Consider the following 56786-nt stretch of genomic DNA (forward strand, 5'->3'; position numbering starts at 1 on the left):
GCTGCTATCATTTGATTCCTATTAGGTTTCGTACGATTGCTTACACGCGAAGAGCCGCCCGGCTGGGGCGGCTCTTCGTACTGCTGTATGTTTCGGTTAACTTTTTGTATGACTAGGCTTGCCTGTATTCCTTGTACTACGGGCGGTCTATTTTTTGACTATTTATATGTGCATTAGACCACATCGCTTACGTTCCCATATATACGGTATCATGTAGCAGCTTTTCCGGCACCGGCATCAAAAGGCGATTCACTATTCTTGAAGATGCCAGTGAGCGAGTAGAGGAGCCGGGACAGCAGCGAGCGGCGTTCAGCATCAGGCGGCTGGGCAGACACTGGTGAAGGAGGAACGGCTGTCAGCTCAGCTTTTGTCCCGTTTGCCGCTAGCGAAGAACGGCTCTCGCCAAGGGAAGCCGCTGTTTTACGTAGGGCTGGGCTCAACTGGTCTGTATAAATGCCGTGAACGCCAAGCTGCTGCAGCCGTTCCCACTCCTTGGCATCATTGATGGTATGCGCGTACACAGCAGCGCCTGCATGCTGCAGCTGTTTTATCCATGAGGCATCTACCCGTTCGGCTGGCATGGCGATGGCTTGAATTTTCAGGTCGCGGACTTGCTTCAAAACGTCGTCTTGGCTGAGCGGCGACAGATACAAGGAGAACAAATAGAACGGGAACGGGTAGATGGACCGTACCTGCTTGATCATGTCCGGTGAGTACAATTCAGGAATCACGCGCTCCAGCAGCTTGGGTTCGATCGCTTGAGCGGCCTTGACAAGCAGCCGGAATTGTCGGGCGATCACCTGTGGATCGGTCTCCTTGGTATCGGTAATCAGATAGGCATCGGGATAATCCAGCAGCAGCTTTAGCAGCTCTTTGACATCCATTCCCTGATAACGGTCCAAAATAGGTCTTTGTATGAACTGCTCGTACGTCATTGGCTGATCGGCAAACTGCCCGGAAGCAACCGACTGGCCAAGCTTCTTGGATAAGTAGTCAGACCAATCGTGGCGGGCTACCAGACGGCTATCCGCTGTCAAAATCAGATCGGCTTCAAACACACGGAAGCCTTGCTTATAGCTTGACACAAATGCCTCGCGTGAGTTGGTGACAGTCACGCCGTCAATTTGCCCCAGCCCGTGGGCAATATAGGAATGCCGCGTCCATCCATCCTGTGCGTATGCTGCAGGCGCCGGAGCGTGAATCAACAGGCCGCAGCTTACAAGCGCAGCACAAATGCATGCTTGGACGAAAAGCTTGAGACGAGACATCAGGTTCACTCCTTTTCACGTGTTTGAACTATGTTTACACCAATACGGCCATCTTGTAACAGCCTTACCGCAAAACGGGCTGTCCTGAATTTCTAGAAGCTGGTAAAATGGAGTACAAGCAGGCGATAACCGTGGTATAATGGAGCAGACCTCTATGAAAGGAGCGATACGTATGGCTCGACAAGTACACAGTCAGGAAGTCAAGGCAGCCGTTTATCAGAAGCTGCAGGAACGCGGTGTCACAATTGAGGCAATAGCATTTATAGTGAAGGAAATGCAAAGTCCGTATCATCCCGGTCTCACCACGGAAGCGTGTGTGGACGCCGTTCATGCCGTGCTGCAAAAGCGGGAGCTGCAGCATGCGATATTAGTCGGAATTGAGCTGGATGTGCTGGCGGAGAAAGGGCTGCTGTCCGAGCCGATCCAGTCCATTATTGCAGGGGATGAAGGATTGTTTGGCTGCGATGAGACCTTGGCGTTAGGATCAGTGTTCGGATACGGCAGCATCGCGGTCACGACCTTCGGCCATCTGGACAAGCAAAAAATCGGCATTATCCGTGAGCTTGACACCAAAACAGGAAATGGCGTGCACACATTTCTGGACGATCTCGTTGCCAGCATTGCCTCGTCGGCTTCAAGCCGCATTGCCCATCACCAGCGGGACCAGCAGGAGCGGGAAAGCGCCGTTACCTTTTTACCGACCGCGGATATCCCCGAAGAAAACGCCGGTTGAGCTGATCAGCGGTTCAGACTAATGACAGAAATCGAAGCTCCCTTAGCTCAAATAAGGGGGCTCTTTTCCGGTTATACTAGTCTTGCACGGCACAATCAGATTGCACAACGGGGTGAGACTAGGGTGAGATGGATTTATTGGGTCAAGCTGTATGAAAGCAAATTTCAAGCGGGATGCTTAGCCAAACGGATGGAGGAAGACTGGTGGATTTACGGGTATGAATGTCCGGTAGAGGTCGAAGTGTTCCGTTCCATTAAAGGGCGATTTGGGGTACGTTATATGGTTTAAATTATTACTTGACTACAAGGTTTTGTTTGGTGTATATTTATTTCTGTCGCTGTCATTGGCAGCATGCTTGAAGCATCGCGGGGTGGAGCAGCCCGGTAGCTCGTCGGGCTCATAACCCGAAGGCCGCAGGTTCAAATCCTGCCCCCGCAATATCATAGTCAGGGCCCTTAGCTCAGTTGGTTAGAGCGGTCGGCTCATAACCGATTGGTCGGGGGTTCGAGTCCCTCAGGGCCCATAGCGAAGAAACCNTATCATAGTCAGGGCCCTTAGCTCAGTTGGTTAGAGCGGTCGGCTCATAACCGATTGGTCGGGGGTTCGAGTCCCTCAGGGCCCATAGCGAAGAAACCCTTGTGTAGCAAGGGTTTTTCTATTGTACGCCCAGCATGGGCGTCATCTCTAGGGTGAAAGTCCCGAACGGGGGCAGGCGAACGCCTAGCGTTAGCCAAGAGCAAGGGTGTCCGCCGGGAGGCGGAATCTGGAGGAAGATGGGGGCAAATGCATGAGCCAAGGTACACGAACTCAATTGGAGGCAGAGTTAGTCGGATGAGTCACCCATACATGACAAAATCCTAAGTCGCCAAAGATGAAAATGGTGGAGCAACGCATAGTAGATCCTGTCATCCTGCATCTCATTGGAAAGTGGCTGCGAGCGGGAGCTTCGATACAACGAAGTTCGATTACCTGGGTTTTGAAGAAGTTCCGGGCTACAAAGTGTATAACAACCCAGTGAATCAGAACGGTGTGCTGCGGTTTATCGTGGCGAGCCAAGGACAAGCCTACGGGATTACAGGCGAGAAAACCTTTGTAAAGCTGAAGCTGAAAGCGAAAGCAGAAGGCGTCGGCAAGGTAGATGCGTTGAAATGCCGGATCGCCGATACACAAAGTGAATTTGACTTGAACGGAGACGACTGCCGTGAGGATTCCTTGCTTGTTGAAGGGATTGCGGATGTAAACCGTTCGGGCGAGTATACGCTGCTGGACTTGGAAATTGAAGGCTACTACTACGGACAACTGGCTTCCAACACACCAGCTCAGTACAACACTGCTCAAGCTGGTACGGATCTGATTGCCGATGATGATCTGGTGCATATCGTTAATCAGATGCTTGCGAATCCAAACTACACACCGAACTTGTAACATAGCAGAAGGATGAATTATGAGTAATCGAGCCGCTCCACAAGAGCGGCTTTGTTGATTTATCAGCCTTGTCCTAGCGTATCGGTTAAGCCATCCTTCATGAATTTCCTCTACATGGGTGGCGATACCATTCATGCCCAGTCGCTCGGCAGCGGCCTTCGAGGTGACCTCAAGCCGCAGAAGGAAAGAAGCATGTGTATGCGCATGTCGTGAATGCGGATTTTCTTCATCTTGCTTTTGTAAAGCGTTTCTGTTCCTCATACTCCTTTTCAAGTTGATGTTTAATGAGGATCACATTTTTCGAGAGGAATTGCTATCGTAAAAACATAAATACCATCTGTATGAGTCAACCGTAAAGTTCCACCGTGCAGCTCAATGATGTTTCTAGCAATAGAGAGGCCCAATCCAGAACCAGCCTGAATGCCGTCACTGCTTCGCGAATCATCAACTTTGTAGAATCGGTCAAACAGTCTTTCTTCCTGCTCATGGGATATCGAAGGGCCGCTGTTTTCTACTTCAATATAGATCCGTTGATCATCCGATTTTAATGAAACGCAAACACTTCCTGGTTTCATGGAATATTTCAGGGCATTCATCAATAAATTATCAATGGCTCTAGCGAATTTGTTACTATCAATTGTCGCTAAATATGAAACAGTGCCTATGTTTTTTATGAGCGTAATTTGGTGTTCTTGAGCTAATGGTTCGAATTCAAATAGCATCTGCTCAAGTAGTTGATACACATCTATTGGCTTTAAATTTAATTGAATATCTGGAGTCGTAATTCGCGTGTACTCGAATAAATCATCAATGAGCTTCTTTAAGTGGATAGCCCTGTTGTACGAATTTTGAATAAACCTCTCATACTCCTCCTTGTCTTGATAGGAGTCGGTTCTCAAAAGTTCTAAATATCCAATAATGCTTGTAAGCGGTGTTCTTAAATCATGGGAGACACCCGTAATTAATTCCATTTTGGATTTTTCAATTTCCCGCTCCTTTTTCATTAACTGCTGCAACCTTTCTGCCATGATATTGATGTTCAATGCAACTTTTCCGAGTTCATCGTTTCGAATGACTGGAATTCTGTAATCTAAATTGCCATCAGCGATAATCTGAAGCCCACCCGCCAACGTAACGGTATAATTAATCATGCGGTGGGTTAGTTTATAAAACGCCAGAGGGAAGCATCCGAAAAATATTACAAAAGAAAGATAATTAATATAATTTGGAATTGGAACTTTCAATGACAAGAGATAAATTAAATATGCTCCGATATTTGATAAAAGAAGAGTAATGATGAAGCTAAAAAGAAATGACCAAAATGCCACAAATCGTATGCCTCTCATGCGTTTGATCTTTTTGGTTTCTGTTTTATTTTTCAATTTTATAGCCAACTCCCCAAATGGTCTTAATATATCGGGGCTCTCTTGGAGGATCTCCCATTTTTTCGCGAAGATTCCGGATGTGAACCATCACGGTATTGTTGGAATACCCGGTTGGCTCATTCCAAATGGTTTCATAGATCCGTTCTGCACTAAAGACTTGCCCTGGATAGCTAGCTAGCAGCTCTAATATTGAAAACTCCAACGGAGTAAGTGTAAGTTCTTTATCTTTTAGCGTTACTGAAAATTTTACTTTGTCAATGACGAGATCCTTAATGCGAATTAACGAATCCTTTGTATTTGAATCTTTTTCTGTGAAAGCCTGGCGCCGAAGCTGGGCTTTGACACGGGCTAATAATTCCAGCGGATTAAAGGGCTTTGTGACGTAATCGTCGGCTCCAATAGTAAGACCTGTGATTTTATCTATGTCCTCTTCTTTTGCAGAAAGAATAATAATAGGAACTGCGGAAGTTTCCCTAATTTTTAAGCAAGTCTTTATTCCATCCATTCGAGGCATCATCACATCTAAAATAACAAGATGAACTGAATAAGACTGGAGAAAATCCAACGCCTCCAGACCATCGGCAGCCTCCAAAACGTGGTAACCCTCGTTTCTTAAATAGACATGAATAACATCCCGAATTTCTGCATCATCATCCACTACAAGCACAGTAGGCATTAGACACTGCTCCTTTTTCTTTTTGTAATCATCAAAATAAGAATAATGAATAAAGGTAATCCAATATACATGCCATACTGGTAAATTGTGGTGCCTATACTTTGAACATGCTTACCGGCGTATTGGCCAATTACAAAAAATGTTGATGTCCATACTAATCCTGTTGTGTAGGAATAGAGAATATAACGACGGTACGCCATTTTATTGATTCCTACTAGATACGGAACTACATGTCTTACCACTGGAATAAAGTAGCTAAGGCATAGCGCGAAGTTACCGTATTTATCTAGAAGTTGCTCTGACTGCTGGATATGCTTTTCGAAATTTTTCTTATGACGAATTTTATCCAGCACTTGAGGGCCTAAAAACCTGCCTAGAAAGTAACCAAGCGAGATTCCGGATATTACTCCTAAATAAGTAATGAAAAATGCCGGAAGGGAATGAAGTAAGCCCGCTTTACTAACAGCCCCGCCAGTCATTACAATAACTTCGTCCGGTATAGGCATTCCTACAATACCAAGCCACAGAGTAAAGAACAAGGCGGCATAGCCAAAGTGAGAAATCCATTGGATTAATGTATCATAATTCATTTCAATCTCCCCCTTTTTTTCGGCATACATAAACAAAAGCGGGGGGAAAATTAAAAGGAACGAAATCAATTTTTTCAATCGTAAAGTCTTTTGACAAGTGCTTTTTCATTTGCAGAGAATACTGGAAAGCGATAAAATATCCACCTGGTCTTACTGCTGCGGTAATTTGGCTAAGTAGTCTTTCTCTAAGTTCAGTTTTAAAATTGAAAAAGGGCAGGCCGCTGATTATACAGTCCAGATGATCAATACGACTTTGCTCCATAACATCCGTCATAAAGCAAGCATTCGGGTAAATCGAGAAAGTGGGGAAACGTACTTCTAAATTGCTTCTCATTTTATTATCCATTTCAAACAACATAACTTTTGTTGAGCTTGTTGCTTTAGACTCGATAAAACGAGTGATTGGTCCAGTACCTGAGCCAAGCTCAGCTACTGTATTTACTTCTTTCCAAGGTACGGATTGAACCATTTTACGCGCCAGGAATCTGGAACTGGGGATTACGCTGCCGACTTGTTTGGGATTGTTCAAAAAGCGTTGCAAAAACATAAAATTATGATTGATATTCAATTAATTTCCCCATTTCCTTATTTTTTATTTCTGAATCATTCGTTGCTAAAAAATGAAATATGTCATTTCCCAGAAGCTTGCCTTACTGTTCGATATGATTATTTTACCGAATAAATCTAAGGAATCTCCGGGGATAACTCTAAAGAAAATCTAAAGAAAAGTGGATAATATTACGCGGACCTTAGATGAAACTTGAACAAATGCGCGGCACCGAATGACATCGGTTTGCCGCGCATTTGTTTATTGTTTCATTCATTTCTTTAGATATTCTTTAGAAATATCTCAGTAAGCTCCTAAGAAAGTTATCCTATTGTATTCTCATTGAGATTTTAGTATTAATTGTAAATTTCCAGCTTATCAAGCAAAAAGTAAAGAAGGGAGTGCTTAAATGAATCGAATGATTCGGTTTTCGATGAAGAATGTATCAGCCTTGTTTATCATCATGATTATGTTGTTTTGCGTCGGTACATATGCGGCATACCATATGAAGGTTGAAAATATGCCGGATGTTTCATTTCCTATGGTGATGGTTTCAACTTCGTATGCCGCTGCACCTAAAGATGTCATGGAGCAAGTCACCAAGCCACTCGAAGAGAAACTGGCAGTTATTAAGGATCTTGATTCCATGAACTCGACATCAAGTGAGAACAGTTCTATGATCATGCTTCAATTTAAGCAGAACGTCGATACAGACAAGAAAAAACAGGAGATTGAAAGTTTAGTACAAGAAGTTACTCTGCCAGCTACGGCCGGCACACCACGAGCATCAACACTAGGTGTAACATCAGTACCTTCGATTTATATGGTTGTTTCGACTAAAGATGGAATGAGCCAGACGGAGCTTGATAAGCGTTTCGAGAATACGATGAAGACGGAGCTTGAATCCATTAAAGGCATGGACCATATGAATGTGATTGGCGTTCGGGGAACGAGCTTGGACATCGAATTACATGCTGATGCGCTTCATGTGTATGGACTCTCACCTTCTCATGTAATTAACGCTATTCAAGCGGCCACAACGATGAGTCCCATTGGAAGCATCGAAATTAATGGTAATGACAAAATGGCTCGTGTTACGGGAGATTTGACCAGTTTATACGACTTAGAGCGACTTGAAATTACAACCGCAAGTTCAGAGGTGATTTCTCTGTCCCAGGTCGCTAAGGTAAAGGCTGTTACCGAATCTAAATTTATCGGGAGATATAACGGGCAATCTGCAATCGGAGTTATTTTATATAAAAGTTCAAGTGCAAATGCTGTCGAGTTCTCTGATTCGGTTAATAAGCTTATCAAAGAATGGGAGCAGTCTCTGCCCAATGTCATTGTTGGGAAGACAGAGGATAGCGCTGACGAGATCAGAGAATCCATTGCTGGAATGGTTAAAGAAGGGATCACGGGGGCTCTCTTGGCTTCGCTTATGATACTTGTTTTCTTGCGGGATATTCGTATGACGTTGATTGTACTGGTGTCAATTCCGTTATCCATATTAATCACGTTCCTTGCCATGTGGTACCTTGGGCTGACTATAAACACGATGACCTTAGGTGGAATTTTTATTGCAGTAGGACGTGTGGTTGATGACTCTATTGTTGTTATTGAAAATGTGTACGCTTCGCTTGAAAAAGCGCAAGAGCGACATGAATCGGTCATATTGATTGCCACAAAACAAGTATCAATGGCGATCACGTCCTCAACCTTGGCGACTGTAGGCGTTTTCGCACCAATTGGCATGATTGGCGGTCTAGTGGGAGGCTTCTTTAAACCATTTGCAATTACAATCGCTATAGCTCTTTTATCTTCTCTGCTAGTGGCACTGACGGTTATTCCGATGCTTGCCAAAATCCTTGTGCTTCGCTCCAGGAAGTTCAAGCATTCATCGCATAACGCCTCTGCCGAAAGCAAATTTATTTTGTTTTATGAATCTGTCTCGCACTGGACGCTCAATCATCGGTTGATATCGTTGTTGCTTGCCGGTGTACTCTTCATCGGAACTCTAGTTGTAACCATTCCACAGATCGCAGTTTCTCTTCTTCCTGACAGTCAAGCATCTACATTATTCTCATACTCGATCAGCTTGCCTAAGGAAACAGCATTCGAGGCAACCAATGCAAAAATTCAAGAGCTTGAGCAGTTGTTAATAGATGCTAAAGACAGTAACGGAAATCCATTATTTTTATTTGTCGAAGGTTTGATTGGATATTCTGGAAGTGATAAGGAGCAGACGTCTAACGCAGCGCAGCTTTATGTGAGAGTGAACAATGACGTTGATGCCAACAAAGTAAAGGAACAAGTAAAAACACGGTTATTGTCCGAACTGCCCCATGGCTCTGAAATCTTTGCAAGCGGCGTTGGCGGAGGCGACGGGGTAAGCGGTTCAGCTTTTTCTTACAATTTAAAAGGCGATGATCAAGATCGCCTGACTGAAGCGGCAAAATTGGTTAAAGCAAAGCTGCTGGAATTTTCCGATCTCAGTGAGGTCAAGGACAGTCTGAGTGACGGGAAAACAGAAGTTGAAATTAAGGTTAATCAACAGAAGGCCCGTACATTTGGAATGACGGCATCTTCCGTAAGAGATACGGCGCTCATGTGGATACAAAAGCAGCAGTTAGGCGAAATCAAGCTCGATGGCGTCAAGTATGCGATGACGGTTTCACTGGAGAAGTCTGATATAAACTCGCTAGAGAAACTGGGGAATTTACCTCTTTCTTCGAATTCCGGTTCTGTTGTCTACTTAAAAGAAGTTGCCAAGATTGAGCTTATTCCAAGTGCCACTTCTCTGAATCGTTTAGGTCAAGAACAACAGATTCAGGTTACGGCCAAAATTAACTCGAAGGATAAGCAGGCGGTAAGTGCGATGGTTTCCGCTCAGCTCAATTCTCTCCAGCTTCCAACTGGAGTGGGTCGAGAGGTTGGAGGCGTATCTTCAGAAATAAACGACAGTTTTTCACAGTTATACTTAGCTATTGGTGTAGCTATCTTTATCGTATACCTGATCATGGTTTTATGTTTCGGTAATGCATCTGCCCCATTTGCGATTTTGTTTTCTCTTCCGCTGGCTGTCATTGGCGGGCTAATCGGACTTGCCGTTACTCAGGAAGCATTGAATATCACGTCCATGATTGGATTCATGATGTTGATCGGTATCGTGGTTACGAATGCTATCGTTCTGATTGATTTGGCACAGCAATTGAAAGAAGAAGGATATGCCGTTCGCGACGCTTTGATTCAGGCGGGTAAAATCCGCTTGCGCCCAATAATAATGACAGCGGGAGCGACAATCATGGCTTTGCTTCCACTATCGTTAGGATTTTCCGGGGAAGGTGCGCTCGTCGGAAAGGGACTTGGTATTGTGGTCATTGGAGGATTGATTTCTTCAACGCTGCTTACTTTGGTCGTTGTTCCCATCATCTATGAGTTAATAGAGCTATTCAAAATATTTGTTTCAAAAGTATTCCATCGAAATAGAGAAAATATAGGTACCCAAACATCGCTCAAGGCTTAACATATTTGGGGAGATAGGAGGAGGTTCTAGAGATGAAAAGCAACAACATAACGAATCATTCAAAAGGTATCAAGCGGATTGGATTCACTGCTATTCTGGTTATAATCTCCATGATGATGACAGCGGGATGTTCCATGTCTGGAAATCCTTCGGGTGGAAAGGCTGAAGCGCTCCTACAGACCACTTCGATCAAAACGGAAGATGTTGTAAGACGAAGCATTGGTGATCCGGCAGAGCAGGCGGCGGAGGCTGTGCCTGGCACTACAATTGATGTCATTCCAAAAGTAGGAGGTGTTGTCGTCGATGTATTTCGAAAACGGGGTGAATTCGTTCAGAAAGGAGATGCTTTGGTGAGTTTGGATAGCGCTGATGCTGAATCTGATAGACGGAAAAATGAGCTATCTGTTCGTACTGCGAGCCAAAACATAGAAAAGGCAAGGGCTGACCAAAATAATAGTAGTAAAGAGCTGAGTGATTCTGTGGAACGAGCTAAGGTAGCAGTTAAAAATGCAGAACAAGACTACAATAAAAAGAAAAATGATTATGATGATGGAAAGGCTACAGAGCATGAGATAGAGTTGGCCAAGCAATCGTTGGACAGCGCACAAATGAGTCTGGAATCAGCACAAAATAAACGTTTAGCAAATGATCATTCCAGTTCTATCGCTTCCTATGAAAGTCAGCTGGATAACGCCAAGTTACTACTCGATGATTCCATTCGTTCATTGGAAAACTACAGGATCGTGGCTTCGGCTAGCGGAATCCTAACGGATTTTACACCGGCAGTTGGCCAAACCATTTCGTCCGGGAAAATCGGTCAAATCCAACAGATAAACCCCATCCTGCTAAAAACGGAGTTGTCCGAAGCCAACTATCAGTTGGTAAAGGGAAAAAAAGAGATTGTCTATTATCATTCGGATACGCCAACAGACAAAAAAACGGCTGCCATTAGCTACTTGGCGCCTGTTATGAGTGCGCAGACCAAAACGTTTACCCTGGAAGTGGAGGTACCAAATCCAGATTTAGTCATACGAGCAGGCAATCGCTATATGGTGGAGCTGACGACTGAGGAGGAAAAAAGGGTCATCACGGTACCAATACTGGCTGTTATTCACGAGGAATCGGATACATTTGTATTTGTTCAACAGGGAGATATCTACCAGAAGAGAAAAGTTACAATCGGCCGGATAAACGGGCAGTATCAGGAAGTCGTACAAGGTCTTAAGGAAGGCGAAAAGTTAGTTGTGACAGGTCAACATCAGCTGAAGGATGGACAAAAAGTAGAAGTAAGCAACGAATGGAGGTAAAGGAATGATAAGCAGATCCATGCGGGTCGCAAAAAAGAAAGCGGTTCTGGCAGTTTTGCTGGCGCTCACCCTTGGGAATATGCTGACATACGGCAGTATTGCTTGGGCTAATGAGGGTTCAACAAATGAAGTACATGCTTCGTCCTCAAGTCCGTACAATTTGACCGATTCTATCCTCACCGCTATAAAAAGCGCTTCTGTAACAACTACGAAAGACGGAACAAGATTGGCATTAACAGTGCGCTTCTATAACAACAGTGCTGAAAAAGCGCGCATTCCAACCCACGAAATAAGAGTGAAGACGACAAGTGGAGTGGAATATAAGCTTGAATCCAGCCAGAACAATAAAGGTGTGCTTAGGCCGTTTGAAGTAGCGGAACTCTCATACATGTCCACGATCAAAGGCAGCAAGGAAGTTTTGTTAACAAGCCTTTCATTTGTCAAGGTTAATGAATATACATATCCGAAGAGTGAGACCTATTTATTAGAAATGCCTTTGGATAGGAAAGTTTGGTATGGAGCAAGTCGCCTAGAGCAGCCAGCACTGACTAAGGTGAGTTGGGGGGAACCATTTACTTTAGAAGGGTTAAACTCTAATTTGATTTACACGCCGGTGAATTACTCCGAACAATCCTTAATTCATGGAACTGAAGCGATAATTACTTTGGCCGTGGAAAATAATGGAGTAGGAAGAGAGGAGCTTCCGGACATACGCATTGATGGTCTCTCAGACGCAAAATCATATACTGGAAAACGAATCTCACAGGAACCAATTCAGATTGAAGCTGGAGAGAAAAAGTATATTCATTTTTCGATTCCCGCGACCAGTGATGCGAACCTTAAGAATTTCATTGTGATTACATCCGATGTATTTCAAATGAGTGAAACACAGGAAACGTTGATTGATACGGGAAGAACTTCTATTAACATTCCTGGTGAAGATCAACTGAATACCATCCATCAAGCGAACTATAAGCTGGGGACCCCAATTGTCCTTGACCCACAGTACCAATTTGCTCAACATACCGATATTTCATTAATGGAGCTCCATGTACAAGATTCAGATGAAGGTTTTCAGATGGTAATCGGAAAGTTTGTAATTGCCAATAAAAGCGATAACGTGATTGCGCTGCCTTCTTTTGATACAGAGCTTTTAGGAAACGGAGGGAAATCATTCGCGGGTGTAAGACAAACCTATGTAGCCCAGACCTTAAATCCTGGTTTGCGTTACGTGGTAAGCTATGTGTATCGTTTACCGCAAACAGAAGCAACCCGTTATTTCACTCTTAAATTGCTGGACAGCAAATCTGCGGCTCCCTATAAACTACCTGTAGCTTCTGTTAAAACGGAGGTGCAAAAAAATACGGAAGCCTCTGATTTCATGCTCTACCCATTCCATGTTAACCTTGAACGTGTGGATGTTAGTACGAATTATTTCGCTTCCAACGATACGTATCATTACAAATTAAGGCTGACACTTGATATAAAACAGGAAGAGAATGTAATTGTAGATCAAGGTACATCCAAGCTTTATTTCGAGATCGTGGATAATCTGGGCAGGGTTCTTGGATCGGCTAGCCCTAGCTTCTCAGGATCAAAAAAGCTGGTAAGCGGAACCCAGATCATTTTTACCAACGACATCCAAAGCGAGCAGTTTGAATTCCCTGTAACGGTTAACATGTATGAATTGGTTGAAACAGATGCAGGGCTGGGTAAACGATATCTAAAAACAATAAAGTGAGACCGGATGTTTGAGATTGAGACGAACGCCGACTTTTACACATTTTTTCGTGTAGAGATCGGCTTTTGTTGCGTTTAAAACTAAAAAAAGGGAGGAAAGCACAATGAAAATCAAACTTCTGGGTATTGAAGTTACTTTTGGTCGCCCACGCTTACTCAAAATGTGGGCTTTGAAAGGGGTATTAACATCTTACAAAAACTAAAACGAGCTGCCAGGCAGCTTAAGTCCAATTTGCTTGTTCTGTATCTGTCTTACAGAGACCCTAGAGTGAAATGGTATGCAAAGCTGTTTACATTGTGTGTTGTGGCTTATGCGTTCAGCCCCATAGATCTGATTCCTGATTTCATACCGATTCTAGGTTATGTTGACGACTTAATCATTGTCCCATTAGGCATAGTTCTTGCCCTTAAAATGATACCTAGCGATGTTATTGAAGATAACAAAGCAAAGGCACTGGAGATTCAAGGTAAGCCTATAAACTGGTTTACAGCTACCTTGTTTATCATGGTTTGGGTACTTCTTGCCGTGTGGATGTCTATGTATATCTATAAGAGATTCAATTATTAGGGAAAAAAGAACTGATGGTTAGCGGAATTCAAGCAGAATCGACTTGCCTCAGCGATGGTTTTGTTCCTGGTTTAATGGCTGGTTTGCCTCCAAAAATTCCAATCGTTATTTCATCCTCAGGGTGCGGAATGTGAGAGGTAAACTGCTTGCCAGGCATGCGATCAAAACCGTCATAACCTTCTCTTTTATATTGGGAGCTGTTTATATCGTATTATTTTTTACAGGACATTTGAGCTTGCCCATGGCGATTATCAATTTAATCTGGGGGATATTGGCCGGTATAGGGGGGAATATGAATCAATATTTGATGACGTCTGCTGCTCCCAATGCGCCTGATTTCGCCAATGGATTATTTTTAACAGCTGCCATCTTAGGGGTAACCGTTGGTGCGTAAGCAGGTGGATTGTTTATCGCAGAAATGGGTACGCCATACGTCGTGCTCGTGGGCATAGTATCGTTGATCCTCAGTTTTGTAAGCCTGGCGCTAAGAAACAGCATGCTTATACCAGCTCGGCAGCTTTCAAAGTAATGGTTGACCTTAATAACTGTTCATGCACGCGCTGTTTTTAGTCCAGAGGGACCATTCAAGCTGACCACAATTGAACGCAGGGAGCAGATGTTAGGGTTTTATCTCAAACCCCGAATAAAAAAAAGAAGATGGCTTACGCTTCGGTGCGAACCATTACTCAGCACGATGGAGAACGAATAATATTTAATTTTAGTACAAGCGCGAGAGGCACGCCTTCACCGGCGTGCTTCTTTTTTTGAACATAACAAGACGCGGGATGTTAAAGTCCTGCTATGTCTTGATGACCTTCATTCCTTCGTCGGTGTAAGCTCTGCTTCGTAAACGAGAATTCGGAGGGGTTCGTTGCTTGTATTTTCCAATCCATGGCTCCAGCCCGGTTTATTCAACAATACATCACCTGGCTTCACATCTCGCATGATGCCGTTAACTGTCATACGTCCTAGTCCTTCCAGGATGACATAGACTTCCTCATTATTTCCATGTTGATGATAACCTACCGAAGTACCGGGTGGCATGACCATATAATACAGAAACTTTAGAGAGCTGTCGAAATCACTGTCCTCATATAACTTCACACTTTGTACTTCACCGTTCCCCTTATGGCTGCTGCCGACTTTGTAATCAGATTCGAGAAAATTTCTAATGATCATGGTAGGGCCCCTTTCTTTGCTCACATTTTAACATAACTCTCCAGAGCGTAAAACTGCAAAGCTCCAATTGTCAATGAGAATTGTTTTCAATTGTGATATGATAGCCTCAACAGATGTGAAAGAAAGGACTGACCGATTTATGAAAGTTAGCGACCATCTCGTGTTGTGGAATCATGTTCTCATCCGAGTGATGGACGTTCGCCGCATGCTGCTGGAGCCTGGCGAGGCGATGCGCGGTTATCGCGTGCCGACAAGCGTTTTTTTGTATGTTACCAGCGGAAGTGCCCAGCTTCACGTGGACGGAATCGAAAGCCGCATGCAGCGATTCCATGTTCTGCACGTAGGCAAGGGGCTTACTCTGGACATTGCAGCCGCGGAGCAGCTGGAATATTATATGGTATTGTACAAGGCAACCTTGCCGCTTCCGAGCCGATATGAGCTGATCCATCTCATGGAGCGCGAGAATCCGTTCCAGTTGCGCTATAGTTTGTCGCCTAAGCTTCCGATCTCCTGGCTGCAGAAGCTGGAGCATATGTATCACATATGGCAGGCGCCCAGTCCGCTGGATAAATTTAAAGTGAAGACGTTATTCTATCAATTGCTTTACGAGCTGGTTGAGCAGTTGTATGAGCAAGGCGTCGATGTCATCCGGCCCGATCTCGTAGGCCAAGCCATCTATTATATGGAGGAGCATTATCAGGAAACGTTGACGCTGGAAGCGTTGGCCGACACGCTGGAATGCACATCCCGACAATTGCTCCGTTTGTTTAAGAATCAAATGGATACAAGCCCGATCGAGTATTTGATTCAGCTGCGCGTGAACAAGGCTAAGGAGCTTCTCATCTATACTGACAGAACGCTGAAAGAGATTTCGGAGGGTGTCGGCTACGCAGACAGCTATTATTTCAGCAGGATTTTCAAAAAGCAGGAAGGCGTATCTCCCAAAAGATTCAAGGAGTCGGTTGACCGGGAATGGCGTCGAAATAATCCATGCCCGCCGTCGAAATACTCCATTGTGGCGGGCGAGCCTAGACGCTATAGTAGTAATGGTTATGAGAATCATTATCACTATCGAAAAGAGGGAGATTCACAGATGTTTAAGAAGTCAAAAGCCTGGATGACAACCATGGTTGTCATCTGTTTCACATTACTGCTCAGCGCCTGCTCAACCGGCTCAACGGCAACGCAGGTCCCGGCCGCTAGCAGCCCCCCATCGGCCGCAACCAATAAGGAAGCCGATACCGCGCGAGTCATTAAACATGCGATGGGCGAAACGACGATCAAGGGTACGCCATCCCGAATCGTTATTTTGACCAATGAGGGGACGGAAGCGCTGCTCGCGGTCGGCGTGAAGCCGGTTGGAGCGGTTATGTCCTGGCTTGGCGAACCATGGTACGATCATATTAAGAACGAAATGCAGAATGTGACGGTCGTCGGTGATGAACTGCAGCCGAATCTTGAACTGATTGCCAGCTTGAAGCCGGACCTGATTATCGGGAACAAAGTAAGGCAGGAGAAAATTTACGATCAGCTGAAGCAAATTGCGCCTACGGTGTTCGCCGCTGATTTGGTTGGGGATTGGAAGGTCAATTTCAAGCTGTACTCCGAGGCGGTAAACAAAAAGGATGAAGGCGAGAAAGCGATGGCTGATTTCGACAAGCGGGTAGCGGAAGTAAAAGCGAAGCTTGGCAGCAAGGCAGCAACGAAGGTTTCGCTGGTGTGTTTCTCGGCGACCCAGGTGCGTATTTACCAGAAGCAGACATTTGCCGGCGTATTGCTGAGCCAACTGGGTGTTGCGCGTCCCGAGTCGCAGGATAAGGACTCTTTCATTGAAGTGTTGAATAAAGAAAGTATCGCTAAAATGGACGGCGATGTTCTGTTCTACTTCGTTACGGAAGCAAAAGGGAAGACCGATGCTGCGAATGTAGTGAAGGAATGGACGAATGATCCGTTATTTAAAAATTTGAACGTAGCGAAAAACAATAAAGTCATTCAGGTAGATGAAGGAATATGGAACTCCGCAGGCGGATACAAAGCGGCAAACCTGCTGCTGGATGAATTGATTAAGTATTTCGATGTCAAATAATACAGCCACCTTGCTCCACACGCGCAAGAGTAAAATGATTGGGTTGACGGCGGGAGCTGTGGTTCTGCTTGTGCTGGCTGCAGCTAGCGTTTTACTAGGTGCGCAAACATTTGGGTTAGGCGATTTGTGGGTGAGCTACAGACATTTCGACGGCTCAAACGAGCATTTGATTCTTAGAACGACGCGGGTGCCGCGGGTGCTGGTGGCTGCTGCCGTAGGCGCCTGCCTCGCGGTAGCGGGCGCCGTCATGCAAGTGTTGACCCGAAATCCGCTGGCGTCCCCTTCCATATTCGGCATTAATGCCGGAGCTTCCTTATTTATCGTGATTGGGCTGATCCTGTACGGCTCGGCGCTTACGATGAATTCGATGATTTGGATCGCGTTTGCCGGCGCGCTGTTCGTTGCGATTTGCGTCTACGCCATGGCGATGCGGGGCAGTTGGTTCGAGCCAGTCAAGCTGACGCTGGCTGGCGCGGCAATGGGGGCTTTTGCCTCGTCGATCACGTCCGGATTGATTCTGATTAACAAGCAGTCGCTGGATACGGCCTTGTTCTGGATGATCGGCTCCGTGTCAGGGCGGAAGTTGGACCATTTGCTGTCCGTAGCTCCTTACATGGCGATTGGCGTAGGCCTCGCGCTGCTTCTATCCGGCTCCTTCAACATTATGATGTTAGGCGAGGAAAGTGCCCGGAGCTTGGGGCAGCGGGTGACGCTCGTGCGGCTCCTATCATCGCTCGCTGTCGTGCTGCTCGCCGGGAGCTCGGTGTCGGCAGCCGGTCCAATCGCGTTCATCGGACTGATCGTTCCGCATCTGTGCCGGGCGCTGATCGGCCAGGATCACCGTTGGCTGCTGCCTTGCTGCGCAATTAACGGAGCTGTGCTGCTTGTAGCGGCTGATCTTGCTGCACGGTTCGTCCTTATGCCAAAGGAAGTTCCTGTCGGGATCGCCACAGCGATGCTGGGCGTACCCTTTCTGATTCATGCGGCAAGGAGGAGGGAGCATGGCTAAATCGCGCTCGGGAAGATCAGCTTTGATCATCATCAGTTTACTTCTCGGGATGATCGTGCTTTCGATGTTCTGTCTCTCCGTCGGCAGTGTAAGCATTCCGCTGAAGGATGTCCTCCGTTCGTTGACCGGACAAGACCTGGGCAGCTCAGACCTTATTCTCCTGCAATTCCGTCTGCCGCGAATTGCAGCCGCGATCCTGATCGGGGCGGCGCTGGCCGTATCAGGCGCTCTGCTGCAGGGAGTGATTCGGAATCCGCTCGCTTCACCCGATATTTTAGGCGTCACTGGAGGCGCATCGGCAGCGGCTGTTGCTTTCATGACATTGTTCGCCGGCTACAGCGTCCATTGGATTCCTGTTGTGGCGGTGTTGGGGGCGCTGCTTGCAGTCCTGATCAATTATACCCTTGCCTGGAAGCGAGGGGTATCGACCTACAGGCTGGTGTTGATCGGCCTTGGCCTTTCGACCGCGTTGGGGGCGCTCACCATGTTTCTGCTCATTAGCGGTCCGGCTTACCTGGCGGCTCAGGTGTTGAACTGGATGACGGGCGGCGTCTACGGGATAAGCTGGAAGTACGTGCAGGTCATCTTTCCTTGGATTGCCGTCTTTATTCCCTTGTCCTTGCTGTATGCAAAGGAACTGACGATTCAGACACTAGGCGATGCGACGGCTGCAGGGCTCGGCAGTCGGCTCCAGATTACCCGAGTCATGGTGCTGCTCTACAGCGTAGCACTCGCCGGTGCGGCTGTCGGGGTAGCCGGGATGATTTCATTCCTCGGTCTCATGGCTCCACATATCGCTCGCAGGCTCGTCGGCAATGCGTATTCGCTCGTGATCCCCGTTGCGGCTTTGATCGGCGCGATTTTGCTTCTGCTGGCTGATTTGGCCGGACGTATGCTGTTCATGCCGCTTGACATACCGGCGGGAGTATTCACGGCGGGTATTGGCGCCCCGTTTTTCTTGTACTTATTATTCAAACGCAAGCCGATTCATTGACAACAGGCAGACATTGGTCGCCAGGCGTTAGCTGCCCGGCGGCTTTTTCGCGTTCTGGGTTTCCCGTGTCTAATGGTGAGCCTAACTATTTTTGTAGGAAATAGGTTCCAGCTGCGCACCACCGAGAGAAATTTGCAACGGCCCCTCTACTTTTGAAGGTGTATCCTTTATACTATGAAGAAGATTATCGCTCCTGCCAGTAAATGCATGCCGACTAATGATGCAACGTAAGAGGAGGGCTTGAGCTGAGGAAAAACGGTTTGATTTGGTGGCTATGTATCCTGATTGCAGCGAGCGTGACGCTGGCCGGCTGCTGGCAGAAGCCTGAGCCGCTTGCGATTGGGCTCGTCCCTTCCAATAATCCGCAGACGATGATGACAAATTTCGAGCCGATCCGCGTTTACCTGGAAAAGAAGCTGGGTCGCCAGGTTGAGGTAATGGTGCCGGCTGATTACGTCGGGCTTGTCGAAGCGATGAAAAGCAAGCAGGTTGATATCGGCTGGTTTGGCGCTTTTTCCTATATCGCGGCCGAACGTGAAATTCCGCTGGAGCCGCTTGTGATCCAGAAGCGAGCAGGGCTCGGCATCGCTTACCATGCCTTGATCGTTACTCGTCACGATTCCGGCATTCAGACGCTTGAGCAGCTGCAGGACCGCGCCTTTGCTTTTGTTGACCAAGGCTCGACGTCGGGTTTTGTGATGCCGTTTGCGTTATTCAAGAGCAGAAACCTGGATTACAGCCGCTACCTGGGGAGCGTTTCATTTGCAGGCTCGCATGATGCGGTGCTGACGGCTGTCATCAACAAACAAGCGGATGCAGGCGCGGTGGAGGATATTACGTTCAAGCGATGGGTGGAGGAGGGCAAGCTCAAGCCGGAGGACGTGCGGACGATTTGGCAGTCGACGGAAATTCCGGGCTCGCCGTTTATTGCGCGGGCTGATTTGGCGGCTGAGACGAAGCAGTCGTTTGTGTCGGCGATGACAGCTCTGCACGAGCAGGAGCCGCAAGCGATGAAAGCCTTTGATGCTAAAGTGGAGCAATATGTACCGGTTGAAAGCCGATTGTACAACGAAATCCGCAACATTGCGAACATTCTTGGAGAGGCATTCATTGTCGAGAATTTTTTGAAAGGAAAATAGACGTGAAGCGCTTTAACTGGAAGAAGTCAGAAGCTATCAAACTGAATAGTATCAAAGTGCGGACAACGGGCTTTATGCTCATGATTGCCCTGGTCTTAATATCTGCCTTTGGTTTTTTTTCGTACCAGCATACCAGGCACAGTCTGGAGCAGCGGTTTGAGAAGGAGTCGGAGCTGCTGCTGCAGCACACCGTGCTTGATTTCAAGCATGTGATTGTACATACGAACAGTTTTATGAGTCAACTGGTGTTGACCGATGAGGTTCGTAATGCCGCTGTCATGGCCATGCCAGGCAGCTTGCCGCTTCAACTGCTGCAGACGGCGCTGCCGGATAGTAAATCCGTCAAGCTTGGTATGGAAAACGGAACGCTGCTGAGCGGGTCCGCCGACCGGCTGCCTTCCAGCTACGATCCGCGCAATTTCGGCTGGTACCTGGATGCGAAGCAGCGCCCTGGCGAGGTGGTATGGACGGAGCCTTATCTCGATTACGATGACCAGACCATTATTGTGACAGCGGCACGCGCGGTGTTCGACCCTACAGGGAAGCTTGGCGGGGTTGCCGCTGTCGATTATGAGCTGTCTGCGCTCAGCGGTTCGCTTAGCCAAATGACGGTCGGCGCCGACGGGCTGGTGCTTCTGATGAATGCATCAGGCACCCTTATTGCGAATACGGGCAACCAGTGGATTGGCGAGCAAATGTTCAAGGACGATTTTCCGCGTATCGCGGCGGCGGCCCAACGGGAGCAAACGGAAGTTACGATGCGAGGCAAGCGTTATTTATTGAAGGCCGCTGCCCTGAAGGAAAGCGGGATGCTGATTGCGACCGCGATCAGCCGGCAGGAGATCCGGTCCGCCTTATGGACGGCGCAGCGTCCTGTTTTCGTGACAGGATTTTTATGTCTGGCCGCCTTTGGCGTTATCGCCTATGTACTTGCGCTGCGGGCCATTGCTCCGATCCAGCGGCTGATCGGGCTGATGAAATCGGCCGAATTCGGCGACTACGATGTGCAGGCCAAGATTGGTAGCTATGAAGAAATAAGAAGCTTGGCGAGAGGCTTCAACACGATGATTGACGGCATCAAAAAACGGGACGAAGAGCTGCATCAGTCCAATCAGCGTATTTATCGACTGGCTTATTATGATTCCTTGACCGGACTATGCAATCGTCGCAATTTGATGGAAAGCCTGGATCGAACAATGGCTGACAAGCTTTATGCTAAGATCGGACTCATCTATATTGACCTGGATAACTTCAAATGGATCAATGATACACTCGGCCATGCGGCCGGTGATCAGGTGCTGGTCGAGGTAAGCCGGCGTCTGGAGCTGGTTCCGTTTCCCAAGAAACAGGCAGGACGCATCGGAGGAGATGAGTTTGTTATGATCGTCTATGAGCCTGAGACAGCGGAAGCGGTTGAACAGGTGTTGCGCTCTATCCTTATCGCATTGGAACAGCCGATTGAGATCGGCGCGGAGTCCTATGTCATCTCAGCCAGCTTGGGCGCAGCCTTGTATCCCGACCATGGAAGCTCGCTGGAGCAGCTGCTGCAGAAAGCTGATATGGCGATGTATCGGGCCAAAACCGGCGGGAAAAATCAATTTAGTTTATGGGCAGAACGCGGCAGGTGACCTTCGATGATGTCGAAGGTCCTTTTTTTGCTGATCACCTTGTCATTAGCTTGGGTAAGCTATACATTTTCGGAAGACAGGATTATGCGTGAGATTGAAGACAAGATGGGCAGCCGTCTGCAGGCGACGATCCACGAAATTCAATACAAGCTGGCGGCCATGTCCGGATTCCGCAAACGATTGCCCGGGTGGTAGAAGCACGCGGTACCGCGCTCAGTCCTGACGATTACAAGGAAATGCTGCCCCATATTCCCCAGCTGAATGCAGATACGTTAGGTGTTGGGGTGTGGTTTGAGCCTGAGCGTTATAAAGCGGGACAACCGTTTTTTGGTCCGTATGCGTATAAGGACGGGGACAAGGTGTTGTATACGGAGGATTATATGAAGCCGGAATATAATTATCCGCAGTGGCCCTGGTACACTAATGGCGTCAATTCAAAGGAGCCGGCCATTTATACGGACCCTTATTATGATGAGACGTTGAAGACGACGATGATTACGGCAACAGTGCCTATGTATGATGCAAGCCGACAGTTTCTCGGGGTTACGACCGGAGACATCAGCTTGAACAGCATGCAAGCGATGATCAGCGAAATTCGGGTCGGGGACAGCGGCTGGGCGTTTCTGCTGGACAACACCGGCAAGCTGATCGCGGACCGCGATGCCGCCAAGGTGATGAAGGAGGAGCTGCCCGGCGCGGCCAATCCTTCGTTTGCTGCGCTGGCTTGCGCTATGATGGAAAATCAGATTGCAGGCTCCCTTCAGCCGTCTAAGGGTATATTTGAACAGGAAGGCGAACCCGTCCAGGTCTTTTATTCGCGAATTCCGGAAACCGGCTGGAGCTTCGCCTTGGCGATACCGGAGCGGGAGCTATACGCGCCGTTGCAGTCTTTGCTGCAGCGCATGCTTGTGATGATTGTGATTGCCGTACTGGTAACGATCGAGGCGGCCCGGGCGGGGGAAGCAGGCAGAGGCTTCTCGGTTGTGGCAGGAGAGGTTCGTAAGCTGGCGGAGCAATCGTCGGCTGCAGCCGGGAAGATCGGGGGCATTATCGAGGAGATTATGGGCATTGTTGACCAGACGGCCGACCGTATGGAGGAAGGGAGAGAAGCGGTAGCAGTCGGCATGCAGAAAGCGGGCCAGACGGGCGAATCGTTCGAACGAATCCGGAACGGGGTAAGCGAGGTCACGAATCAAGCGGAGGACGTGTCGGCCGCCGTAGAGCAAATTTCGTCCTGCATGGCAACGATGGTACAGGCTATGGAAGACATTTTCGAGCTGACGCGCGGCACGGCCGATCATTCCGGTTATGTCGCGGCGGCTGCGCAGCAGCAAACGGCGGCCATCGGGCAGGTTGCTTCCTCGGCCTCCTCTATATCCGGGCAGGCCGAGGAATTGAAGCTGCTGCTACAGCGATTCCGATACGAGTAAATGCCATGAGGCTGTCGAAGCAAGGCATTCGTGCTCTACGATAAGGTAAATGAGTTTCGTATGTAGACATGCCTCAGCATGAAAGCTGCTCAGATGATCAGACAGGTGAAACGAACGTCACCGATCCTGAAGACGCGAGATGGAACGCGACTTGAAACGCGACAATCGAGACTTGCGGCGCACGGAGCGGCTGGTCACGCCGGGGAGCGAGCGGGTTCCGGTGACACGAGCGAAGGGACGGCAAGGCTTGACCGGGCTTTGATCCACTTGCGCGGCTTCAGACGTCCCATTCCTATGTTTCCAATTTTGATAGGATTCTGCCGAGATGCCTAACTGGAAAACGATACGTTCACAATCTGCCATGTGCTTCAAGGGAGTTCCTCCTATTTCCATAATCAGTACTCTATAAAAAAACCTCTATCGAGGCCATTCAAGGATAATCGACCGCGTTCTTAAAATAAACGCCACCTTCCCCAGGGAAAGGTGGCTCGGTTGCACTACTAGCTCCGTCGAATCCAAGTGCCCACATACAGATTCGAGTTCATTGCTCTACCTGAGTACCAGTATAGCAGATTTATTTGGCTAATTCTGTTTATTTTCACACGAAGTTAGCTATTCGACAAAACCTCTTATAATTAGATGTCATTTTCCAATTTTCATTTTGGGGCAAGGCGTATAAGCTGACGAAGCTTGGACCATGCTAGTCAAGTCTGATTAGCTTCTTCATGATCGGGGTAAGACATGGTGACGATGTTTTGTGGAGGATGCCAAGTATGAATCATTTCGCCAGCTACGATGAAGCTTTTGAATACTTGAAATTTATGCAGTCTGCCCGCGAGCAGTCGGAGCAAGCCCGGCAGCTCGACGATCCGGCTGACGAGCATCCTCCGGCTTCTCGTCCAGGTTTGTTAGCTTCGTCCAGACTAACGGATATCTGCAGCCCGATGTAGGTTGCTCCAAGATCCGCGTTGCGGCGGCAGCTTTTCAGACATACCAATTCCCCGGCTGTGGGGACAGTCGGGGCGTTGGCCTTAAATCGGTTACAGCCGGCTTTGCACAAGCGAGCATTCAGCCGGCAAGCTTTACGAGCACCTAACGTTTGCCTGCAAATTGTCCGGAGAGCTGCTGCTCGGCAATTTGCACCAGTCTGCGCGTAATATGACCGCCGATGGCTCCCGTATCGCGGGTAGCCATGTAACCATAGTAGCCATCCTGAGGGATTTGGATGCCAAGCTCTTGCGCCACCTCGTATTTCAATTGTGCTAATGCCGAGGCCGCTTGCTGCACGACCAGTTGGTTGCTGGAACGACTTTGACCTGTAGCCATATCTAAAATCCCTCCTGGGTTTATCTTCATTGACTTGAATTCGCCAATGTAGGGATATGTTCCCCGGCAGGGTGCAATTCTATGCAAGCTGTTTCAACATTTTGTGATGAAATAGTCGGCCCCCTCATATACTTAACCAGATGATGAGGGAAGGAGAGAAGCCTCATGCCTTCGATTATTTTGGCTCCGATCAAAATTACGGGCAATGACGGGGAGCTTGTGTTCGGCGACGTGCTGCAAATTACGCCCAAAAGCACCTCAAAATCGGCCTCTGGAGCGGGCGGCGGCAACACCGGGGATTTCAGCGCAACCTTTACGCTGCTGAGCTTTACGAATACACTTGATCCCGATATTGCGGACAGCAATAATACAGCCAATAATTAACGGTGTCAACGCGCGGCTCTGCGGAAAAGCACACGTTACCGGATCTGACGATGCGGGCGTGTGCTTTTTGCTGCGGCTTGCGACAAGCGGCAGGGGTTAGAACTGGATATCCACTTCATAGAAGGGCTGGGACGCTGCTTGCTTGCGCAGGCTGACCTGCAAAATACCGCCGCGGTACAACGCCTTGCAGCTCGTTGCGCTCACAAGGCTGGGCAGGCGAATCGTCTGGTTTTGCTCGTGCGCAAGGCCTTCCAGTCGGAGTGTGCTTACATTGGCGAGCAAGCGGATTTTGCGGGCCTGTGCCTTGTCGGGAATATGCACCTTGACAATGACATTTTTGTGGGTGTCGAACACCTCGGCATGATAATGATGCTTCAGGCTTTGAACCTGAGCTTGCGGCATCGCCTGCTTCATGACTTGCTTGATATAGCCGTCAACCCACGACAAATCCCCCGGAATATCCGAGGCGGGCGTGAAGGGCATTTTGCCGCCGAAAAATTGCTCAAACTGCTTCCAGTTCATATCGAAATAAGGATTAGGGGAAGAGGACGGAGGCTTGTTGGCTTCGCTCATTTTAATCACTCCTTTGCCATTACTATATGAACGGATCATGGGCGGCATGAATAATAGGAGCGGGAAAACATACTTTGCGGCTCGGCGTCATATATTGAAACAAATCCATGAGAGTAGGGTGTTGCTTCATGCCGGCGATCGTGGGCTTCATCAAAATTAACAACGTCAGTGCGGCCTCGATCGTTCATATCGGGGATTCCGTGCAGATGGCGCCGCAGTCGGTGGCAAAAACGTTTGCGGGTGCAGGGTCGTTTAATACGGGAGACAATTTGCGGGTCTATAACTATGTAAGCACAACCAATACGTATGACAATGATGTGCTGGACTCCAACATTGCATTGACGAATTAAGGCAGGTGTTCACGGGATGGCGACTTGGACGATTCATCAAAGTATTGTGATCCATCAGCTGAAAATTGGCGGGGTCAACAATTCATCGGTGCTGCAGATCGGTACGGCCGGCGCGATCCGGTCCCTGTCCAATTTATACAATACCGGCGGCTTTACCGGGCCTGCGCCTGAGCTGGGTTTTGCCGGCGCCGGGGGGGAGCCTTCGCCTTTGCCGCTGGTGCCGCTGCCGGTTCCATCCACCAGCTAAATGCCAAACGGAGGAATATGCCATGTGCCCGAATTCGCAATTCGAGACCTATTTCCTGCAGCTCCAGACGTATCTGAAATGGCAAACGGAGCGGATTCGTCAGCTGGAGAGCAGACTTGACCGGATGGAGAAGGAATTGGAGCTGGTCAAAGGTCAGGATCGTATCCATATTGATAAAATTGAATACAACTTTGATCAGCTAAAGGTGGAGACATTGGAGGGGACGTTAAACGTAGGCATATCCCCCTCCGGCATGAACGGACAAAACATTGATGAGCTGGCCGTTGGCGGCAAAACGATTTCCACGAACACGTCCAGATCAGAAGCGTTCGAGCGTATTCAGCGGCAGGTCAATGACTATCTCACGAAGCAGCTCCCAAGTGAGCTGGCCCAGGTGAAAAGCCAGTATCAGCTGACGGAGGCTGACGGCTTCGATCAGAAAATCGTGCTTGATCTGCAAGCGCAAGCTCCCCAGCGCATCGACTATTATATGCAGGCGACAGTCGGATCGCCGCCACGCTCGATTCCGCCGGAGCAAGAGCAGATTATTGCCGCTAAAGTCATCAATGATATGCGAGCAGGCCTGGATCAGCTTGGGCTGAAGCTGCAGCAGCAAGGAGGAGAGATGGATGCGTCAGAACAGCCCGGAGACGATTTACCTGCAGGTGGAAAATAAAGTGCTTAGCGTCGGGGACATCAGCCTGGACGGTGTGGCGAGCGCCTCGTTGTTTCTGATCGGCGATGCGGATACGATTACGTTGTCCTCCGTATTTGACACACCCCCGGAATCGTTGATTATCGGGCCAGCGAAATTGATCACGGAAGAGGAAGCCTAGATGATCACGGACCGGGAACGAACCAGTCGTGTTCAGGCGATGACGGTGTACAGCATCGGTTATGCCTCCGCTTTGTTTATCGGCGATCTGGACGTGTTCGAGCCGGACAGCGTCGCACTGGCCATTCAACGCGAAATCAGCCGATTTTCCGGATCGGAAGGCGAGCTTTCCGCGTACCCGATCTTTACCGTTGCGATCCCTCAGCTCCAGCCGTTGCTGCATACGGAGCTGACGGTTCGTAATACGATTCCGGACATCCAGGTCGGTACGATTCGACTGCTCGCGGTTTCTTCGTCATCCTCCCTGCATGTAGGCCGCTTGCATCGCACTACGGCTCAATCTCGCGTCAAAAATATTCGTGAGAAGCTGACTGCGCCTTAGGCAGCGGCCTTGCATCTATACACATGGAGAAGAGCCATGCTGGTGCTGGCTCTTTTTTGCGCAGTCTGCAAGGCTGGCATTCTATGTTATACTAGACAGGAGATAGACGCCTGCTCAGGTCGCCGGGATTGCGGGAGCAGGCTCGAAGACATGAGGGAGTGAGTAATGTGGCACGCAAGCGCTTGGAGCATGTCGGCATCATGGTGCGGCAGCTGGAAACGTCGATTGAATTTTATGAGCAGGTTGTCGGGCTGACGTGCAAGGATGTGGTCGGCCATACCAACGGAGTCATACGATTGGCTTTCTTGGGCTTCGGTCAGCAGGGAGAAACGGAGCTTGAGCTGATCGAGGGTTACCAGGATGACTTGCCCCAGGAGGGCAAGGTGCATCATGTAGCCTTTACGGTGGACGATATTGAGGAGGAACTGGCTCGTATTCGCGGCTTCGCGCATGTCCGGCTCATTGACGAAGCGATCACCACGCTGCCGAATGGCTCGCGGTATTTCTTCTTCCATGGTCCGGACGGCGAGTGGATCGAATTTTTCCAGTCCACAAGGTAGGTGCTTATGAAGCAGGGAGCAACTAACCGAACCTTCAACGAGCCGCCCGCCAAAATCAATTGTCTCGTATGCAAGCATTATTATGTCACCTGGGAGCCGAATTTTCCGCGGGGCTGCCGTTCCTATGGATTTAAAACGAGGGAAATGCCCTCAGCGCTGGTGCTGCGCTCATCCGGGCAGCCCTGCTTAACCTTTGAGAAGAAATGACGACGGGTAGTCCGAATGTTGGGTACAGGCTGCAAGCAGTGCCAAACCAGCTCGACAGGGGGGAACCGACTATGCTGTTCAGCCAAGCGCAAAAGAAACTGCTGCTGGAGCTGCTGAGGCAAGAGCGACGCCGGCTTTTTTCCAGGCATAAAGGAAAGCTGCTGGATCAGACGATCGAGGATCTGGCACAAATGGTTCGTAATGAAGAAGTCAATGCCGTTGAATTAAAAAACAATGTCGTCCCATGGTCTGCGCGGAAAAAGCGGTAAAGCTCCACTGGAGATTGGAGCCCGACAGGGAAGCTGTGCTGCCGGAGTCGGTCGGGTATCCTTAACTGAAATTAGCGCTCGGCCTTGGCCGGGTGTTCTTCCGTTTGCCGCCGTCCGTCCACGCGTAATTCAATCAGAGCAGCCAGCTTGTCCGCTGCAGGACAAAGCCCGGCACAATAACGGACATTGGCGAACACATGGAACCCTGTCTTGAAAACGACGTGTCCCGTATGTGAGCGCAGCGGATGAAGCTGTCGGCACCCAATACAGTAAAACATACGAAGCCCTCCTTAGTCGCTTGCTGTGCTACTATCACAATATGGTTGTTCGCGTAGGAATATGTCAGGTTTCGCAGGATTGGAATGGAACAGGAACCGTTTGGACACAGCTTTATGTAGGAGGAAGAAAATGTCTGATCAAGCAGGGCGATATACAGAAAAATGGGCGCAGTGGAGGGAGACGCTAGGCGAACTCCCTGATGCGGGTGCAGAGGCGCTGGTGACAGAGCTGCTGCAGGAGATCGAACGTCTTGCAGGTGAAAACAAGAGATTGAAGACAGCGCTGCTTCAAGCAACGACGGCCCGCAAGCCGGCGATGTCCACCAAGCTGAGCGAAGCGCTGCGGGAATAAACAACGGAGAGCCGATGAAGGCTCTCCGTTTCGTTTTGTCATACAAATGTAATCATTTCGCCAGCAGCATTCGACAAATTACTTAGCCCGCCCATGTTATACTAAGGACACGCTTAGGAAACCTGAGCGAACCTTGGGAGGGATTAACATGGGAGAAGAAGAAAACGTAGTATTGTCTAACGAAGAAGCGGTAGAAGAAGTCGTTGCTGAAGAGGCTGAGCAATCAGAAGCGGAAGAATTGGAAGCGGTTTCTGAAGAGTCCTCCGGCGAAGAAGAAGCAGCTGAGCAGGAAGTGGCAGCTAGCGAGGAAGCAGCAGAGGAAGAAGAGTCAGCCTCCGAAGAAACAGAATAAAGGCTCCCAATTTTCTTCTCCTGCAGGATCAAAAGGAATACCCGTAAATACTAAAACAAGACCTGTACATGCAGATGTGCAGGTCTTTTTACTGTTATAGGCGTGTTATGGCTATTCCACGGTTGTACAGGTGGACCCTTATCATAAATGACGGCTAAATTTTCCGTACCGGAGGAGCGGAGAGGCGTTATAATGAGAATATTTAACGGCGTCAGGAACAACGCGGTTTATCATTAAAATGCCAATGGAGGTTTATATGAAATACAAGATTAGTGAATTAGCTTCCCTTCTAAACGTTTCAACGAATACCATTCGAAGATATGAAACGATGGGTTATATAACTTCAAAAAGAGCTGAAAACAGCAATTACCGCTATTACAGTGAAGAAGACCTGTCCACGTTTATGAACGTAAGATTATTGCGAAAGTATGGTTTTACCCATACAGAAATCGGAACGATGAAGAGCAGTGATATGGCCGGCTTAATCACTGTATACGAGAAGCGATTGAAGAAGTTTGACGAGCAAATCAGCTCTTTAACAAGTTTAAGACATCGGCTCAAAGATGATTTGGTTCTAATGAAGAAAGCCAATGATAGTAAACCAGTATGTTACCTAAGAGACTGCGTTGCTCTTTCCTATGTTCTTTATCAAAGCGGGGACAAGCTGTTAACGGAACCCGAACGCATCATGGCCATTCAGGATTATTTATATTTGTCACCGGAAGTACAGCGAATGTATTTGTTCAGAAAAGAAGATATAGAAAACGACCGGGTCCTGCTCAATGTGGGTTGGGCGATTAAAACGGCCCATGTGGACAGATATCATATAAACGAAAATGCATATACGGAACGCTACGAAAAACGTAAATCCCTGATTCATGTGGCTAAGCTCCCGGTACATGCAGGAAAAAACATAAAAGAAGACTTACTGAAAGAACCCTTTAAGTATATGCAAGAGCATAACTTAACATTGAACGGGGACATTATTGGAATTGTAATTGCCAATGTGACAGAGGACCACGAGGAAATGCAGCATATTTTAGTCGGTATTCCCATAGCAGAATTGTAAACGCTTTATTGACTATGACACTGTGTCAACCTTCATAATAACATACGTGCAGGAGCGCAAAATGAATTGAAGGAGGAACAGACACAGGCGAAAGAAAGCAAAAAGAGCACCATCAGAAGAACCTTCAATTGAGAGGAGTGTAAACATGCAAATTAAATTAAAGAAAGCGATTAGCGAATTACTGATCGTTGCTATGCTTTTCACCCTGGCATTCAACCATATTGCACTTGCCGGTGATCCAACTGACAGCCGAAAAATTGACGTATGGGATTTTGGAGGAATCCAAACTTCAGGAGATTTATACAGCAACAAAATTACACCGGAGCTTCTTGACAGCAAGCCTACAATTAAATCCGGTGCATTTGTAACCACGGCATTTGGAGATTTAACGATAGCTAACCCGGTTACAAGCGATCGGTCTTATTATTATAAGGCAGATGGTACGACGATAGGTGACAATTCCTCCGGTTTCTGGGGAAGTCAAAAGTATAGCTATGATGACGGATATCAATCAAACGGAGTCTATTACGCAAATGGTACAGGGGGCCCCGCGAGAAGGTTTTTGACTCTTGATCATGTTGTTGCCGGAGATACAATTACGGTGTATGGTGGAACAAGCAGTGGAAATGAAACGATTCACTTGGTTCACGCGGCAGTCCGTGTAGACGATACAAAAGTAACCGTAACACCGGACCCTTCAGAAGCTCAGGATAGCTCAGCCCCGTTTACTGCAACCGCACAAAAGGTTAATTTGATTGCCCAATATTCGGGGTCTTACCAGATTTATGTGACGGCCGGTGCAGGCGGAAAGCCTTATTTTCAAAGAGTCGTGAGAACTCCTGGGGTTAAGGTAAGCGGTACTGTGAGTGTAAACGGCAGTGATATTTCGGCAGGTAATGCCATTAACTTTACCAATCAGACAACAGGTGATACAACAACTGTGCAGGTGAATGCTGACCACACCTTTGATGCAGTTCTTGCCGCTGGTTATCATTATATTGCGACGCTTAAGGATGTAACCAGCTACAGATTTTCCGATGAAACAAAGCTGATCAGCACGTCAGCTTCTGACATTTCGCTGGGGAAAAATGTGAGGCTGGACGTTATAGCTAACCAACTTGCCACAATAAGCGGCAAGCTTAAGGGCTTTGACAGTAATTATGATGTAAGTAAATTACAAATAAAGATGAATCCTCCAGATGGCAGTCTGGCCTCAAAGGTTCCAGTTAAAGTTAATACCCAGGCTATGACATTTACAGCCGATGTTCAGGATGGCGTATCGTATACCGCCGTGTTGTCTGGCGTAAACGATTATGAAATTGTCGATGGCGGTAGTGTGCATATAAGCGCCGACACCGTTCAGGATCTTACAGTTGGGAAAAAAGCATTATATACTGCAACAGGTATATTTGAGGGATTATTATCAACAGCTCAAATTTCAAGTCTTACATTTACCAATGTTGAGGATGGATATCAGTATACCGGGACAGGTTTAAACGGAGGATATACGGTGAAACTCAGGAATGGCGCGTACAGCGTTTCAGCAGCTAGTTCCGAAAATTATAGCACAAGCTCTCACGTAGTTATTAACGGGCAGGATGTCACAAAGGATATTTTGTTTGTTGACAACAAGGCTCCGGAGCCGCTGGCCTGGGTTCCAGATTTATACGTTGGCGACAGCTCAAAGGAGCATAACTACCGTACAGTTAAAGACGCTCTTGCTGCAGCAGCCCGAATGAACCCGGCAGATGAAGCTCAACGAATTACAATCCATATTGCGCCGGGTGTATACCGGGCCCAGCTTACCATTAAAACGCCATACATTACCCTGGTAAATTCGAATCCGAATCCAACCGGTGACCCAAGTACGCAGGTTAAGCTTACCTGGTATTATGGGATCGGATACAAATATTACAGTGCCGGAGTTGACGGCTTCTATGATGCGGAGCGTGCATTTGATAAGTATGCCAAAAATATCGTCAGTAAATGGGGCGGCACCGTTTATCTGACCAGCACGGCAACACACTTTAAGGCTAAAAACATCGTATTTGAAAACTCCTTCAACAAATATATGACAGATGAGGAATTGGCAGATGGTGTGGAACTGTCGCCGACTGAAAGCGGAACTACGATAAATGTAGAAAGAAAGTCTTTTACAGATGTGACTTCAAAAGCGGCTACGGAAAGAGCGGCAGCTATCATCATCGAAGGAAACTATGCCGAGTTTTTAAACTGTAGTTTTCTTGGAAGCCAGGATACACTTTACACCGGCGGAAGCGGTACGAATAGCAGCTACTTTAAAAATGCGTTTATTGAAGGCAACACAGACTATATATTTGGTGACGGAAATGTAGTATTTGATCATGCTACCTTGAATTTCGCCGGTTATAGTAATCAGGCTGTAGGCGGCTATATAACAGCAGCGAAGGATACAGCAGCCCATGGATATTTATTCAGAAACAGCACAGTAACCGCGCTCGGTAAAAATATGCATTCACCGGGCTTCTTCGGAAGACCTTGGGGAGCAGGAGCAAAAGTAACCTTTTTAAATACGAAGCTTCAGAACAGTTCCGTCATCGAGCCTAGCGGTTGGAGCGATATGTCCGGCAACAGGCCTGAAAATGCGAATTTTGCCGAATACAACACAACTTACAATGGTGCAGCAGTCGATACATCCCAACGAAAAGTACCTGCTTTAACTGATGCTGCTGCAATAAAGGCTGCCAATTTTTTTGGAGGGTGGACACCATCGTATTATACTCCTGACAGGGATACGCCTCCAGCATTCAAGACAGTTCCATTCTTCACAACGGATGACGATCTTAATATACCTTACACAGGAAACACCATTAGCTTGGGTTATGAATTTGATCATCCGAACGATAATCTGAACGACAGCTCGTTGATCCAGTGGTACAAGGTAAGCCCGGATGGAACGGAGACGTTGGTCCATGCAACAACAGCCTATATTTCAAAAACCTACAAAATTACAAATGCCGATGCCGGCTACTATATGAAGGCTGTTGTTACACCTGAAACGGTTCAAGGCTTAATGGGTACACCGAAGTCAATTCAGCTCGACAACCTGGTTAAGGTTGGCTCATCCGGCGGCGGCGGAAATGAGATTCCGGATGGACAGCGGGTAAATATTTATGTAGCGGGCGATTCAACGGTCAAGACGTACGGCCCGACAACAGATACAGGTGGCTGGGGAGAATATTTACAGAGCTTTTTCAATTCGGATAAGGTGAACATTGTTAACTATGCCAACGGAGGCAGAAGCTCAAGAAGCTTTATCAATGAAGGAAGTCTTGATAAAATTGCCTCTACCATTAAAACGGGCGACTATTTGTTGATTCAGTTTGGACATAATGATTCAGCAAATCAACAAGGTTATTTGTTGGAAAGATTTGTTTCCATGGGGGAACCGGATGCAAATGGAATTTATCCTTCAAATCCAGGTGCTAAAGAAGCGACTCCGTCTACTCTTCCGGCACAGTACGGCCAACTGTATTACCCGTATACCAGCGGTACCTTCAAGTGGTATCTGCAGCAGTATATTGATGTAGCAAGAAATGCAGGGGCAACGCCTATTTTAGTTACGCCTGTTGCCAGACAATATTTTAACCCGGATGGAACAATAAGAACGCATCATGATGCCAAGGATACGACAACGGGGACGGTTACAACCTCCAATGACGCTTATGTAAGAGCAGTTGAACAGTTAGGTAAGGAGCAGGGTGTTAAAGTAATTGAACTGTTTGAGGCAACAAAAGCTTCCTTTGAAAAAGCATATCAGCATGACCCGGCGGCCAGTAATGGAAGCTCTTCTTTCGCAAAAGCAATTATGGTTCCTGCAGATTCAACGCACAATAATAAAATTGGAGGTTTGTATAACGGCGGTTTAATGGCCAAGGAAGTAAAAGGTCTTGAATATAACATCTCTAGCTACGTTATTCCACCTGTAAGAGTAGGCGGTGTAGACGGCAAGAGCCACGTACAATTTGAAGTGGACTCACGCAGTCAAGTAAGTGTATATGCCGCAGATGCAAGCGGTGTTTATACAAGTCGGCTGGATCGTTATTGGACGGATGAGACGCAGGCGCTTATTGACAGCCTTTCTGCTGCAACGGAACAGCCTGTAATCACTTCAGTCGTACAACCCGCAGCTCGAACCGTAACGCAAGGCGGCACAGCTGCACTTCCGCAAACGGTCAAAGCGGTATACAGTGATGGAAGTGAAAAGGAGATCGAAGTAGTCTGGGATGCGGTCGACACTACAACAGTCGGAACCGTAGAAGTTCACGGAACCGTAGAGGGCTTTGCTGCAGGAGTTACAATGAAGGTGACAATAACCGCAAAAACGGCGCCTGCTTCAACCATTTGGATTGTTGGGGATTCGACCGTAAGCTCTTTCACGGATAATTACTATTATCCAAGGTATGGCTGGGGCACTCAGCTTGGAAACTATCTCGATGGCTCATTCAACCTGCAAAATCTGGCCTTGTCGGGAAGAAGCTCAAAAAGCTATATCGTTGAGCCGCAGTATCAGACATTGCTGAGCGGAATGAAAAGCGGAGATTATTTGCTTGTAGGGTTCGGACATAATGATGAGAAGGCGGAAGCGGAAAGATATACCAATCCGAATGGAACCTATCGGGACCCAGGTTCATTTGCTCATTCCTTGTATGAAAATTATATTAAACCGGCGCAAGCTGCAGGAGTTCAAGTCATTCTTTCCACTCCTGTCGTTAGAAGAACGGATTCAGGCGTATGGAGCAATTCCCAGCTTCATCTTACAGCCACTTCCGGAGGTTTTGCAGGCGGGGATTATCCACAAGCCGTCCGAGATTTGGGAACAGCACTTCAGGTGCCGGTAGTTGATATGACGTCTTTAACAAAAGCTCTTTATGATCAGCTTGGTTCGGCAGAAACACTGTATCTGCATGCCTGGACCTCATCAAAGCCGACCAGTGTCGACAATACGCATACCAATATCTGGGGCGGAAAGTATAATGCCTATCTTGTAGCAAAAGCAATTAAACAATTAGGCGTTAGCGGACTCGCAGAGCATGTGATTGATGCTGCAGCGCCGACAAAAGCCAATACGTTAGCTTCAAATCCTGATTACACAGAAGTGCCACATGCGGGTGAATTGCCGCAAAGCGCTTTATGGGCCGACCATGGGATTTGGAAGGGGACTGTATTCGGTGATCTTGGCGGTGCTCCAAGCACTGCAAATCAAACGCTCGAAACAGACAGCAATGGAAACATGCATATTGCAGTAGCAAATAATAAAGGGAAAATAGCCAGTGGCGCGGATGGATTGGCCATGTACTATTATAAAGTTCCTGCAAACAGCTCATTTACGTTAACAGCGAAAGCGAAGATTAATGGCTTTAGTTTGAATGATCAAGTATCCTTTGGCTTGATGGCCAGGGATGAAGTGCTTATTGATTCTTATATCAACACTACGATGGGCGATTATGTTGCAGCAGCTCCTTTAAAGCTTACCAAAGCAGCGACAGGAGGCTACTGGAACAGCTTCGCCAGAAAGAGTGGAGTACTTACCCAAGGGGGAACGGCTGTAAACCCGCTTGCGGCGGGAGATACGGTTGATCTTCGCCTTGAAGGCAATTCGGACGGCTACGCGGCTAAATTTGGTAATGAAGCAGCGATTACGGGAGGATTTGATTTTAAGCTCACAAGTATTGATCCGGATTACGTTTATGTAGGCATGTTTGTAGCAAGAAATGCAGATGTTACCTTCAGCGACATCAAGCTAGTCGTTGACGGTGTTGAAGTGACAACCGGGGGTACTCCAAATCCGGACCCGACAGACCCAACTTCACCGGCCGACCCCGATTCGACTAAGGATCGAGAATTGCGCAAATATGCGCTTGAAGGCTATGCGGCTGCCAGAGGGGTTACGGGAGGCGGATTGCTTCAGGAAACGTCTAACCGGTATTCCAAAGTGTCCACGGCTGAGCAATTCTTAAAGGCGCTCGCAGACGCGAAGTCGAGTGGAAAAGCGAGTGTCATCGAGCTTACGGATGATCTTGCTTTGGGCTCTAAAGAGATTGGCGATGCAATGACGAAGTATAGCAGTATCATCAAGCCGGCCACTAATCAGCCGTTATTGCACCCGACGCTGCTCCAAACCGGTGTGTCTACACTGCAGCTTTTCGGAATGAGCAATTTGACGATTTTCTCTAAAAATGGCGCGAAGCTGACCCATGTCACGATGGATATCCGCAATTCGAGCAATATCATCATTCGAAATCTGGTGTTCGATGAGCTTTGGGAGTGGGATGAAGCAACCCGTGGCGATTACGACCGGAATGACTGGGATTATATCACCATTCAAGAAGGAAGCACTGGCATTTGGATTGATCACAATACCTTCTATAAGGCTTATGACGGAATCGTTGATGTAAAAAAGGCGGGAAGCGCTGCTACTTCGGATGTCACCATTTCGTGGAGCAAATTTTTGCCGGGAAGTGAAGGCTCCTTCTTTGATGAGATGATGGCGCTTCTGGAGGCCAACCCGGAGCAGTATTCGTACTACCAAGAGCTGATGACCACACATGGCATGAGTAAGGAACAGCTCCGCCAGTACTCGGCTGCTCAAAAGAAGACGCACTTGATCGGAGCTTCGGATTCCGAAGAAAACACATCGAATTTGCGAATCACACTTGCCAACAACTACTATAAAAATTCGATGGACCGGATGCCAAGGGTTCGTAAAGGTTATGCTCACGTTTACAACACCATGATGGATGCGACGGAGCTGTACAACCTTAAACATGCGTTAACCGATGAAGATGCAGCGTTGAAAGTAGTAAGCAACGGCGCGATTTCCACACAAGGCGCTTCGGTTCTGGTGGAGAACTCCAGCATCAGCGGCATTATCAAACCGTTGTTGAGCGGAAATGGTTCAAGTCCTGCGGGATATATCGGGGCCTTGAATTCCGTATACGAGTTGGGCGGCACCGAAACCGAATTAACGGTAACCGATAGTACCTATGCGGGACTTGTTTTAAATGTAAATGGGTTTAAGACTGCACTACCGTACAGCTATAACGTGTATGATGCCAGGTCATTAGCCTCCTCGGTATTGCCTTACGCAGGAGCGGGCGCGATTTCCATGTCGTCGGTGCAGTGGCAAAAAGCGGTTTATAACAATCTTGCTGTGGAGGATAAAGACGTGCAGGCTCCAGTGTGGGTGTCAGGCCGTCTGACCGCTTCCCAGGTAGCGCAAACCGGATTGACCTTGACCTGGTCCGGCGCAACCGACAACGTTGGGGTGACCGGCTACAACATCTACACCGTAACCGGTGCGACATACACAGAGCTTGCTTCTGTAGGCAACGTGACCGAGTACCGTGTAACCGGCTTGAAGGCAGATACGGGCTATACCTTCAAGGTTCAAGCTGTTGATGCTGCCGGAAACCTGAGTGTGGACGGACCTAGCGTGGCGGTCAAGACGGACCGCGACAACCGGGACGACAGTTCGGGCGGAGGCTCTGCCGGTTCTGCTTCGGGCAGCAGCGGCGAAGCCAATGGCAGTATTGGCGAAGTGGTGAAGGAAGAAGTGAAGGACGGCGTGGTTACTGCGGTGATTGATGCAGCCAAGGTATCCGACCTGCTGGCACAGGCCGCAGCTGATGAAAAAGTATTCAAAGTCGTAGTCAAAGCAGCCGGCCAAGTGGTGAAAGCCGAATTTACAGCCGATGTATTGCAGGCCTTGTCCGGCAAAACCGGCGAAGCCATCTTGCAGATCGAATCTGAAAACGGCACGTACAACCTGCCTGCGAATCTGATCAATGTCCCGGCATTCGCTGCGCAAATGGGTGTCTCGGAAAAAGACATCAAGATCAGTGTGAAGATGGAGAAGGTGCAAGGGGATGCGGCTGAAGGGGTAAATAACGCGGCGTCCAGGCTGGGAGCAAAAATTCTCACAGCGCCGATCGAATTCAGCCTTACGATCGAAGCAAGCAACGGCATGAAACAAGAAATCAGCCAATTCAGCACCTATGTCGGCCGTTCATTCACGCTGCCTAACGCTGTTAATCCTCAGACGGCTGCAGGGGTGCTGTACAACCCTGATACGCAAGACTATACACCGGTACCGACGGTGTTCAATGGCAATGAAGCCACGCTTCTGCGTCAAGGCAACAGCATCTACACCGTTATCGACAATCCGAAGACTTTCGCCGATCTTGCTGGTCACTGGGCGAAAACCGATGTCGAGACGCTAGCCAGCAAATTGATTGTCAACGGCGTATCGGCCTCGCAGTTTGCGCCGAATCAACAAATTACCCGCGCGGAATTTGCGGCACTGCTGGTTCGGGCATTGGGTCTGGATGAAGTGAAGGCGTCCGGATTCAGCGATGTGGCTGTCGCCGACTGGTTCTCTGGAGCCGTGGGAGCGGCTCAGAAAGCAAATCTGATCAGCGGATTTGAGGATGGCAGCTTCCAGCCGAACGCTAACATCACCCGCGAGCAGATGGTGACGATGATCGTCCGGGCGCTGAAGCTTGGCGGCAAAGAGATTCAAGCGAATGCGCAATCGCTGGAGAAATTTGCAGATCATGCAGGTATCTCAAGCTGGTCTAAGGATGCTGCGGCTCAAGCCTTGGCTGCGGGAATCATCCAAGGCACCTCCGATTCGACATTCGCAGCACAAGACCATGCAACACGCGCACAAGCTGCAGTCATGCTGAAGCGCACGCTGCAAACCTTGAAGTTTATGAACTGAATTGAACGAGAATAAGAAGGAACGTCCGCTCCCAGGGGACTGACGTCCTCACGTCAGACAAATTAAACCACCTTCAAAGGAGTCCTGCTACATCATAAGATGTAGGGACAACTTTGGAGGTGGTTTTATGTTGGCGGCAGTGTTAGATGCCTTTTTAGATCAATTTTTGCATATTGTTACAGGCTTGTAGGGGGAGGAGCTAAAGAACTTGGGGGAATGATTTTCTAACGTGTATGTGAAAAGACAACGAAAGCAGTTTATCTCGAAAGGTGGATACTGGATCGTCTACACTAAGTTGGACAGAAAAAAATAAGGGCTTGTAGAATAAACCTATCATGCTAAGGAGCGGATCTCTACAATGCCTAAAAAGCAAAGACGCACGTTTACAACCGAATTCAAAAAGCAGATGGTGCAGCTCTATAAAAATGGCAAGACCAGAGCAGCGATTGTGGAGGAATATGACCTCACAGCTTCTGCTTTAGACCGCTGGATCAGCCAAGCTCAGACAACGGGCTCCTTCAAGGAGAAGGACAATCGCTCGTCAGAAGAAGAGGAGCTGATTGCTTTACGAAAAGAGAATCAGCGTCTGAAGATGGAGATGGATAGTTTAAAGCAAGCCGCGCTGATCATGGGACGAAAGTAGCTATCATCCAAAAAAAACGTGATAATACTCGGTATCAGCAATGTGCTTTCGTCCTGCAAATCTCGAGAAGTACATTTTATTACGAAGGCCAAGAACGAGCCGCTGAAGATGAAGTCACGGAAGCTATTATGGATATCTTTTCAAGAATCGAAAAGCCTACGGCACACGCAAGATTAAAGCGAAGCTTCACGAGCGCGGATTCATCGTCTCTAGACGCCGCATTAGCCGCATCATGAAAGAGAAAGGGCTCGTTTCCACTTACACGGTGGCACAATATAAGCCCCAGAAATCGTCCTGTAACGAAGCGACGACGGCCAATGTTCTGAAGAGAGAGTTTGATCAAACGGAAGCTAAACGCTTCGTCGTCAGTGATTTGACGTATGTGAAAGTCCAGAACCGATGGCATTACATTTGTGTGCTGGTGGCTCTGTTTAATCGAGAAATCATTGACCAGAGTGCAGGTCCGAACAAGGACGCTGCTCTATTTACTCGTGCCTTCGCGACCGTTAAGAGTGATCTACAACAGATTCAGTGGTTTCATACCGACTGTGGTAGCGAGTTCAAAAATCAGAAGATGGACGAGCTCCTGGAGACGTTTGAAATCGGTCGATCACTAAGTATGAAAAGCTGTCCGTACGACAACGCTGTGGCTGAAGCTACCTATAAGATTATGAAAACAGAGTTTGTGAAGCAGATGACCTTCCAGAGCCTTCATCAGCTAGAATTAGAATTATTTGATTACGTCAATTTCGTGAATCATTGTATCAGAATTACTCAATCTCTCAGCAGTGACGGAAAAGGGTTGTTGCCTTATACAAAAACAAGAGCTGGCACCCGATCCATTAATTTGCCGGAAGAAACGATTAATCGCTTAGCCAAACATAAACGAATTATTGATAAAGAAAAAAGGGAAGCAGAGCCAGGAGTGGTTTGTACAGTAAATGGGACACCAACGAACAAGAGCAATATACGTCGTGTATTTAGCCGGAGTTAAGAAAATCAAATTCCATTCCATGAGACATACTCGCTACCTTACTTCTACTTCAAGGTGACAATCCCAAGATTGTTTCCGAACGGCTGGGCCATGCTACAGTAAGACTGGCTCTCGATACTTATAGTTATTTGCTTTCCAGCATGCAGAAGGAAACAGCGAGTAATTTCGGTAAGCTGCTATTCGGTAGATGAGGTATGTTTGTCCATAACGATGTGGTATAATTAATTATCAAAGTAAAGGTTGTGATTCTATGGAAAACAATCAATTGAATCGGATGGAAGAAATGCTCGGAACTTTAATTAAGCTGGTAGGAGAAATGAACGGCCGCGTAAGATCATTAGAAGAAAAATCAGAAAGCGTGGAAAGAAACATTCAACAGATCAAAGAAAACTTCAAAGAACTGATTGAAGGCCAAGAAAGGCAAGATCGTATCTTGGAAATGCTCTCCATCAAATCGATTGAAACGGACTCTTATATTCGCGATTTTAAAAGAAAATTATAAAGAAGCTCACTCAGCATTAGGAGTAAGCTTCTTTATTGGATGCGTATGAGCAGAAAATGACCTTTTATATGCTGAAAAAGCAATCTTGACCAATTCTTGACCACGGGACTGAACGCAGCTTGTATTTGAGCTGAAAGAAACCTCTAAAAAAAGAAAAACCCTTGATTCCTCAAGGTTTTTTCTGTATGACCTGTAGTGGGCTCGAACCACTGACCCCCACCCTGTCAAGATGGTGCTCTCCCAGCTGAGCTAACAAGTCAAGATAAGTATTAATGTATTTCATATAATAACAAGAAAGCTATACCTTGTCAATACATTACAATCATTTTGTCGTTGTTCTGTGATAATGTCATTCCATAACTGTTCTGAGATAATGTCCCTATGGGACAGGAGACAATCAAATTGACTAGCGCAGAGAGGGGCAGCGAAAATTGCTCATCGGAATAGGATAGAAAGCCCGGATGACTCAGTCACAAAGGTAATCATGTTTTTCCTATATATTCATCCATTTTCTTCAAATGGAAGACTCCCCTCCAAGTAGTCGGTTTATTTATTAAACCTGTCTACTTAAAGGGAAGCATATCACAGTGTGAGCGGTCCTTGTTAGTATGCTTTAGGAATGGTGACCGTGAAGCCCCCCCAATGTGGGTGCTCATAATCCATGTGATTTCCATGTTCATCGTAGTGCCCCGGCTCTGCCGCACTCACCCCAAAAACCCTCCAGCCAACGTAACCAGAAAAACAACGAGCACAATGATGCTGCTGATCCGGCTCATCCATATAAATGCGTCGCTGGGCTCCGATTCTCCCTTGACCATCCAGCCATATCGGAGATACCAGCCAAACTTGGGAAATATAATATTTAAAACCGCGATTGCCATAAAGGCAAAATAAAAGAAAAGCATGGTCATCAGCTCCTTCATTTATCATACGGTTCCGTATCGTGTTATGTTTCAATAAAGAAATATTCGCAATGAACGGCTTGCAGTGCGCCGTAGGTTTCATGCTGCCCGGTATGCTATAATAGCTCCAGAACTTATATGGATGATGGGATGGAGGACTTGTGATGAAGGATTGGCAATGGAAATTCCAGCAGTCCCAGCCGCAGCTGTCGACGCAGCCAGAGGCGCAGGAGCTGATGCCGCAGCCGGAGGAGGAGCTGGATTGGGGAGAGCATGAATTCGGAACTCATCGGTATCATGTGCGGAGGCTTGTGCATGATTCGCTTGCGCTGCTGCCGCAGCCGGAGAAAGCGGTTGTACTGGGAGCAGGCAATCATGGGGATGTCGATTTGCCGGAGCTGGCCAAGCATTTCCAGCAGGTGACCGTATTGGATACCGAAGACAATATGCTGGAAGAATGGCTGGAATCGGTAGGAGGTATTGCCCAGCAGCGCTTGCGTTCGCTTACACGCGTGGATTATACGTGCCTCGATCAGCTGTCGTTTTATGAAGAGTTCGAGGAACTGCTGCTGCGTGAGGCGTCGGCTGCGGAGCTTGCGGCTTTTATCCGGGATGCGGTATTCCAGGTCAAGCGCTATGAAGCGGTGCCGCATTTGAAAAAGACGTTTTCGTTCGTTATGTCCTCCGGGGTGCATACGCCTTTGTTTTATCCGGATGCGCTTTTGCAATTTCATCCGCACATGTCCCGGTTCACCGAAGGAGAGGTTCGCAACATCCTCGATGCGCTGGTTTATTTGCGCAATGCGCTGATAGGCAACTACAATAAGCTGCTGTTGTCCTTGCTGAAGCCGGATGGCCGGATTACGGTGTGGACGGATATGATTGTGCTGAATGAAGAACACGGCTGGATTGCGGATGAGCTTTATGAACACAAGACGGATGAAGAACGGACCCGCTTTTTATTCGAGGTATTTGGCAAATACGGGATGGAGGCTGCGGTTGTCGGATTAAAGGACTTGTATGACAAAATAAAGCCCGATCAGCAGCAGTTCAGAAGCTGGATCGGGCAAGCGGATTCGGGAAAACGTTATCTTAGTGTCGGGTTATCAGGCAAGGCACGCTGAGAGCGGGCGGAAGTCCATCTCTTCCTCTGCCGTCAGGAAGCTGCAGCTAGGCATCGGCGTCACCTTGCGCAAACGAATTGCAAATTGGTTAAGCGTGCCGGCCAGCTCCGAAGTGTCGATATCATCCAGCGAAAATTGCAGGCTGTACTCGAAGTGGCCCGGTTCCGGTTGGCAAGCGCGAACGATGACGCCATACGGCCGCAGCTCCTTGCCCAGGCAATTGAATTTGAGCTCAGCAAGTAATCCGAGCTGCTCCGGAAGTGGAGCTTGCGTATAAAAACGTGCGCCTCCCGCACTCAGGTCGATAATGGCGGCTTTATGCAGTTTGACAGTTGTGTCTACCCAATCCGTACCGATAATTTTAAGCTCGGCACCTAGCAATTGGGGCAAGTGAAGTCGGAAAAAGCTTCGTTTATTAGTTTGCTGGCTCATCGAACAAACCTCGCATCCGTAATTGTTAGGAAAATATTAGTACATGACTAACTATAGCCTACTTACGCGCTGATAGCAATCTTTGTCCTTATTTTCACTTAACAATTCAGGAATTCAGGCCTAGTAAAGCGGAAGCTCGATGCAGATGTCGGTATCCTTGCTATGCAAGACGGCGTTGTTGCCAATAATTTCGATGCGGTCGATCACTTGAAGTTCGGACGGAACGGCTGCGGTAGTCAAGGAAGAGTTTCGTTCAAGCACGTTAATTAACTGGGGAATCGCTTTCTGATCGCTGGAGATGAAGCTGACAGGTATTTTCTTGTTCTGAAAGAGAAGTTCCGTAGTCATTGTGGATATACCTCCTTATAATGAATCGGATAAGTCAAGTATAGCACTCTTCTCTGTTAATTTCGACCAAAAAAATGTTACATAAGGTGACATATCTAGCGCGTAAAAAAACGGCAATTCGACACTAGCTATGTGGTTTATACTAGACTTTCGGCAGGACTTTAGATGGATCGGATTGGGCAAAAATACGGCATAGCAGAAGGGGACGGGTTCACATGAAGAAACGGTATGGCGTCATGAACAAAGCAGAGCTGGAGCAGGAGGTTCGTCAAGCGCGCGCGGAGCTGGAGCAGGCCGGATTTGCCAGCCAGCGGGCAGTGGCCGAGCGTAAGCTGTATACGGCGCAAGCTTATTTGCTCGACCCTGCTGAGTTCGGGCCAGGCTTGTATAAGGTTGATGGCGTTCAGCTTCCATTCGAGGTCGAATATTTGAACGGTATCATGGCCTGGGGACGGCTGGGGGATGATCCGGAGGCAAGCTTTCCGATCTCGATGCTGACTCGCTTCTAAATACGGCACATGTCCTTCGGGCAGTTTTCACATTGGCAGATCGTACGCAGCTCCTCCAGCTTGTGAATCAGAATGAGGTTGTTATGCATCGACAAAATGCCGGATTTTTTCAGATCCGCCAGCATGCGGTTCACGCTTTCGCGGGTTGCGCCGATCATGTCGGCCAGCTCGCTGTTAGTGAATTTTTTTGTAATTAAAATTTCGCCCTGCTGCTCCTTGCCATATGTGTGGCAGAGCCGGATCAGGGTGGAGCAGAGCGCGCCCGGCTTGCCGAACATCATCAAATCGCGGAATTTCGTCTGGGTCATCCGGTGCATCAAGCCCATCCATTTCATAAATTCAACAGCCAGATCGCCATGCTGCCACAGCAGCACCTCAAGGTCCTTCTGTTGAATGACACCGATCGTGCTGTCCTCGGTCACCTCGGCATTGAAGCTGTTTACCGAATTTTGAAACGGATCGACCTGACCGAACAAATCGCCTTTGTTATAAATATATAAAATGTAATTTTTACCCTCATCATTGCTTTTTGTCATCCGAATCCGGCCCTGCTTCAAGAAATAGAGCCGATCGGCCGGATCGCCCTCCCAGAACAAATGGCTCCCTGCTTCGGCTTTCAACTCGTACATGATATCCTGAATTTTGAGCAAATTCGTTTCCGAGAAGCATTCTGTATTGGAAACATGCAGCTCAGGCTGCTCGCTATGTCGCATGATTGGTTCCTCCTGCCCGATTTGCGAGTCTTTGTCTGTGATTTGTTCCTTCTACCATACCGGATCAGAGCGTCATGCGATGTGATGCAAATCACAAGCGGCGTTGAACGGCCGGCAAGTGTGATCTAACTAACATGCAAATGTGGCAGGAAGGTGTATAGTTGGGGCTAGAGTTCACCTTTGACGGAGGAAGTGAGTACGGATGCTGACCGGAGTTATTTTGGCGGGAGGCACGAAACGGACGATTCGCGGTACTTCCGCGGATTTGTTGCCGCTCGCCTCAGAGACGGTGCTGGAACGCCAGATTGGGGAAATGGGCAAGCTGTGCGGAGAGATCATTATTGTAACGGAGGAGCCGCGGCTTTATCTGGAGCATGTTCCGCGTACGGTACGGATTATTACCGATTTTTTTCCGAACCGTGGACCGCTTGGCGGCTTGCATGCCGCGCTGGCCTTGTCACGGCACGCTTATTTGTGGGTGACGGGCAATGCAATGCCTTTTGTATCCGCAGAGGCGGCGCGGCTGCTATGGGAGCATGTGCTGTTGTTTCAGGAGGACGCCGCAATGCCCGAGGTTCGAAAGTCGCCGTTCCCGCTGCACGGCATTTATCGGCAATCCTGCATAGACAGACTCGGCGAGATCGTTGAGTCCAGTCCATTTGAGCAGCGCTGGGACGTTTTCCTGGAGCGCATCGCGTACCAGATCGTGCCGGTGGAGCGGATGAAGGGACCGGATATGCATGCGGAAAATGGTGCCTTCTCACTGCGAATCAAGTCAGAAGCTCATTATGAGCAAGCGCTTCAGTTATGCCCGTCCATTCAGGCTCCGCTTCATAATTATTGGCAGCGGGGCAAGGAGCTATGGCTCGAATAGATTGGATAAGCCCGGTTGATGCTAAGCATGAGGTGATGCGTATGAACCGGGCGTTATGGACGTCCCTGACCAGTATTGGAGCGGCTCAATTATTGAAGATTGCAGCGAAGCTGGAGAAGCGCGATGAGGTCGGCTTGCCGGATTTGACGGCGACAGGAGGCATGCCCAGCTCGCACGCGGCTGGCGTCGTGTCACTGGCCTCCTATATCGGGCTGAAGCACGGCTTTCGCTCCGATACGTTTGCTATCGCATCGCTGCTTGGCTTAATCGTGATGTATGATGCGATGGGAATTCGCTACCATGCCGGACAAATTGCCAGCGAGGTGAATGAACTGGAAGCGACCGTCAGCGAGCTGGTCCGCGACCATCCTGAGCATCGCCATGCAAGCCGGGGAAAGCTGCTGGAGGAGCGGCTCGGCCATATGCCGGTCGAGGTGCTGGGCGGCGCTTTGCTCGGCTTGACGATCGGCTGGCTCAGCTACGTGACGGAGCCGGCAGCCTGGCGGCTTACAGGCTGGTCCGGGCGCTTTCTCCCGCGATGATTGGCTCCGGCTGGTCCTGCAGTCGAACGACAGGCAATGTAATGGTGAAGGTCGTACCCGTGCCGACAAAGCTTTCGACCTCCATCAGCCCTTCGTGATCCTGCACAATTTTATGGCAAATGGAAAGTCCGAGGCCGGTGCCTGAAGCTTTTGTCGTATAAAACGGGATGAAAATTTTCTCAAGGTCGGTCTCGGATATCCCGGCGCCTGTGTCCGCGATTTCCAGCACAGCCTTGTCGTTTTGGACATAAACCCGGATATGAATGGCGCCTTGCTCAGGCATCGCCTCCAGCGCATTTTTGGATAGGTTCAACAGCAGCTGCAGCATCTTGTCTTGATCCATTCGAATTAAAACATCTTCTTCGTAAGGGACAAAATAAATATGATGTCCAAGCCGTGTTGTTTCCGATTCAAGCAAGGAAATGACACGTTGAATGCAGCTATGGATAGACTGCACCCGGTATTGGGTCATGTGCGGTTTGGAAAATTGCAGAAACTCGGCTGTCAGCATGCTCATCCGGTTAATTTCATCCATAATCAGCTCGTACCACGGTTCAATGTTATAATTCCCCGACTTCGATATTTGCAGGAAGCCCTTCACGGTCGTCAGCGGATTGCGGATTTCATGTGCCATGCCGGAGGCCAGCTCTCCGACTACACGAAGCTTCTCGCTGCGCAGCATATGCTCCTCGCGCTTTAGCCAGCTATCCCGTTTCATCGTATACAACCGATGTTCAGCTGTAGACATCAAATCGTCCTTGGTTCGTCCATCATGGGGGAAGCAGGCGATGCCATAATTGATTTCGATGCCGGTAAGCTTAGGAAATTCGGAAGCCAGCAGTTGGGTAATCGTGCTAGTTGCTTGCTTGTTATCCTGAAACTCGATCACAATGGCAAATTCGTCTCCGCCGTACCGGCTGATCAGGATGCTCTCTGGAAACATAATACGCAGAAGCTGGGCCGATTGCTTCAGCATATCATTGCCGCCCTGGAAGCCATTGGCCGTATTTAACGATTTCAAATCTTTACAGTCGGCCAATACAAGCAGCACCGGCTGACGTTGCGTGACAATCAGCTCCATTTGCCGATGAAACTCCTGAAAATTATACAGCCCGGTGAGCGGATCATGGGTGCTGAGATGTTTTTTTTCGTTTACAAGCAACAGCTGCTGCCGCTCCATGTCCTTGATCAGCTTGCCGAACAGCAGCGACAGCGTAAAGCAGCTAAGCGCACCGAACAGCGTGTTTCCCAGTGAGGACAGGTCGAAGGGCAAGTAGCTGAAGGAAACAGCCATATAGGTCAACGACAGGCAAACATTCCAGATGACGGATGCTGCCAGCCTGGAATGGCCCCGGCTAATTTGGATCATATGGAGCAAATACAAAGGCAAGCACCAGGAGGAAGCGCTTACGGCATGAAAAAATGCGAGCAGGGTAAGTTGAACAAGCTGGGAACGAAGGGAACGCGGCAGAAACAAGCTTGCCATGTACAGCAACGCAACGGCGATTAGCAGCCAAGCATGAAGCGATTTTTGATGCAGCATGGACCAAATGCAGACAAGAGCAGAGTAAATCAGGAAGATAAAGGGACCTTTCATGACAGAACTACAACTCCTATTGCCTTGAAAATTTTATTCATATGGTAATGAAATTCTGTGCTGCGCGATGAAATCCTGCTTGTGTGCCGGCCGAATAGATGAAATTTAATAATTTTCAATAATTTGGGTTGTCATGACGCCAAATAACCCCGGCTATTGAACGTTCAGCCAGGGTGTCTTCGGTTCATCTTTGCCTGAAAATGCTAGAAGCCAGGCAAATTATCCAGATTATTGGCCGGATTGCCGTCTGCATTGGAACGGAGGTGCTCATCCCCGTCTCGTCCGCGGAACACATTCACTCCCGCGATTTGTCCGTTTTTGGCGAGCTGCTGGGCTTCGATATAATCGACGACAAGCCCTGACGATAATTTAAGCTCAACAATGTCGCCATCGCCGTTTTTGCGCACGGCTATAACATGATCTTGCGGTTGACTCATCTTCTTGATCGCCTCCTTACTAGAGCTAGGATGTGCGATTCAGCCTGATTTTATCCGCTAGTCGTTGATGCTGGAGGAAGAGCGAGCCGGTTCGGCGGCCAACGTGTAGAGCCGGCCTTGCTCGATAAAGGACATCGACCCCGTCTGTCCGATGTAATCCGGCATACGGTCGGAATAATGCATCAGCAGCGTCTGCTCCTGCAGCTCTCGGGGTAGCGTCAGCAGCTCGTCCAGACTTGCATGGACGAAGCCGGGAGACTGCAGCTGGCAGTCATGCAGGAAATGTCTACAGCCGTCCGCATGCAGCTTCAACAGCAAGTCCCGGTTGAACACGGAATCAGAGCTGTAGAAAACGAAATCGTTTAACAGCAGCGAATAACTGGATTTCCCTTGAATATGAACGCTGGGCAGCAAGCGGATCGTCAGGTCAGGATGCACACAGACAGGCGACTGCTCGCCGATCAAGATGACCTCGAAATAATCGCTCAGCTCGGAAATGCCCTCCGCGTTGTTTTCAAGGCCGCCGCGCAAGGAATGCTCCCAAAGCTCGCGGGCAAACGTATGCGGCAGGAACAGCGGAATGCGCCGTTTGAAATTATACATATTCTGAAAAGCAAATTCCTCAAGCCCGCCTACATGGTCAGCATGAATATGTGTGATTAAAATGCCGTCGATCGCGTCGATCGGCAGCCCAAGCTCCAGCAGGGCGCGCGAGGCTGTAAAGCCGCAATCTATTAACAGGGTGAAGCCGTTAAGACGAAGCAAAGCATTATTATTATAGAAGGATTTAGCGAATGCGCTTCCTGTGCCGATCATTTGAAGTTGCAGGCTCACAAGCTTACCCCCACTCAGCGTTTGGCGATACCTTAATAATCTATCATGGCAACGCACGTTGATTCAAGCGGGGAATGTCACATTTTGGTTAAAAAATTTAAAATGCGCTCCAAGGCGCTATAAGTGGGTAAAATTCGACAAGCGCAGCGTATCATCTCCATATTTTGTATTTCAGTAAAATAGAAGCGCTTACACACACAATATATGGGTAAAGCGCGGCGAAAAAATTTGATAAGTTTGCAAAACCTCCGCAACTCTTGGACGGGGCCCGAGTATAATTTAGCAAACGCGAAAAGATGATGGAGGTTGCTTGCAAATGAAAGTACCGCGATTGCTGACGATAATGCTCTCGCTTTCCTTATTTGGTACAACCGGCGCTCTGGCCAGCTCCGCTTTGGGTGATTTTGAAGGCTTTGCGAAAGTAAGACTTCTTGTCAATGACCAGGAGAGAGCTTTTGGCTCGGATGAGGTGCCCGGTTTTCTTGTCAAGGGGAGCGCTGTAGTGCCTGCCCGTATATTGTCTGAAACGCTGCAATCTATTGTCAAATGGGATAACAGCAGCAAAACGGTCTCGGTGTATAAGCCGAATGTCCATATGGTGGTGGCGAAATCGGTAGGCGCTGATTATTCGATCCAGAAGCCGTTTGGCGGAGTGAAAAAAGGGGATCAGCTCAATTTTGCCGTGTTCGCGCAAGTTGATGAGTTGAAGACGTCGATGTACTCCTTCCGCATTGCGATCATATCGCCAAGCGGCGCCCAGGTCGACGCCAAGGAAGAAATTGTGGACGGGTCCAAAAGCAGCTTCTGGTACACATGGCCGTTTAACGGCGTGACCTTCAACGAATCCGGCGCTTATAAGGTGCGCTTCGCGATCAAGCCAACGGCGGACAGCGATTATGTCGTCGTTTCCGAGAAGTCTATTTTGTCAGACTGATGCATGAAGCGCGTCGGTCTGATTCATTGACTTGGAATCGGGATGCATGGTACGATACGATGGAGTAATTACTTTATAAGATGAAAAGAGGGTTTTCCATGAGCGATCACATTCATGACGCTTCCTGCGATCATGATCACGAGGAAGAAATTTTTATCGTGACGGATCAAGACGGTGTGGAACATGAGATGGTGATGGTGTACACGTTTGAAGCTAGCGAACGCGCTTATGCCGTGCTTCTCGATCGTAATGATATGGAAGCTGACGGTGTCATATTCCGCATCGAAGAAGAGGATGGCGAAGCTTTTCTGGCCAGCATCGAAGACGAGCAAGAATGGGATCGCGTTGTTGCGATCTACAATGAGATCATTGAAGAGCAGGAACAGGAGCAATAAGCCTGTCACGATAAAACCCTTCTTGCTGCGGGCAAGAAGGGTTTTTCAGATGCGGCCGATCGTTTCATTTTATTTGCGTGGATTGAAGTACATGATGCGGCCGTTAAACAAATGGAGCTCCGCTTTCCAGAGCTTGCCCAGGTACTTGCTGAACTCGTTCCCTTTGGACTTGTCGCCGTGTGTGCTGTCGTCCGGCAAGACGAGCTGAATGAAATGCCGTTCTTTGTCGTTCACCGTCTCGGAGCCGACGCCCATCACGATGTATTTGTACAGCGGGCTGGTGCCTTTCAGGTAAAACCACTTGCCTTCCGCTTCGGGTTTGGTCTCGATGGTGTAAGGAAATCCGGCGTCGTCATACTCCCAGCCTAGCTGGGTACCGGTTTTCGCGAGCTGTTCACGGTAATGCTCCAATTGCTGCCGTAGCTCGTCCAAGCTTAAGGAGGAGAAGGCCGAGCCTTCAACGAGTTTGATATATGCGCTTTGCGCCATGACCCATACACCTGCCTATTTACGGACTGGAACGTTGTTCCTGTGCTTGCATCATGAACATCATAGCACTATGACTTCACAAATACAACACTTGCAAGCGCATTCGGAGCTTGCCGGAGAGAGAGAAGGATGGACAAATGGAGAGAGACGCAAAGCTGACTTTTGACGGGTATGTGCTAGTGACGGATATGGATGGAACGCTGCTGAATAAGGAGAAGGAAATCAGCCCGGAAAATTTGGCCGCTATTGAGCGGTTTGTCCGCGAAGGCGGACGGTTTACGATTGCGACAGGGCGGATCGTTGGCCCGGCCGGGCAGTTCGTACGTCAACTGCCGGTGAATGCGCCAGCCATCTTGTACAACGGAGCTGTTATTTACGACTATGCAGCAGAGCGGCCGATTCATGAGACGGTGCTGCCGCAGACGAGCATAGAGGCGCTGCATCGGGTGATGGACGCTTACCCGGAAATTGGCGTGGAAATTTATGTCCAGGGGGAGCCTTACCCGTATACGATCCGAGACAACGACTTGACGGAGCGGCATCGCCAGATCGAGCATTTCCCGCTGCAGGCGGTAGAGACGGTGGAGGAGGTTCCGGCCAGCTGGTTGAAAATTTTGTTCGCTTGGGAGCCGGAGCGTCTGGACCTTGCTTGCGAGGGGATGGTGCGGCTGACTGCCGGGCAAGGCATCGAATGGGTACGCTCCGATGACCGGTACTTCGAGATGCTGCCTCAGGGCGCTACAAAAGGGGACGCGCTGGAGCAGCTGCTGCTTCGTCTCGGGATGGAGATCGGCAAATGCGTCGCGATGGGCGACCATCTGAACGATCTGGAGATGATCCGGCGCGCCGGGGCCGGCGTAGCGGTCGGCAATGCGCACCCGCTGCTGCTGGAGGCGGCTGATCATGTATGCAAGCCGCATACGGAGCACGCAGTCGCGGATGTCATTGACTGGCTGGAGCAGCGTATTTTGGCAGGCAGTATGTAGACGTCTGCGTTCCAGGTGCAAGGCGCAGTTTACGCTCTGCCCATGCGCTACCTGATGATTATAACACACAAAAGCCGCTTGCCCGGATGGGGCAAACGGCTTTTGTTCGGACAGGCGTCGGCAGTCGGCGGCGTGTCTAGAAAATAGCAGGCGTCTCGACAATGACCTTGACGTATTCGATGCTGCGGTCCTCAGGTCCCTTGACCGGCAAGCCTACCTCGATATGCTCGGTAATGTAGTCGATCAAATCCTGCGAAATGACTTCGCCAGGAAGCAAAATCGGGATGCCCGGCGGGTAAACATAAATAAATTCGGCAATAATCCGGTCGGCCGACTCTTTAAACGCGATCAGCTCGGTATCGCCATAAAACGCGTCGCGAGGCGAAAGTGTCAGCTGCGGAATTTTCGGAATTTTGATGATCAGCTCATTGGCGGGCCGGATCGTGTAATTTTCCTCGGACAGCCGCCGCAGCGCAGTCAGCAGTACGTCAATGTTGTCGCGTGTATCGCCAGGCGTAACCAGGCACAAAATGTTGTACATATCGCTAAGCTCTACTTCGATGTTGTAGTGCTCGCGAAGCCAGTTTTCGGCGTCGTAGCCCGTGATGCCGAGGTGGCGCACATGAATGTTAACCTTGGTCGGGTCACAGTCATACGTCGCCTCGCTGCCTAAAATCTCGCGTCCGAAGCAGGAGAGTCCTGGAATCGCGTTGATTTCCCGCCGGGCGAACTCCGCCAGCTCAATGGCCCGCTCAGCGATCGCTTGTCCGTTCAGCGCCAGGTTGCGGCGGGCGCAGTCCAGCGAAGCAAGCAAAATGTAGGACGTGGACGTCGTCGTCAGCATACTGATGATCGTTTTCGCACGACGCACGTTAACCCGGCCCTCCCGGATGTTCAGAACAGAGCTTTGCGTCATGGAGCCGCCAAGCTTGTGGACACTGGTTGCCGCCATATCCGCGCCTGCTTGCATCGCTGACATCGGCAGCTTTTCATTGAAATGAATGAGCACGCCATGCGCTTCGTCCACCAGCACCGGAATGTTGTAGCTGTGGACAATATCGACAATTTCCTTCAGGTTGGCGCAGACGCCGTAGTAGGTCGGATTGATCACAAGCACGGCCTTGGCGTCCGGATGACGCTCCAGAGCGCGTTTGACCGAGGAGGTGGTGACGCCGTGGTCGATGCCCAAATTTTCATCGCGAACCGGCTTCAGAAACACCGGCTTCGCTCCCGCGAAAATAATGGCCGACATGATGGATTTATGCACGTTGCGGGGCACGATGATTTTATCCCCCTCGGAGCAAACGGTCAAAATCATGGTCATGATCGCGCCGCTTGTTCCTTGTACGGAGAAAAAGGTGTGATCCGCGCCGAAGGCTTCGGCTGCAAGCTGCTGCGACTGCTCGATGACACCGGTCGGCTGATGGAGATCATCGAGCGGCGCTATATTGATCAGGTCGATGGACAGCGCGTTTTCGCCGATAAACTCCCGGAATTCGGGGTCCATGCCCACACCCTTCTTATGTCCTGGAATGTGAAACTGCACCGGATTGCGCGCAGCATGCTCTTGTAACGCGGTGAACAGGGGAGTTTTCGTCTGATCCACGGTTATCCCTACCTTTCATGGCTGAGTTATAGTTGATGAATAAAACAAGCAAACATAACGAGTATAGCAAAAAGCGACACGGATGCAAGCGATTTTTGGCTTTCGAAATGTTAAGATTTGCAGCAGGCTGCTTTGGGGATGGCTCACGGGCATTGCGTCGCTGCCGTCAAGCTCGCTTATTTCCATCGCGAAATGAGATGTGTTACATTGTAGAGAGCAAATTAACAAAACTTAAAGGGCAGTGTGATTGGGATGGATAAAAGGCTTCTTGTCATCATGGTGCTGATTATGACCGTATTTATCGGCTTCGGCATTATTATCCCGGTGCTTCCGGACGTTGTGGCGGGCACCGGTGCCGACGGCTTCCACCTCGGGATGTTGCTGTCGGTTTATTCGCTGGTTTCCTTCGTGATGTCGCCGTTTTGGGGCAGCCTGTCAGACCGGGTCGGTAGACGTCCGATTATTATGATCGGCACGCTTGGCTTCAGTCTCAGCTTTTACGTGTTTGGCCTGGCGGGGGATAACCTCATGCTGATGTACGTATCGCGTATTTTGGGCGGTCTGTTCTCGGGAGCGGTCACAGCCTGTGCGGTCGCTTATGTGGCCGATATTACATCGGAAGAAAATCGGACGAAGGGCATGGGCCTGGTCGGGATGTCGATCGGACTCGGGTTTATATTCGGACCGGCCGTAGGCGGCTTGCTCAGCGGCTTCGGGTACGGGGTGCCGTTTTTTACAGCGGCGGGGCTGGCGCTGGGCATGTTTGTGTTCGCGCTGCTGCTGCTGAAGGAATCGCTGACACCTGAAAGCAGACAGCGGTCGCGTGAGGTGAAGCAGTCGCGGTGGGCCGCTTTTGTTGGCTCGCTGAAATATTTGTACGTGCTGTCCTTTTTCGTCTCCTTTTCCTTGGCCGGTCTGGAAGCGACGCTGCTGCTGTTTGAACGCGACGCCATCGGGGCTACGCCGACGCAGCTTGGCCTGATGTTTGCCGTCAGCGGCATCGTTGGCGCGCTGATCCAGGGCGGCGTTGTCCGCCGGCTCATTAAAAACGGTCAGGAGTCGCGTGTCATTGGCATCGGCCTCGTGCTGTCGGCGCTTGGCTTCGTCCTGATTTTGTTCTCCAGCAGCCTGCTGACGGCCTCGATTTATTTGAGCGTGTTCGCCGCAGGCAACGCGCTGATCCGGCCCTGTGTGACCTCTCTGATCACGCAGAAGACGAAGGTTGGGCAGGGGGTAGCCTCCGGCCTCAGCTCGTCCATGGACAGCCTGGGCCGGATCGCCGGACCGCTGCTGGGCGCAGGCATTTACGGCTACAGCCAAAGCTTGCCGTTTGTCATCGGCTCGCTGCTGTCGCTGGCGGCCTTGTATCTGCTGTACCGGTTCATCATCCTGGACCGGGCGGATACGGAAGCGGCAGGCAAGCTCGTGTCGTAGCAGCGGCGTAGAGGCGCAGAGGCAGCTTGCCGCTGCGCGCATGAAAAAACCTTCGGTCTCCACGTTTGTAGTGGGGCCGAAGGTTTTTTGCGCAGCCATTGCGCTGCAATTGCCAGGTTGGTTGCGCATGCGATACGGAGACGCCGCTTTCTGGCAGCCACAGGTGGACAGGGAGCCAGGCCGAATTATTGCTCGGCAGCTTGCTTGGCCTTCTGGCCCTTGACGGCCTTGCGATCCAGCGATTTCTCGATCGCAGGCGTCAGCTCTTCTTTGATTTTGGCGACGAGCTGGTCCTTGCTGATGCCATGGGCCGCGGCAACCTCGGTCAACGATTTACCGGCCTTCAGCTCCGTTTTCAGCTCGCTTTCGGTGATGCCGAGCAGTGCGGCGAGCTTGTCCGGGGCAGGCAGCAACTGATGTCCTTTGCCTCCGCGGCTATGCCCCGCGCCGAGCTTCTTCAGATCATGCTGGACCAGAAACGTCAGATGATTGTCCAGCTTTTCCTTCATCGCCGCCGCCCGCTCTGCCGTCAGCTTGCCGGAGGCTACGGCCTGGTCGAGCTCTGCGATTCGCAGCGCCTTGAGCTTGGCGATCAGATCGGCTTCGCTGATGTTGCGTTCCTTGGCGACTTCAGCCAGCGTCTTGTCTTGCAGCGCTTGGGTCAGGTCCGCTTCGGAGAGGCCAAGAATGCCAGCGGCTTCGCTGATGATCGCCTTGCTTGCGCCGCCGCGGTCTTTGCGGCCTGCCTGATCCTTCATGTGTTTGCCGTGCTGACTTTTGTCGGCTGACGGGCTTGCCGTATCTGCTGAGGAGCCGCCCGTCCCCGTTGAAGGCGCGACAGCCGCGCTGTCTTCGGCATTTGCCGAAGCGCTCAATCCGTACCAGGCGCCGCCGCCGAGCAGCAGCGTCAGCGCCAGCGTGGAGAGCATAACCTTGCTTGCTTGTGCATGCTTTTTCATCATTACCCAATCCTTTCTATGGTAAGATCCGGTTATTGGCTAACCATCTGTAGCATAGTCAAGCAGGCTTAAAGGAACGTTAATTTAACCTGAGTCCTGTCTAAATTTTTGCTTAAAAGCCGGAGGATGTTCTGCACCGGGCCGCTCAGCTGCTCGGGCAAACCTACAGCTTGGCCATCTGATACAAAGGAAGCAGCTCCTCGAAGGTTTGCTTGGCAAGCTGCACGAACGCGCCGCCCTCCAGCCGCGCGGAATCGGTGGCTGCAACGGTGCGGCCGATTAAAAATTCAACCTTCTTCACATCGCGAAACCGTTCCAGCGCTTGCGTCAAGCCTTCCCGGCCCAGCTCGCTCAGTGTGA

56 protein-coding genes, 4 tRNA genes, 1 pseudogene and 1 riboswitch (1 of these 62 running past the window's edge) are annotated in these 56786 nt (G+C 49.1%); of the genes and pseudogenes, 40 read left to right on the forward strand and 21 right to left on the reverse strand.

What is annotated here, in order from left to right:
* Nucleotides 1-209: 209 nt before the first annotated feature.
* Nucleotides 210-1268 (reverse strand): phosphatidylinositol-specific phospholipase C/glycerophosphodiester phosphodiesterase family protein, encoded by a 1059-nt coding sequence (locus tag AC6ROY_RS20365; protein ID WP_500102438.1) that lies wholly within the window; start codon nucleotides 1266-1268, stop codon nucleotides 210-212.
* A 172-nt stretch (nucleotides 1269-1440) separates the two neighbouring features.
* Here AC6ROY_RS20365 and AC6ROY_RS20370 point away from each other — a divergent pair, with 172 nt between their 5' ends.
* From AC6ROY_RS20370 to AC6ROY_RS20395, 6 genes are all read left to right on the forward strand, one after another.
* On the forward strand, nucleotides 1441-2001 hold the full coding sequence (locus tag AC6ROY_RS20370; RefSeq protein ID WP_500102439.1) for a phosphatidylglycerophosphatase A family protein: 561 nt from the start codon (nucleotides 1441-1443) through the stop codon (nucleotides 1999-2001).
* Nucleotides 2002-2124: 123 nt separating this feature from the next.
* Nucleotides 2125-2289: a hypothetical protein gene (locus AC6ROY_RS20375; protein ID WP_500102440.1), complete on the forward strand. Its 165-nt coding sequence runs from the start codon at nucleotides 2125-2127 to the stop codon at nucleotides 2287-2289.
* 76 nt (nucleotides 2290-2365) lie between these two features.
* Nucleotides 2366-2439: transfer RNA gene (locus AC6ROY_RS20380), tRNA-Met, on the forward strand.
* Nucleotides 2440-2450: 11 nt separating this feature from the next.
* Nucleotides 2451-2524: transfer RNA gene (locus tag AC6ROY_RS20385), tRNA-Ile, on the forward strand.
* Nucleotides 2525-2549: 25 nt separating this feature from the next.
* Nucleotides 2550-2623: transfer RNA gene (locus tag AC6ROY_RS20390), tRNA-Ile, on the forward strand.
* A 377-nt stretch (nucleotides 2624-3000) separates the two neighbouring features.
* A complete protein-coding gene (locus AC6ROY_RS20395; RefSeq protein WP_500102441.1) occupies nucleotides 3001-3426 on the forward strand; it encodes a hypothetical protein in 426 nt (141 codons plus the stop codon).
* A 281-nt stretch (nucleotides 3427-3707) separates the two neighbouring features.
* Here the strand turns inward: AC6ROY_RS20395 and AC6ROY_RS20400 are convergent, their stop codons facing one another.
* The 4 genes from AC6ROY_RS20400 to AC6ROY_RS20415 are packed head-to-tail and all read right to left on the reverse strand — an operon-like array spanning nucleotide 3708 to nucleotide 6645.
* Nucleotides 3708-4808: a sensor histidine kinase gene (locus AC6ROY_RS20400; RefSeq protein ID WP_500102442.1), complete on the reverse strand. Its 1101-nt coding sequence runs from the start codon at nucleotides 4806-4808 to the stop codon at nucleotides 3708-3710.
* Entirely contained in the window at nucleotides 4798-5487 is a 690-nt protein-coding gene (locus AC6ROY_RS20405) for a response regulator transcription factor (RefSeq protein WP_500102443.1), read from the reverse strand. The genes AC6ROY_RS20400 and AC6ROY_RS20405 overlap by 11 nt, the downstream gene beginning before the upstream one ends.
* Nucleotides 5487-6077, reverse strand: a complete 591-nt coding sequence (locus AC6ROY_RS20410; RefSeq protein WP_500102444.1) for a DedA family protein — start codon at nucleotides 6075-6077, stop codon at nucleotides 5487-5489. Before AC6ROY_RS20410 ends, AC6ROY_RS20405 begins: the two co-directional genes overlap by 1 nt.
* A gap of 1 nt (nucleotide 6078) precedes the next feature.
* On the reverse strand, nucleotides 6079-6645 hold the full coding sequence (locus tag AC6ROY_RS20415; RefSeq protein ID WP_500102445.1) for a class I SAM-dependent methyltransferase: 567 nt from the start codon (nucleotides 6643-6645) through the stop codon (nucleotides 6079-6081).
* A 388-nt stretch (nucleotides 6646-7033) separates the two neighbouring features.
* On the opposite strand from AC6ROY_RS20415, the gene AC6ROY_RS20420 reads away from it, so the two are divergent.
* From AC6ROY_RS20420 to AC6ROY_RS20440, 5 genes are all read left to right on the forward strand, one after another.
* The gene (locus AC6ROY_RS20420; protein WP_500102446.1) at nucleotides 7034-10147 is read left to right on the forward strand and encodes an efflux RND transporter permease subunit; all 3114 of its coding nucleotides are present in this window, start codon (nucleotides 7034-7036) and stop codon (nucleotides 10145-10147) included.
* Nucleotides 10148-10179: 32 nt separating this feature from the next.
* The gene (locus tag AC6ROY_RS20425; protein ID WP_500102447.1) at nucleotides 10180-11454 is read left to right on the forward strand and encodes an efflux RND transporter periplasmic adaptor subunit; all 1275 of its coding nucleotides are present in this window, start codon (nucleotides 10180-10182) and stop codon (nucleotides 11452-11454) included.
* Nucleotides 11455-11458: 4 nt separating this feature from the next.
* Nucleotides 11459-13195 carry a hypothetical protein gene (locus tag AC6ROY_RS20430; RefSeq protein ID WP_500102448.1) on the forward strand — a complete coding sequence of 579 codons (1737 nt, stop codon included), beginning with the start codon at nucleotides 11459-11461 and terminating at the stop codon, nucleotides 13193-13195.
* A gap of 267 nt (nucleotides 13196-13462) precedes the next feature.
* Nucleotides 13463-13762, forward strand: a complete 300-nt coding sequence (locus tag AC6ROY_RS20435) for a YkvA family protein (protein WP_500102449.1) — start codon at nucleotides 13463-13465, stop codon at nucleotides 13760-13762.
* Nucleotides 13763-13892: 130 nt separating this feature from the next.
* The gene (locus AC6ROY_RS20440; protein WP_500102450.1) at nucleotides 13893-14156 is read left to right on the forward strand and encodes a hypothetical protein; all 264 of its coding nucleotides are present in this window, start codon (nucleotides 13893-13895) and stop codon (nucleotides 14154-14156) included.
* Between the two features lie 422 nt (nucleotides 14157-14578).
* Here the strand turns inward: AC6ROY_RS20440 and AC6ROY_RS20445 are convergent, their stop codons facing one another.
* The gene (locus tag AC6ROY_RS20445; RefSeq protein WP_500102451.1) at nucleotides 14579-14941 is read right to left on the reverse strand and encodes a cupin domain-containing protein; all 363 of its coding nucleotides are present in this window, start codon (nucleotides 14939-14941) and stop codon (nucleotides 14579-14581) included.
* Between the two features lie 139 nt (nucleotides 14942-15080).
* On the opposite strand from AC6ROY_RS20445, the gene AC6ROY_RS20450 reads away from it, so the two are divergent.
* The 7 genes from AC6ROY_RS20450 (at nucleotide 15081) to AC6ROY_RS20480 (ending at nucleotide 24177) form a co-directional block, all read left to right on the forward strand.
* Nucleotides 15081-17027 (forward strand): ABC transporter substrate-binding protein, encoded by a 1947-nt coding sequence (locus tag AC6ROY_RS20450; protein ID WP_500102452.1) that lies wholly within the window; start codon nucleotides 15081-15083, stop codon nucleotides 17025-17027.
* Nucleotides 17028-17061: 34 nt separating this feature from the next.
* Entirely contained in the window at nucleotides 17062-18036 is a 975-nt protein-coding gene (locus AC6ROY_RS20455) for a FecCD family ABC transporter permease (protein ID WP_500102453.1), read from the forward strand.
* Entirely contained in the window at nucleotides 18029-19030 is a 1002-nt protein-coding gene (locus AC6ROY_RS20460) for a FecCD family ABC transporter permease (RefSeq protein ID WP_500102454.1), read from the forward strand. Before AC6ROY_RS20455 ends, AC6ROY_RS20460 begins: the two co-directional genes overlap by 8 nt.
* A 260-nt stretch (nucleotides 19031-19290) precedes the next feature.
* A complete protein-coding gene (locus AC6ROY_RS20465) occupies nucleotides 19291-20169 on the forward strand; it encodes a phosphate/phosphite/phosphonate ABC transporter substrate-binding protein (RefSeq protein ID WP_500102455.1) in 879 nt (292 codons plus the stop codon).
* An 80-nt stretch (nucleotides 20170-20249) separates the two neighbouring features.
* The gene (locus tag AC6ROY_RS20470) at nucleotides 20250-21797 is read left to right on the forward strand and encodes a bifunctional diguanylate cyclase/phosphodiesterase (protein ID WP_500102456.1); all 1548 of its coding nucleotides are present in this window, start codon (nucleotides 20250-20252) and stop codon (nucleotides 21795-21797) included.
* A gap of 188 nt (nucleotides 21798-21985) precedes the next feature.
* Entirely contained in the window at nucleotides 21986-23227 is a 1242-nt protein-coding gene (locus AC6ROY_RS20475) for a methyl-accepting chemotaxis protein (RefSeq protein WP_500102457.1), read from the forward strand.
* Between the two features lie 480 nt (nucleotides 23228-23707).
* Nucleotides 23708-23783, reverse strand: a riboswitch (cyclic di-GMP riboswitch).
* 217 nt (nucleotides 23784-24000) lie between these two features.
* Nucleotides 24001-24177 carry a hypothetical protein gene (locus AC6ROY_RS20480; RefSeq protein ID WP_500102458.1) on the forward strand — a complete coding sequence of 59 codons (177 nt, stop codon included), beginning with the start codon at nucleotides 24001-24003 and terminating at the stop codon, nucleotides 24175-24177.
* 142 nt (nucleotides 24178-24319) lie between these two features.
* Here AC6ROY_RS20480 and AC6ROY_RS20485 read toward each other — a convergent pair whose 3' ends face one another.
* Nucleotides 24320-24553, reverse strand: coding sequence for an alpha/beta-type small acid-soluble spore protein (locus tag AC6ROY_RS20485; RefSeq protein WP_500102459.1), 234 nt, complete (start codon nucleotides 24551-24553; stop codon nucleotides 24320-24322).
* Nucleotides 24554-24718: 165 nt separating this feature from the next.
* Here AC6ROY_RS20485 and AC6ROY_RS20490 point away from each other — a divergent pair, with 165 nt between their 5' ends.
* Nucleotides 24719-24937, forward strand: coding sequence for a spore germination protein (locus AC6ROY_RS20490; RefSeq protein WP_500102460.1), 219 nt, complete (start codon nucleotides 24719-24721; stop codon nucleotides 24935-24937).
* A 96-nt stretch (nucleotides 24938-25033) separates the two neighbouring features.
* Here AC6ROY_RS20490 and AC6ROY_RS20495 read toward each other — a convergent pair whose 3' ends face one another.
* On the reverse strand, nucleotides 25034-25510 hold the full coding sequence (locus tag AC6ROY_RS20495; RefSeq protein WP_500102461.1) for an Hsp20/alpha crystallin family protein: 477 nt from the start codon (nucleotides 25508-25510) through the stop codon (nucleotides 25034-25036).
* 128 nt (nucleotides 25511-25638) lie between these two features.
* Here AC6ROY_RS20495 and AC6ROY_RS20500 point away from each other — a divergent pair, with 128 nt between their 5' ends.
* From AC6ROY_RS20500 to AC6ROY_RS20530, 7 genes are all read left to right on the forward strand, one after another.
* On the forward strand, nucleotides 25639-25860 hold the full coding sequence (locus tag AC6ROY_RS20500) for a spore germination protein (RefSeq protein WP_500102462.1): 222 nt from the start codon (nucleotides 25639-25641) through the stop codon (nucleotides 25858-25860).
* A gap of 16 nt (nucleotides 25861-25876) precedes the next feature.
* A complete protein-coding gene (locus AC6ROY_RS20505) occupies nucleotides 25877-26107 on the forward strand; it encodes a spore germination protein GerPB (protein ID WP_500102463.1) in 231 nt (76 codons plus the stop codon).
* Between the two features lie 22 nt (nucleotides 26108-26129).
* Nucleotides 26130-26783 (forward strand): spore germination protein GerPC, encoded by a 654-nt coding sequence (gerPC, locus tag AC6ROY_RS20510; RefSeq protein WP_500102464.1) that lies wholly within the window; start codon nucleotides 26130-26132, stop codon nucleotides 26781-26783.
* Nucleotides 26737-26943 carry a spore germination protein GerPD gene (locus AC6ROY_RS20515; protein WP_500102465.1) on the forward strand — a complete coding sequence of 69 codons (207 nt, stop codon included), beginning with the start codon at nucleotides 26737-26739 and terminating at the stop codon, nucleotides 26941-26943. Before gerPC ends, AC6ROY_RS20515 begins: the two co-directional genes overlap by 47 nt.
* Nucleotides 26944-27324 carry a spore germination protein GerPE gene (locus tag AC6ROY_RS20520; protein ID WP_500102466.1) on the forward strand — a complete coding sequence of 127 codons (381 nt, stop codon included), beginning with the start codon at nucleotides 26944-26946 and terminating at the stop codon, nucleotides 27322-27324. It begins immediately after the preceding gene.
* A 167-nt stretch (nucleotides 27325-27491) separates the two neighbouring features.
* A complete protein-coding gene (locus tag AC6ROY_RS20525) occupies nucleotides 27492-27884 on the forward strand; it encodes a VOC family protein (protein ID WP_500102467.1) in 393 nt (130 codons plus the stop codon).
* Between the two features lie 278 nt (nucleotides 27885-28162).
* Nucleotides 28163-28360: a hypothetical protein gene (locus AC6ROY_RS20530; protein WP_500102468.1), complete on the forward strand. Its 198-nt coding sequence runs from the start codon at nucleotides 28163-28165 to the stop codon at nucleotides 28358-28360.
* A gap of 71 nt (nucleotides 28361-28431) precedes the next feature.
* On the opposite strand, the gene AC6ROY_RS20535 is transcribed toward AC6ROY_RS20530, so the two are convergent.
* Nucleotides 28432-28638, reverse strand: coding sequence for a hypothetical protein (locus AC6ROY_RS20535; protein WP_500102469.1), 207 nt, complete (start codon nucleotides 28636-28638; stop codon nucleotides 28432-28434).
* 130 nt (nucleotides 28639-28768) lie between these two features.
* Here AC6ROY_RS20535 and AC6ROY_RS20540 point away from each other — a divergent pair, with 130 nt between their 5' ends.
* The 6 genes and pseudogenes from AC6ROY_RS20540 (at nucleotide 28769) to AC6ROY_RS20565 (ending at nucleotide 41311) form a co-directional block, all read left to right on the forward strand.
* On the forward strand, nucleotides 28769-28990 hold the full coding sequence (locus AC6ROY_RS20540) for a hypothetical protein (protein WP_500102470.1): 222 nt from the start codon (nucleotides 28769-28771) through the stop codon (nucleotides 28988-28990).
* Between the two features lie 148 nt (nucleotides 28991-29138).
* On the forward strand, nucleotides 29139-29342 hold the full coding sequence (locus AC6ROY_RS20545) for a hypothetical protein (RefSeq protein WP_500102471.1): 204 nt from the start codon (nucleotides 29139-29141) through the stop codon (nucleotides 29340-29342).
* Between the two features lie 256 nt (nucleotides 29343-29598).
* Nucleotides 29599-30411, forward strand: coding sequence for a MerR family transcriptional regulator (locus AC6ROY_RS20550; RefSeq protein ID WP_500102472.1), 813 nt, complete (start codon nucleotides 29599-29601; stop codon nucleotides 30409-30411).
* Between the two features lie 145 nt (nucleotides 30412-30556).
* Nucleotides 30557-39172, forward strand: a complete 8616-nt coding sequence (locus AC6ROY_RS20555; RefSeq protein WP_500102473.1) for a pectinesterase family protein — start codon at nucleotides 30557-30559, stop codon at nucleotides 39170-39172.
* A gap of 358 nt (nucleotides 39173-39530) precedes the next feature.
* A pseudogene (locus AC6ROY_RS20560) lies at nucleotides 39531-40599 on the forward strand (transposase); the annotation flags it as partial.
* A gap of 460 nt (nucleotides 40600-41059) precedes the next feature.
* A complete protein-coding gene (locus tag AC6ROY_RS20565) occupies nucleotides 41060-41311 on the forward strand; it encodes a hypothetical protein (protein ID WP_500102474.1) in 252 nt (83 codons plus the stop codon).
* 186 nt (nucleotides 41312-41497) lie between these two features.
* Here the strand turns inward: AC6ROY_RS20565 and AC6ROY_RS20570 are convergent.
* Both AC6ROY_RS20570 and AC6ROY_RS20575 read right to left on the reverse strand, forming a co-directional pair.
* A tRNA-Val gene (locus AC6ROY_RS20570) sits at nucleotides 41498-41570 on the reverse strand.
* Nucleotides 41571-41914: 344 nt separating this feature from the next.
* The gene (locus AC6ROY_RS20575; protein WP_500102475.1) at nucleotides 41915-42316 is read right to left on the reverse strand and encodes a hypothetical protein; all 402 of its coding nucleotides are present in this window, start codon (nucleotides 42314-42316) and stop codon (nucleotides 41915-41917) included.
* A gap of 61 nt (nucleotides 42317-42377) precedes the next feature.
* Between AC6ROY_RS20575 and AC6ROY_RS20580 the strand changes: the two genes are divergently transcribed.
* A complete protein-coding gene (locus AC6ROY_RS20580) occupies nucleotides 42378-43337 on the forward strand; it encodes a hypothetical protein (protein WP_500102476.1) in 960 nt (319 codons plus the stop codon).
* On the opposite strand, the gene AC6ROY_RS20585 is transcribed toward AC6ROY_RS20580, so the two are convergent.
* Entirely contained in the window at nucleotides 43320-43769 is a 450-nt protein-coding gene (locus AC6ROY_RS20585) for a PilZ domain-containing protein (RefSeq protein WP_500102477.1), read from the reverse strand. The two genes, AC6ROY_RS20580 and AC6ROY_RS20585, sit on opposite strands and share 18 nt — an antisense overlap.
* Before the next feature lie 120 nt (nucleotides 43770-43889).
* Nucleotides 43890-44117 carry a hypothetical protein gene (locus tag AC6ROY_RS20590; RefSeq protein WP_500102478.1) on the reverse strand — a complete coding sequence of 76 codons (228 nt, stop codon included), beginning with the start codon at nucleotides 44115-44117 and terminating at the stop codon, nucleotides 43890-43892.
* Nucleotides 44118-44332: 215 nt separating this feature from the next.
* Here AC6ROY_RS20590 and AC6ROY_RS20595 point away from each other — a divergent pair, with 215 nt between their 5' ends.
* The gene (locus tag AC6ROY_RS20595) at nucleotides 44333-44626 is read left to right on the forward strand and encodes a DUF1811 family protein (RefSeq protein ID WP_500102479.1); all 294 of its coding nucleotides are present in this window, start codon (nucleotides 44333-44335) and stop codon (nucleotides 44624-44626) included.
* On the opposite strand, the gene AC6ROY_RS20600 is transcribed toward AC6ROY_RS20595, so the two are convergent.
* Nucleotides 44623-45339, reverse strand: coding sequence for a Crp/Fnr family transcriptional regulator (locus tag AC6ROY_RS20600; protein WP_500102480.1), 717 nt, complete (start codon nucleotides 45337-45339; stop codon nucleotides 44623-44625). The genes AC6ROY_RS20595 and AC6ROY_RS20600 overlap by 4 nt on opposite strands.
* A 202-nt stretch (nucleotides 45340-45541) precedes the next feature.
* Here AC6ROY_RS20600 and mobA point away from each other — a divergent pair, with 202 nt between their 5' ends.
* A complete protein-coding gene (mobA, locus tag AC6ROY_RS20605; protein ID WP_500102481.1) occupies nucleotides 45542-46213 on the forward strand; it encodes a molybdenum cofactor guanylyltransferase in 672 nt (223 codons plus the stop codon).
* 41 nt (nucleotides 46214-46254) lie between these two features.
* Nucleotides 46255-46755 carry a divergent PAP2 family protein gene (locus AC6ROY_RS20610; RefSeq protein ID WP_500102482.1) on the forward strand — a complete coding sequence of 167 codons (501 nt, stop codon included), beginning with the start codon at nucleotides 46255-46257 and terminating at the stop codon, nucleotides 46753-46755.
* Here the strand turns inward: AC6ROY_RS20610 and AC6ROY_RS20615 are convergent.
* The 3 genes from AC6ROY_RS20615 to AC6ROY_RS20625 form a co-directional block, all read right to left on the reverse strand.
* The gene (locus AC6ROY_RS20615) at nucleotides 46721-48352 is read right to left on the reverse strand and encodes an ATP-binding protein (protein WP_500102483.1); all 1632 of its coding nucleotides are present in this window, start codon (nucleotides 48350-48352) and stop codon (nucleotides 46721-46723) included. The genes AC6ROY_RS20610 and AC6ROY_RS20615 overlap by 35 nt on opposite strands.
* 203 nt (nucleotides 48353-48555) lie before the next feature.
* Nucleotides 48556-48789: a DUF3892 domain-containing protein gene (locus AC6ROY_RS20620; RefSeq protein WP_500102484.1), complete on the reverse strand. Its 234-nt coding sequence runs from the start codon at nucleotides 48787-48789 to the stop codon at nucleotides 48556-48558.
* 57 nt (nucleotides 48790-48846) lie between these two features.
* Entirely contained in the window at nucleotides 48847-49623 is a 777-nt protein-coding gene (locus tag AC6ROY_RS20625) for an MBL fold metallo-hydrolase (protein WP_500102485.1), read from the reverse strand.
* Between the two features lie 316 nt (nucleotides 49624-49939).
* Here AC6ROY_RS20625 and AC6ROY_RS20630 point away from each other — a divergent pair, with 316 nt between their 5' ends.
* Nucleotides 49940-50557 (forward strand): stalk domain-containing protein, encoded by a 618-nt coding sequence (locus tag AC6ROY_RS20630; protein ID WP_500102486.1) that lies wholly within the window; start codon nucleotides 49940-49942, stop codon nucleotides 50555-50557.
* 98 nt (nucleotides 50558-50655) lie between these two features.
* Nucleotides 50656-50952, forward strand: a complete 297-nt coding sequence (locus AC6ROY_RS20635) for a DUF1292 domain-containing protein (protein ID WP_500102487.1) — start codon at nucleotides 50656-50658, stop codon at nucleotides 50950-50952.
* Nucleotides 50953-51021: 69 nt separating this feature from the next.
* On the opposite strand, the gene AC6ROY_RS20640 is transcribed toward AC6ROY_RS20635, so the two are convergent.
* A complete protein-coding gene (locus tag AC6ROY_RS20640; protein WP_500102488.1) occupies nucleotides 51022-51441 on the reverse strand; it encodes a DUF1885 family protein in 420 nt (139 codons plus the stop codon).
* 137 nt (nucleotides 51442-51578) lie between these two features.
* Here AC6ROY_RS20640 and AC6ROY_RS20645 point away from each other — a divergent pair, with 137 nt between their 5' ends.
* Nucleotides 51579-52427 (forward strand): Cof-type HAD-IIB family hydrolase, encoded by an 849-nt coding sequence (locus AC6ROY_RS20645; protein ID WP_500102489.1) that lies wholly within the window; start codon nucleotides 51579-51581, stop codon nucleotides 52425-52427.
* 136 nt (nucleotides 52428-52563) lie between these two features.
* Here the strand turns inward: AC6ROY_RS20645 and AC6ROY_RS20650 are convergent, their stop codons facing one another.
* A complete protein-coding gene (locus AC6ROY_RS20650; RefSeq protein ID WP_500102490.1) occupies nucleotides 52564-54033 on the reverse strand; it encodes an aminotransferase class I/II-fold pyridoxal phosphate-dependent enzyme in 1470 nt (489 codons plus the stop codon).
* 252 nt (nucleotides 54034-54285) lie between these two features.
* On the opposite strand from AC6ROY_RS20650, the gene AC6ROY_RS20655 reads away from it, so the two are divergent.
* Complete coding sequence (locus tag AC6ROY_RS20655) at nucleotides 54286-55467, forward strand: MFS transporter (RefSeq protein ID WP_500102491.1); 1182 nt, start codon at nucleotides 54286-54288, stop codon at nucleotides 55465-55467.
* A 185-nt stretch (nucleotides 55468-55652) separates the two neighbouring features.
* On the opposite strand, the gene AC6ROY_RS20660 is transcribed toward AC6ROY_RS20655, so the two are convergent.
* Together AC6ROY_RS20660 and AC6ROY_RS20665 are read right to left on the reverse strand one after the other, a co-directional pair.
* The gene (locus AC6ROY_RS20660; protein ID WP_500102492.1) at nucleotides 55653-56426 is read right to left on the reverse strand and encodes a hypothetical protein; all 774 of its coding nucleotides are present in this window, start codon (nucleotides 56424-56426) and stop codon (nucleotides 55653-55655) included.
* Between the two features lie 163 nt (nucleotides 56427-56589).
* Nucleotides 56590-56786: the end of a YktB family protein gene (locus AC6ROY_RS20665; RefSeq protein ID WP_500102493.1), read on the reverse strand. It continues 427 nt past the right edge of the window; only the last 197 of its 624 coding nucleotides appear in the window; its start codon lies off the right edge, out of view; the stop codon is at nucleotides 56590-56592.

It is taken from the genome of Paenibacillus sp. sg306046, assembly GCF_059821225.1.

Bases quoted from the DNA above. Each gene is read 5' to 3' on its own strand.
- AC6ROY_RS20365 (WP_500102438.1), bottom strand. From the start codon at position 1,268: ATGTCTCGTCTCAAGCTTTTCGTCCAAGCATGCATTTGTGCTGCGCTT.
- AC6ROY_RS20370 (WP_500102439.1), top strand. From the start codon at position 1,441: ATGGCTCGACAAGTACACAGTCAGGAAGTCAAGGCAGCCGTTTATCAG.
- AC6ROY_RS20405 (WP_500102443.1), bottom strand. From the start codon at position 5,487: ATGCCTACTGTGCTTGTAGTGGATGATGATGCAGAAATTCGGGATGTT.
- AC6ROY_RS20410 (WP_500102444.1), bottom strand. From the start codon at position 6,077: ATGAATTATGATACATTAATCCAATGGATTTCTCACTTTGGCTATGCC.
- AC6ROY_RS20420 (WP_500102446.1), top strand. From the start codon at position 7,034: ATGAATCGAATGATTCGGTTTTCGATGAAGAATGTATCAGCCTTGTTT.
- AC6ROY_RS20425 (WP_500102447.1), top strand. From the start codon at position 10,180: ATGAAAAGCAACAACATAACGAATCATTCAAAAGGTATCAAGCGGATT.
- AC6ROY_RS20430 (WP_500102448.1), top strand. From the start codon at position 11,459: ATGATAAGCAGATCCATGCGGGTCGCAAAAAAGAAAGCGGTTCTGGCA.
- AC6ROY_RS20445 (WP_500102451.1), bottom strand. From the start codon at position 14,941: ATGATCATTAGAAATTTTCTCGAATCTGATTACAAAGTCGGCAGCAGC.
- AC6ROY_RS20450 (WP_500102452.1), top strand. From the start codon at position 15,081: ATGAAAGTTAGCGACCATCTCGTGTTGTGGAATCATGTTCTCATCCGA.
- AC6ROY_RS20455 (WP_500102453.1), top strand. From the start codon at position 17,062: ATGATTGGGTTGACGGCGGGAGCTGTGGTTCTGCTTGTGCTGGCTGCA.
- AC6ROY_RS20460 (WP_500102454.1), top strand. From the start codon at position 18,029: ATGGCTAAATCGCGCTCGGGAAGATCAGCTTTGATCATCATCAGTTTA.
- AC6ROY_RS20470 (WP_500102456.1), top strand. From the start codon at position 20,250: ATGATTGCCCTGGTCTTAATATCTGCCTTTGGTTTTTTTTCGTACCAG.
- AC6ROY_RS20480 (WP_500102458.1), top strand. From the start codon at position 24,001: ATGAATCATTTCGCCAGCTACGATGAAGCTTTTGAATACTTGAAATTT.
- AC6ROY_RS20485 (WP_500102459.1), bottom strand. From the start codon at position 24,553: ATGGCTACAGGTCAAAGTCGTTCCAGCAACCAACTGGTCGTGCAGCAA.
- AC6ROY_RS20490 (WP_500102460.1), top strand. From the start codon at position 24,719: ATGCCTTCGATTATTTTGGCTCCGATCAAAATTACGGGCAATGACGGG.
- AC6ROY_RS20495 (WP_500102461.1), bottom strand. From the start codon at position 25,510: ATGAGCGAAGCCAACAAGCCTCCGTCCTCTTCCCCTAATCCTTATTTC.
- AC6ROY_RS20500 (WP_500102462.1), top strand. From the start codon at position 25,639: ATGCCGGCGATCGTGGGCTTCATCAAAATTAACAACGTCAGTGCGGCC.
- AC6ROY_RS20505 (WP_500102463.1), top strand. From the start codon at position 25,877: ATGGCGACTTGGACGATTCATCAAAGTATTGTGATCCATCAGCTGAAA.
- gerPC (WP_500102464.1), top strand. From the start codon at position 26,130: ATGTGCCCGAATTCGCAATTCGAGACCTATTTCCTGCAGCTCCAGACG.
- AC6ROY_RS20515 (WP_500102465.1), top strand. From the start codon at position 26,737: ATGCGTCAGAACAGCCCGGAGACGATTTACCTGCAGGTGGAAAATAAA.
- AC6ROY_RS20520 (WP_500102466.1), top strand. From the start codon at position 26,944: ATGATCACGGACCGGGAACGAACCAGTCGTGTTCAGGCGATGACGGTG.
- AC6ROY_RS20530 (WP_500102468.1), top strand. From the start codon at position 28,163: ATGCTGTTCAGCCAAGCGCAAAAGAAACTGCTGCTGGAGCTGCTGAGG.
- AC6ROY_RS20535 (WP_500102469.1), bottom strand. From the start codon at position 28,638: ATGTTTTACTGTATTGGGTGCCGACAGCTTCATCCGCTGCGCTCACAT.
- AC6ROY_RS20540 (WP_500102470.1), top strand. From the start codon at position 28,769: ATGTCTGATCAAGCAGGGCGATATACAGAAAAATGGGCGCAGTGGAGG.
- AC6ROY_RS20545 (WP_500102471.1), top strand. From the start codon at position 29,139: ATGGGAGAAGAAGAAAACGTAGTATTGTCTAACGAAGAAGCGGTAGAA.
- AC6ROY_RS20550 (WP_500102472.1), top strand. From the start codon at position 29,599: ATGAAATACAAGATTAGTGAATTAGCTTCCCTTCTAAACGTTTCAACG.
- AC6ROY_RS20555 (WP_500102473.1), top strand. From the start codon at position 30,557: ATGCAAATTAAATTAAAGAAAGCGATTAGCGAATTACTGATCGTTGCT.
- AC6ROY_RS20565 (WP_500102474.1), top strand. From the start codon at position 41,060: ATGGAAAACAATCAATTGAATCGGATGGAAGAAATGCTCGGAACTTTA.
- AC6ROY_RS20575 (WP_500102475.1), bottom strand. From the start codon at position 42,316: ATGAAACCTACGGCGCACTGCAAGCCGTTCATTGCGAATATTTCTTTA.
- AC6ROY_RS20580 (WP_500102476.1), top strand. From the start codon at position 42,378: ATGAAGGATTGGCAATGGAAATTCCAGCAGTCCCAGCCGCAGCTGTCG.
- AC6ROY_RS20585 (WP_500102477.1), bottom strand. From the start codon at position 43,769: ATGAGCCAGCAAACTAATAAACGAAGCTTTTTCCGACTTCACTTGCCC.
- AC6ROY_RS20590 (WP_500102478.1), bottom strand. From the start codon at position 44,117: ATGACTACGGAACTTCTCTTTCAGAACAAGAAAATACCTGTCAGCTTC.
- AC6ROY_RS20595 (WP_500102479.1), top strand. From the start codon at position 44,333: ATGAAGAAACGGTATGGCGTCATGAACAAAGCAGAGCTGGAGCAGGAG.
- AC6ROY_RS20600 (WP_500102480.1), bottom strand. From the start codon at position 45,339: ATGCGACATAGCGAGCAGCCTGAGCTGCATGTTTCCAATACAGAATGC.
- mobA (WP_500102481.1), top strand. From the start codon at position 45,542: ATGCTGACCGGAGTTATTTTGGCGGGAGGCACGAAACGGACGATTCGC.
- AC6ROY_RS20610 (WP_500102482.1), top strand. From the start codon at position 46,255: ATGAACCGGGCGTTATGGACGTCCCTGACCAGTATTGGAGCGGCTCAA.
- AC6ROY_RS20615 (WP_500102483.1), bottom strand. From the start codon at position 48,352: ATGAAAGGTCCCTTTATCTTCCTGATTTACTCTGCTCTTGTCTGCATT.
- AC6ROY_RS20620 (WP_500102484.1), bottom strand. From the start codon at position 48,789: ATGAGTCAACCGCAAGATCATGTTATAGCCGTGCGCAAAAACGGCGAT.
- AC6ROY_RS20630 (WP_500102486.1), top strand. From the start codon at position 49,940: ATGAAAGTACCGCGATTGCTGACGATAATGCTCTCGCTTTCCTTATTT.
- AC6ROY_RS20635 (WP_500102487.1), top strand. From the start codon at position 50,656: ATGAGCGATCACATTCATGACGCTTCCTGCGATCATGATCACGAGGAA.
- AC6ROY_RS20640 (WP_500102488.1), bottom strand. From the start codon at position 51,441: ATGGCGCAAAGCGCATATATCAAACTCGTTGAAGGCTCGGCCTTCTCC.
- AC6ROY_RS20645 (WP_500102489.1), top strand. From the start codon at position 51,579: ATGGAGAGAGACGCAAAGCTGACTTTTGACGGGTATGTGCTAGTGACG.
- AC6ROY_RS20655 (WP_500102491.1), top strand. From the start codon at position 54,286: ATGGATAAAAGGCTTCTTGTCATCATGGTGCTGATTATGACCGTATTT.
- AC6ROY_RS20660 (WP_500102492.1), bottom strand. From the start codon at position 56,426: ATGAAAAAGCATGCACAAGCAAGCAAGGTTATGCTCTCCACGCTGGCG.